At 64.1% G+C, this 57,033-nt stretch carries 48 protein-coding genes, 1 tRNA gene and 10 pseudogenes (2 of these 59 only partly in view); 35 read left to right on the top strand and 24 right to left on the bottom strand.

Going from position 1 to position 57,033, the window contains the following annotated elements; translation table 11 throughout:
* The 9 genes and pseudogenes from K6K41_RS06585 to K6K41_RS30230 all read left to right on the top strand — a co-directional run.
* A protein-coding gene (locus K6K41_RS06585; RefSeq protein WP_261404393.1) for a tripartite tricarboxylate transporter permease crosses the window boundary here: on the top strand, window positions 1-1,020 show its 3' portion. The gene continues 507 nt to the left of window position 1, outside the view; only the last 1,020 of its 1,527 coding nucleotides appear in the window; its start codon lies beyond the left edge, outside the window; it ends in the stop codon at window positions 1,018-1,020.
* Window positions 1,021-1,031: 11 nt separating this feature from the next.
* Window positions 1,032-2,690 carry a malonate decarboxylase subunit alpha gene (gene mdcA / locus K6K41_RS06580; protein WP_261404392.1) on the top strand — a complete coding sequence of 553 codons (1,659 nt, stop codon included), beginning with the start codon at window positions 1,032-1,034 and terminating at the stop codon, window positions 2,688-2,690.
* Between the two features lie 5 nt (window positions 2,691-2,695).
* The gene (mdcC, locus tag K6K41_RS06575) at window positions 2,696-3,010 is read left to right on the top strand and encodes a malonate decarboxylase acyl carrier protein (RefSeq protein ID WP_261404391.1); all 315 of its coding nucleotides are present in this window, start codon (window positions 2,696-2,698) and stop codon (window positions 3,008-3,010) included.
* Complete coding sequence (locus K6K41_RS06570) at window positions 3,007-3,903, top strand: biotin-independent malonate decarboxylase subunit beta (protein WP_261404390.1); 897 nt, start codon at window positions 3,007-3,009, stop codon at window positions 3,901-3,903. Before mdcC ends, K6K41_RS06570 begins: the two co-directional genes overlap by 4 nt.
* Complete coding sequence (locus tag K6K41_RS06565) at window positions 3,900-4,616, top strand: biotin-independent malonate decarboxylase subunit gamma (RefSeq protein WP_261404389.1); 717 nt, start codon at window positions 3,900-3,902, stop codon at window positions 4,614-4,616. Before K6K41_RS06570 ends, K6K41_RS06565 begins: the two co-directional genes overlap by 4 nt.
* Window positions 4,613-5,341 (top strand): annotated as a pseudogene (locus tag K6K41_RS06560) (triphosphoribosyl-dephospho-CoA synthase); the annotation flags it as partial. The gene K6K41_RS06565 and the pseudogene K6K41_RS06560, both read left to right, overlap by 4 nt.
* Before the next feature lie 130 nt (window positions 5,342-5,471).
* Window positions 5,472-6,392 (top strand): acyltransferase domain-containing protein, encoded by a 921-nt coding sequence (locus K6K41_RS06555; RefSeq protein WP_261404388.1) that lies wholly within the window; start codon window positions 5,472-5,474, stop codon window positions 6,390-6,392.
* 640 nt (window positions 6,393-7,032) lie between these two features.
* Window positions 7,033-7,706 (top strand): annotated as a pseudogene (locus K6K41_RS30235) (tyrosine-type recombinase/integrase).
* On the top strand, window positions 7,591-8,187 hold the full coding sequence (locus K6K41_RS30230) for a tyrosine-type recombinase/integrase (protein ID WP_428978596.1): 597 nt from the start codon (window positions 7,591-7,593) through the stop codon (window positions 8,185-8,187). Before K6K41_RS30235 ends, K6K41_RS30230 begins: the two are co-directional and overlap by 116 nt.
* Here K6K41_RS30230 and K6K41_RS06545 read toward each other — a convergent pair.
* Entirely contained in the window at window positions 8,070-8,426 is a 357-nt protein-coding gene (locus K6K41_RS06545; RefSeq protein ID WP_261405909.1) for a hypothetical protein, read from the bottom strand. The genes K6K41_RS30230 and K6K41_RS06545 overlap by 118 nt on opposite strands.
* A 2,047-nt stretch (window positions 8,427-10,473) precedes the next feature.
* Between K6K41_RS06545 and K6K41_RS06540 the strand changes: the two genes are divergently transcribed.
* Window positions 10,474-11,688, top strand: coding sequence for a site-specific DNA-methyltransferase (locus K6K41_RS06540; RefSeq protein WP_261404387.1), 1,215 nt, complete (start codon window positions 10,474-10,476; stop codon window positions 11,686-11,688).
* Here K6K41_RS06540 and K6K41_RS06535 read toward each other — a convergent pair.
* The 5 genes from K6K41_RS06535 to K6K41_RS06515 all read right to left on the bottom strand — a co-directional run bounded on the left by K6K41_RS06535 (window position 11,685) and on the right by K6K41_RS06515 (window position 15,761).
* On the bottom strand, window positions 11,685-12,389 hold the full coding sequence (locus tag K6K41_RS06535) for a hypothetical protein (protein ID WP_261404386.1): 705 nt from the start codon (window positions 12,387-12,389) through the stop codon (window positions 11,685-11,687). The genes K6K41_RS06540 and K6K41_RS06535 overlap by 4 nt on opposite strands.
* Before the next feature lie 361 nt (window positions 12,390-12,750).
* Window positions 12,751-13,344, bottom strand: coding sequence for a hypothetical protein (locus K6K41_RS06530; protein ID WP_261404385.1), 594 nt, complete (start codon window positions 13,342-13,344; stop codon window positions 12,751-12,753).
* 61 nt (window positions 13,345-13,405) lie between these two features.
* Window positions 13,406-14,641, bottom strand: a complete 1,236-nt coding sequence (locus K6K41_RS06525) for a hypothetical protein (protein ID WP_261404384.1) — start codon at window positions 14,639-14,641, stop codon at window positions 13,406-13,408.
* A gap of 32 nt (window positions 14,642-14,673) precedes the next feature.
* Window positions 14,674-15,441 (bottom strand): P-loop NTPase family protein, encoded by a 768-nt coding sequence (locus K6K41_RS06520; RefSeq protein WP_261404383.1) that lies wholly within the window; start codon window positions 15,439-15,441, stop codon window positions 14,674-14,676.
* 230 nt (window positions 15,442-15,671) lie between these two features.
* Window positions 15,672-15,761: transfer RNA gene (locus tag K6K41_RS06515), tRNA-Ser, on the bottom strand.
* Between the two features lie 226 nt (window positions 15,762-15,987).
* Between K6K41_RS06515 and K6K41_RS06510 the strand changes: the two genes are divergently transcribed.
* The gene (locus tag K6K41_RS06510; protein ID WP_261404382.1) at window positions 15,988-16,776 is read left to right on the top strand and encodes an ion transporter; all 789 of its coding nucleotides are present in this window, start codon (window positions 15,988-15,990) and stop codon (window positions 16,774-16,776) included.
* A 4-nt stretch (window positions 16,777-16,780) separates the two neighbouring features.
* Here K6K41_RS06510 and K6K41_RS06505 read toward each other — a convergent pair whose 3' ends face one another.
* The gene (locus tag K6K41_RS06505; protein ID WP_261404381.1) at window positions 16,781-17,971 is read right to left on the bottom strand and encodes an MFS transporter; all 1,191 of its coding nucleotides are present in this window, start codon (window positions 17,969-17,971) and stop codon (window positions 16,781-16,783) included.
* Window positions 17,972-18,068: 97 nt separating this feature from the next.
* Between K6K41_RS06505 and K6K41_RS06500 the strand changes: the two genes are divergently transcribed.
* From K6K41_RS06500 to K6K41_RS06490, 3 genes and pseudogenes are all read left to right on the top strand, one after another.
* Entirely contained in the window at window positions 18,069-18,821 is a 753-nt protein-coding gene (locus K6K41_RS06500) for an AraC family transcriptional regulator (RefSeq protein WP_261404380.1), read from the top strand.
* 158 nt (window positions 18,822-18,979) lie between these two features.
* Window positions 18,980-20,384 (top strand): annotated as a pseudogene (gene chrA, locus K6K41_RS06495) (chromate efflux transporter).
* Between the two features lie 23 nt (window positions 20,385-20,407).
* Entirely contained in the window at window positions 20,408-21,187 is a 780-nt protein-coding gene (locus K6K41_RS06490) for a cobalamin-binding protein (RefSeq protein ID WP_261404379.1), read from the top strand.
* Between the two features lie 19 nt (window positions 21,188-21,206).
* Here K6K41_RS06490 and arsC read toward each other — a convergent pair whose 3' ends face one another.
* The 3 genes from arsC to K6K41_RS06480 form a co-directional block, all read right to left on the bottom strand.
* Complete coding sequence (gene arsC / locus K6K41_RS06485) at window positions 21,207-21,572, bottom strand: arsenate reductase (glutaredoxin) (protein ID WP_261404378.1); 366 nt, start codon at window positions 21,570-21,572, stop codon at window positions 21,207-21,209.
* A 205-nt stretch (window positions 21,573-21,777) separates the two neighbouring features.
* The gene (locus K6K41_RS30225; protein WP_428978595.1) at window positions 21,778-22,050 is read right to left on the bottom strand and encodes a hypothetical protein; all 273 of its coding nucleotides are present in this window, start codon (window positions 22,048-22,050) and stop codon (window positions 21,778-21,780) included.
* Between the two features lie 96 nt (window positions 22,051-22,146).
* Window positions 22,147-22,572, bottom strand: coding sequence for a hypothetical protein (locus tag K6K41_RS06480; RefSeq protein WP_261404377.1), 426 nt, complete (start codon window positions 22,570-22,572; stop codon window positions 22,147-22,149).
* A 116-nt stretch (window positions 22,573-22,688) separates the two neighbouring features.
* On the opposite strand from K6K41_RS06480, the pseudogene K6K41_RS06475 reads away from it, so the two are divergent.
* Window positions 22,689-23,876 (top strand): annotated as a pseudogene (locus K6K41_RS06475) (IS3 family transposase).
* On the opposite strand, the gene K6K41_RS06470 reads toward K6K41_RS06475, so the two are convergent.
* On the bottom strand, window positions 23,866-25,407 hold the full coding sequence (locus tag K6K41_RS06470) for an AAA family ATPase (RefSeq protein ID WP_261404376.1): 1,542 nt from the start codon (window positions 25,405-25,407) through the stop codon (window positions 23,866-23,868). The pseudogene K6K41_RS06475 and the gene K6K41_RS06470 sit on opposite strands and share 11 nt — an antisense overlap.
* Window positions 25,408-25,454: 47 nt before the next feature.
* Entirely contained in the window at window positions 25,455-26,045 is a 591-nt protein-coding gene (locus K6K41_RS06465) for a hypothetical protein (RefSeq protein ID WP_261404375.1), read from the bottom strand.
* A 270-nt stretch (window positions 26,046-26,315) separates the two neighbouring features.
* Here K6K41_RS06465 and K6K41_RS06460 point away from each other — a divergent pair, with 270 nt between their 5' ends.
* Entirely contained in the window at window positions 26,316-26,558 is a 243-nt protein-coding gene (locus tag K6K41_RS06460; protein WP_261404374.1) for a helix-turn-helix domain-containing protein, read from the top strand.
* Between the two features lie 746 nt (window positions 26,559-27,304).
* The gene (locus tag K6K41_RS06455; protein ID WP_261404373.1) at window positions 27,305-27,550 is read left to right on the top strand and encodes a hypothetical protein; all 246 of its coding nucleotides are present in this window, start codon (window positions 27,305-27,307) and stop codon (window positions 27,548-27,550) included.
* Window positions 27,551-27,685: 135 nt separating this feature from the next.
* Here the strand turns inward: K6K41_RS06455 and K6K41_RS06450 are convergent, their stop codons facing one another.
* The 6 genes and pseudogenes from K6K41_RS06450 to K6K41_RS06420 all read right to left on the bottom strand — a co-directional run bounded on the left by K6K41_RS06450 (window position 27,686) and on the right by K6K41_RS06420 (window position 35,363).
* Window positions 27,686-27,922, bottom strand: a complete 237-nt coding sequence (locus tag K6K41_RS06450) for a hypothetical protein (RefSeq protein ID WP_261404372.1) — start codon at window positions 27,920-27,922, stop codon at window positions 27,686-27,688.
* A complete protein-coding gene (locus K6K41_RS06445) occupies window positions 27,912-28,124 on the bottom strand; it encodes a hypothetical protein (RefSeq protein ID WP_261404371.1) in 213 nt (70 codons plus the stop codon). Before K6K41_RS06445 ends, K6K41_RS06450 begins: the two co-directional genes overlap by 11 nt.
* Window positions 28,125-28,279: 155 nt before the next feature.
* Entirely contained in the window at window positions 28,280-28,459 is a 180-nt protein-coding gene (locus K6K41_RS06440; protein WP_261404370.1) for a hypothetical protein, read from the bottom strand.
* Window positions 28,460-28,728: 269 nt separating this feature from the next.
* Window positions 28,729-30,614: pseudogene (locus tag K6K41_RS06435) on the bottom strand (hybrid sensor histidine kinase/response regulator); the annotation flags it as partial.
* 370 nt (window positions 30,615-30,984) lie between these two features.
* Complete coding sequence (locus K6K41_RS06425) at window positions 30,985-32,745, bottom strand: PAS domain-containing protein (RefSeq protein WP_261404369.1); 1,761 nt, start codon at window positions 32,743-32,745, stop codon at window positions 30,985-30,987.
* Between the two features lie 65 nt (window positions 32,746-32,810).
* On the bottom strand, window positions 32,811-35,363 hold the full coding sequence (locus K6K41_RS06420; RefSeq protein ID WP_261404368.1) for an HWE histidine kinase domain-containing protein: 2,553 nt from the start codon (window positions 35,361-35,363) through the stop codon (window positions 32,811-32,813).
* Between the two features lie 206 nt (window positions 35,364-35,569).
* On the opposite strand from K6K41_RS06420, the gene K6K41_RS06415 reads away from it, so the two are divergent.
* Genes K6K41_RS06415 through K6K41_RS06405 form a run of 3 tightly spaced genes read left to right on the top strand, consistent with a single transcriptional unit; the run spans window position 35,570 to window position 37,259 of the window.
* Complete coding sequence (locus K6K41_RS06415; RefSeq protein ID WP_261404367.1) at window positions 35,570-35,731, top strand: hypothetical protein; 162 nt, start codon at window positions 35,570-35,572, stop codon at window positions 35,729-35,731.
* The gene (locus tag K6K41_RS06410; RefSeq protein WP_261404366.1) at window positions 35,728-35,994 is read left to right on the top strand and encodes a hypothetical protein; all 267 of its coding nucleotides are present in this window, start codon (window positions 35,728-35,730) and stop codon (window positions 35,992-35,994) included. The genes K6K41_RS06415 and K6K41_RS06410 overlap by 4 nt, the downstream gene beginning before the upstream one ends.
* Entirely contained in the window at window positions 35,991-37,259 is a 1,269-nt protein-coding gene (locus K6K41_RS06405) for a cation:proton antiporter (protein WP_261404365.1), read from the top strand. The genes K6K41_RS06410 and K6K41_RS06405 overlap by 4 nt, the downstream gene beginning before the upstream one ends.
* A 16-nt stretch (window positions 37,260-37,275) precedes the next feature.
* Here K6K41_RS06405 and K6K41_RS06400 read toward each other — a convergent pair whose 3' ends face one another.
* A complete protein-coding gene (locus K6K41_RS06400) occupies window positions 37,276-37,734 on the bottom strand; it encodes a DUF1810 domain-containing protein (RefSeq protein WP_261404364.1) in 459 nt (152 codons plus the stop codon).
* Window positions 37,727-38,552, bottom strand: a pseudogene (gene xth / locus K6K41_RS06395) (exodeoxyribonuclease III). The gene K6K41_RS06400 and the pseudogene xth overlap by 8 nt, the downstream one beginning before the upstream one ends.
* Before the next feature lie 146 nt (window positions 38,553-38,698).
* Between xth and K6K41_RS06390 the strand changes: the two are divergent.
* The 7 genes and pseudogenes from K6K41_RS06390 (at window position 38,699) to K6K41_RS06360 (ending at window position 46,766) form a co-directional block, all read left to right on the top strand.
* Window positions 38,699-40,979, top strand: a pseudogene (locus K6K41_RS06390) (FdhF/YdeP family oxidoreductase).
* Window positions 40,980-41,138: 159 nt separating this feature from the next.
* Window positions 41,139-42,074: a cytochrome c oxidase subunit II gene (gene coxB / locus K6K41_RS06385; RefSeq protein WP_261404363.1), complete on the top strand. Its 936-nt coding sequence runs from the start codon at window positions 41,139-41,141 to the stop codon at window positions 42,072-42,074.
* A pseudogene (gene ctaD, locus K6K41_RS06380) lies at window positions 42,071-44,608 on the top strand (cytochrome c oxidase subunit I). Before coxB ends, ctaD begins: the two are co-directional and overlap by 4 nt.
* Window positions 44,605-45,000, top strand: coding sequence for a hypothetical protein (locus K6K41_RS06375; RefSeq protein ID WP_261404362.1), 396 nt, complete (start codon window positions 44,605-44,607; stop codon window positions 44,998-45,000). The pseudogene ctaD and the gene K6K41_RS06375 overlap by 4 nt, the downstream one beginning before the upstream one ends.
* Complete coding sequence (locus tag K6K41_RS06370) at window positions 44,997-45,626, top strand: cytochrome c oxidase assembly protein (RefSeq protein WP_261404361.1); 630 nt, start codon at window positions 44,997-44,999, stop codon at window positions 45,624-45,626. Before K6K41_RS06375 ends, K6K41_RS06370 begins: the two co-directional genes overlap by 4 nt.
* Before the next feature lie 295 nt (window positions 45,627-45,921).
* Window positions 45,922-46,044 (top strand): annotated as a pseudogene (locus tag K6K41_RS06365) (c-type cytochrome); the annotation flags it as partial.
* Window positions 46,045-46,109: 65 nt separating this feature from the next.
* Entirely contained in the window at window positions 46,110-46,766 is a 657-nt protein-coding gene (locus tag K6K41_RS06360) for a c-type cytochrome (protein ID WP_261404360.1), read from the top strand.
* Window positions 46,767-46,769: 3 nt separating this feature from the next.
* Here the strand turns inward: K6K41_RS06360 and K6K41_RS06355 are convergent, their stop codons facing one another.
* Window positions 46,770-47,168 carry a TIGR02588 family protein gene (locus tag K6K41_RS06355; RefSeq protein ID WP_261404359.1) on the bottom strand — a complete coding sequence of 133 codons (399 nt, stop codon included), beginning with the start codon at window positions 47,166-47,168 and terminating at the stop codon, window positions 46,770-46,772.
* Window positions 47,168-48,025, bottom strand: coding sequence for a TIGR02587 family membrane protein (locus K6K41_RS06350; RefSeq protein WP_261404358.1), 858 nt, complete (start codon window positions 48,023-48,025; stop codon window positions 47,168-47,170). Before K6K41_RS06350 ends, K6K41_RS06355 begins: the two co-directional genes overlap by 1 nt.
* Window positions 48,026-48,085: 60 nt before the next feature.
* Here K6K41_RS06350 and folB point away from each other — a divergent pair, with 60 nt between their 5' ends.
* The 6 genes from folB to K6K41_RS06320 all read left to right on the top strand — a co-directional run bounded on the left by folB (window position 48,086) and on the right by K6K41_RS06320 (window position 55,777).
* The gene (gene folB / locus K6K41_RS06345) at window positions 48,086-48,553 is read left to right on the top strand and encodes a dihydroneopterin aldolase (RefSeq protein ID WP_261404357.1); all 468 of its coding nucleotides are present in this window, start codon (window positions 48,086-48,088) and stop codon (window positions 48,551-48,553) included.
* 69 nt (window positions 48,554-48,622) lie between these two features.
* Entirely contained in the window at window positions 48,623-49,156 is a 534-nt protein-coding gene (locus tag K6K41_RS06340; protein WP_261404356.1) for a (2Fe-2S)-binding protein, read from the top strand.
* The gene (locus tag K6K41_RS06335; RefSeq protein ID WP_261404355.1) at window positions 49,153-50,169 is read left to right on the top strand and encodes an FAD binding domain-containing protein; all 1,017 of its coding nucleotides are present in this window, start codon (window positions 49,153-49,155) and stop codon (window positions 50,167-50,169) included. The genes K6K41_RS06340 and K6K41_RS06335 overlap by 4 nt, the downstream gene beginning before the upstream one ends.
* A 14-nt stretch (window positions 50,170-50,183) precedes the next feature.
* Window positions 50,184-52,418: a xanthine dehydrogenase family protein molybdopterin-binding subunit gene (locus K6K41_RS06330; RefSeq protein WP_261404354.1), complete on the top strand. Its 2,235-nt coding sequence runs from the start codon at window positions 50,184-50,186 to the stop codon at window positions 52,416-52,418.
* A 105-nt stretch (window positions 52,419-52,523) separates the two neighbouring features.
* Complete coding sequence (locus K6K41_RS06325; RefSeq protein WP_261404353.1) at window positions 52,524-54,191, top strand: alpha-amylase family protein; 1,668 nt, start codon at window positions 52,524-52,526, stop codon at window positions 54,189-54,191.
* The gene (locus K6K41_RS06320; RefSeq protein ID WP_261404352.1) at window positions 54,188-55,777 is read left to right on the top strand and encodes an alpha-amylase family glycosyl hydrolase; all 1,590 of its coding nucleotides are present in this window, start codon (window positions 54,188-54,190) and stop codon (window positions 55,775-55,777) included. Before K6K41_RS06325 ends, K6K41_RS06320 begins: the two co-directional genes overlap by 4 nt.
* A gap of 111 nt (window positions 55,778-55,888) precedes the next feature.
* On the opposite strand, the gene K6K41_RS06315 is transcribed toward K6K41_RS06320, so the two are convergent.
* Both K6K41_RS06315 and K6K41_RS06310 read right to left on the bottom strand, forming a co-directional pair.
* Entirely contained in the window at window positions 55,889-56,158 is a 270-nt protein-coding gene (locus K6K41_RS06315) for a hypothetical protein (RefSeq protein WP_261404351.1), read from the bottom strand.
* A gap of 81 nt (window positions 56,159-56,239) precedes the next feature.
* Complete coding sequence (locus tag K6K41_RS06310; RefSeq protein WP_261404350.1) at window positions 56,240-56,545, bottom strand: DUF4440 domain-containing protein; 306 nt, start codon at window positions 56,543-56,545, stop codon at window positions 56,240-56,242.
* Between the two features lie 102 nt (window positions 56,546-56,647).
* Here K6K41_RS06310 and K6K41_RS06305 point away from each other — a divergent pair.
* Together K6K41_RS06305 and K6K41_RS06300 are read left to right on the top strand one after the other, a co-directional pair.
* Window positions 56,648-56,961 (top strand): annotated as a pseudogene (locus K6K41_RS06305) (hypothetical protein).
* 54 nt (window positions 56,962-57,015) lie between these two features.
* Window positions 57,016-57,033 carry the beginning of an exopolysaccharide biosynthesis protein gene (locus K6K41_RS06300; protein WP_261405662.1) on the top strand. The gene runs 576 nt beyond the window's last position, so 18 of the gene's 594 nt are visible here — the first part of the coding sequence; it begins with the start codon at window positions 57,016-57,018; the stop codon falls past the right edge of the window.

Below are 57,033 nucleotides of genomic sequence, written 5' to 3'. Positions count from 1 at the left end.
CTGGTCTCGCTCTGCATCGGCTTTCTGCTCGCCGGCGTCGGCATGGACACGATCTCGGGCGACCTGCGCATGACCTTCGACGTCGCCGAGCTGATGCGCGGCTTCGACTTCCTCGTGGTGGTGATCGGGCTGTTCGGCGTCTCGGAGATCTTCCTCACGGTCGAGGAAGGGTTGGCGTTCAAGGGCAAGAAGGCGGCGATCGACCTCAAGGTCGTGCTGCGCACCTGGGCCGGGCTGCCGCGCTACTGGGCGACGCTGATCCGCTCCTCGATCGTGGGCATGTGGATGGGCGTGACGCCGGGCGGGGCGATCGCGGCCTCGTTCATGGGCTATGGCCTGGCCAAGCGCTTCTCCAAGCGCGGCGACAATTTCGGCAAGGGCGAGATCGAGGGCGTGCTGGCGCCGGAGACCGCAGCGCACGCCGCCGGCACCGCCGCCCTCCTTCCGATGCTCGCCCTCGGCATCCCGGGGTCGGCGACGGCGGCCGTGCTGCTCGGCGGGCTGATGATCTGGGGCCTGCAGCCCGGACCGATGCTGTTCGTCGAGCAGAAGGACTTCGTCTGGGGCCTGATCGCGAGCATGTATCTCGGCAATGTCGCCGGCCTTCTGATCGTGCTCGCGACCGTGCCGCTGTTCGCCGCGATCATGCGGATCCCGTTCGCGATCGTGGCTCCGATCATCTTGGTCGTGTGCGCGATCGGGGCCTACACGGTCGGCAACTCGATCTTCGACATCTGGCTGATGCTGCTGTTCGGGGTCGTGGGCTACGTGTTCAAGAAGCTCGGCTTCCCGCTCGCGCCGATGGTGCTGGCGCTGGTGCTCGGCGACCGCGCCGAAGACGCCTTCCGCCAGGCGCTGCTCGGTTCGGGCGGAAGCCTCAACGTGTTCTGGGCCAACGGCCTCGTCACCACGCTCGTCGTCCTCTCCGCCATCCTCCTCTTCTGGGGACCACTCTCAGACCTCGTCGGGTGGGCGCGCTCGCGGGGGCAGGGCAAGCCGGCTCTCGGGGCGGCCGAATAAGGAGGCCCGCGATGCTCGAAACAGCCAAAACCGCACGCGTCTGGGACACGCTCGAACGCAGCTACCGCGCCCGCATCGAGCGCGGCGCGGCCTTCGCGGACGGCAAGACCGTGCGGCGGGATGAGATCGTCAGCTTCCTCGAAGCGGTGATCGAGCCCGGCGACCGCGTCTGCATCGAGGGCAACAACCAGAAGCACGCGGATTTCCTCGCGTCTTCGCTTGCGAAGACCTCGACGGACGCGATCCGCGACCTCCACATCGTCCAGTCCAACATCGCGCTGCCGCCGCATCTCGACGTGTTCGAGCGCGGCACCGCTCGCCGCCTCGACTTCTGCTACGCCGGCCCGCAGGGGTTGCGCATGGCGCGGCTCGTCGGCGAGGGCAAAATCGAGGTCGGGGCGATCCACACCTATCTCGAGCTCTACAGCCGCTATTTCTGCGACCTCACCCCGCATGTGAGCTTCGTGGCGGCCGACGCCGCGGACGCCGACGGCAACCTCTATACCGGCCCCAACACCGAGGACACGCCCGCGATCGTGGAGGCCACGGCCTTCAAGTCCGGCGTGCTGATCGCGCAGGTGAACCGGCTCGTCGACAAGGTTCCGCGCGTCGACGTGCCGGGCGACTGGGTGAGTTTCGTCGTCGAGGCCCCGAAGCCCCATTACATCGAGCCGATCTTCACCCGCGACCCCGCCGTCATCACCGAGGTGCAGGTGCTGATGGCCATGATGGTCATCCGCGGGATCTACGAGAAATACGGCGTCACCCGGCTCAACCACGGCATCGGCTTCGACACCGCGGCGATCGAGCTGATCCTGCCGACCTACGCGCAGGATCTCGGCCTCAAGGGCAAGATCTGCCAGTACATGTCGGTCAATCCGTGCCCGACGCTGATCCCGGCGATCGAGAGCGGCTTCGTGGAGTCGATCCACTGCGCGGGCTCGGAAACTCGGCATGGAGGCCTATACGGCGGCGCGCTCCGACGTGTTCTTCACCGGCCGCGACGGCACGATGCGCTCGAACCGCATCTTCTGTCAGCTCGCCGGCCACTATTCCGATCTCTCATCGGATCGACGCTGCAGATCGACCTCGAGGGCAACTCCTCCACCGCGACGCTCTCGCGCATCACCGGTTTCGGCGGCGCGCCGAATTTCGGCTCGGAATCGCGCGCCCGCCGCCACGGCAGCGAGGCGTGGCTCAAGGCCGGCCGAGAGCAGCGGCTTTCCGGCGAGATGCCTCGCGGGCGAAAGCTCGTGGTCCAGATCGTCGAGACTTTCGGCGACGGCATGTCGCCCACCTTCGTGGAGCGGCTCGACGCCTGGGAGCTGCAGAAGACCTTCGACATGCCGCTGCCGCCCGTGATGGTCTATGGCGACGACCTGACCCATCTCGTGACCGAGGAAGGCATCGCCAATCTCCTGCTCTGCGACACGATGGAGGAGCGCGAGCAGGCGATCCGCGGCGTCGCGGGCTATACGCCGGTCGGGATGAAGCGCGACCGCGAGATGGTGGCGCGGCTGCGCGAAAAGGGCGCGGTGCAATACGCCGATGACCTCGGCGTCGACAAGCGCTTCGCGACCCGCGACCTGCTCGCCGCCCGCTCGATCAAGGATCTCGTGGCCTGGTCCGGCGGCCTCTACGACCCGCCCTCCCGTTTCCGGAACTGGTAAGCCCGATGGAGCATCTCGAATTCGACTATGACGGAACCGGTGAGAAGCCTGCCCGCGCCTTAGCGCTGGCGGGCGTCGTCGGCTCCGGCAATCTCGAGGTCCTGATCGAAGCCGCCGACCTCGGCGGACGCTGCGCCGCGGTCGTGGACACCTCGGTGCGGGGCTTCGGCGAGACATGGCGGCAGGTTCTGGCCGACTTCTTCGCCCGCCACGGCCTGTCTGACGTGCGCGTGTCGATCAATGACGGCGGCGCGACGCCTGCGGTGGTGAGCCTCCGCCTCGACCAGGCCGCGGCCGAGATCAAGGATGCTCAGGCATGAGGGTCGCGCGCCACAGCTTCTACGAGGCGACCGCGCGCAAGCGGATCGACGGATTGCTCGACGCCGGCTCGTTCCGCGAGTTCTGCGGACCGGCGGCCCGCATCGTCTCGCCCCATCTGCCGGCTCTCGGCATGCCGGTCGCCTTCGACGACGGCGTGGTGGTGGGCGAGGGGACGATCGACGGCCGCCCCGTGCTGGTCGCCGCGCAGGAAGGCGGCTTCATGGGCGGCGCTGTGGGCGAGGTCCACGGCGCGAAGATCACCGGTCTCCTGGAGCGCGCGCTCGACGTGAAGCCGGACGCGGCGATCCTTCTGCTCGACACCGGCGGCGTGCGTCTGCATGAGGCGAACGCCGGGCTCGTGGCCATGGGCGAAATCCAGAGGGCGGCGCTCTCGGCCCGGCACGCCGGCGTGCCCGTGATCGTCGCGATCGGCGGCAAGAACGGCTGCTACGGCGGCATGTCGATCGTCGCGCGCTCCTGCGACTGGATCGTGGCGAGCGAGGAGGGGCGGCTCTCGATTTCGGGGCCCGAGGTGATCGAGACCGTCGAGGGCATCGAGGAGTTCGACGCGCAGGACCGCGCGCTCGTCTGGCGCACGATGGGGGCCAAGCACCGGAGGCTGATCGGCGAGATCGACGCGCTGGTGGCCGACGACGTCGAAGCGTTCCGGACCGCGATCCTCGGCTTCGTCGGCCGGCCGCGCCCGCTCGATCTCGACGCGCTCGAGGCCGAGCACGAGATGCTCTCGCGCCGGCTCGAGCGCTTCTGGGACTGCGCCGACGGCCGCGACGTCTGGGCGCGGCTCGGGGTCAACGATCCGGCCTCGGTGCCGGCTCTCGACGCCGCGGGCTTCAACGGGCTGGTGGACGCGCTTTCCGGAGGACGGCCATGAGCGGTGCCATCGAGCGGGTTCTCGCGGACCTTTTCGGCGATGGCCACGGCGTCGTCCGCGACGGCGGAACGCTGACGGGCGTCGCCCGCTTCGACGGCCGGACCGTTACCGTGGTGGGCACCGCCGATCGCGCCGTCATCGGGGCCGACGTCGCGCTGAAGCTCGCCCGCGCGGTGCTCGACGCCATGCGCGACGAGCCGGGCCGCCCGATCCTCGTGATCGTGGACAACGCCGGCCATCGCCTGAGCCGCCGCGACGAGCTGATGGCCAACAATGGCTGCATCGCCCATCTCACCCGCTGCCTCGACGCCGCGCGCCGCCGCGGCCATCGCGTGATCGGGCTGGTGCACGATCTTGCGGTCTCCGGCGGCTTCATGGCCACGGGGCTGTCGACCGACCTGTGCTTCGCGCTGCCGGGCTCGGAAGTGCGCGTCATGGCCCCGGCCGCGATGGCGCGCGTCACCAAGATCCCGCTGGAGCGCCTGGAAGAGCTCTCCGCCGCCAATCCGGTGCTCGGGCCGGGCGTCGAGAACTTCATCCGGGTCGGCGGCCTCGAAGGCGTCTGGGACGGCGACCTCAAGGCGCGGTTCCGCGAGGCGCTTTCGCGCCCGCTCGACGGGGCCGACATGCGGCGATCGCTTGGCGAGAGCCGCGGCGGGCGAACGGTGGCGGCGCGCATCGCGGCGAAGGTCAGGGCGGGAGCCTCCTCGTGACGGCGCTCGCGCTTTGCGGGCGAACCCTCGCGCCTGCAAAGGCCCGGCGGATCGATGATCTGGCGACAGCCGCGCTGGAGCAGGAATTGGCCTGCTATCCGAAGCCCGGCCTCGTCAGTCTCGTCGACACCGGCGCGCATGACGACATGGACGCCTCGACGTTTCGCGCAAGCATCGCGGCGCTGAGAGGCTATTTCGGCGAGATGGCCGAAGCGGGAGCCGCGGACGCCGATTTCGCCGTTCTGAACGTCGCCGGCCGGCGCGCCGAGGCGCGCATGTTCGCCGAGACCCGAGGCGTCAACACCCATCGCGGCGCTGTGTTTTCGCTCGGCCTCATCGCGGCGGCGGCGGGACGGGCGCGATGCTCGAATGCGGAGACGATCTGCCGGACCGTCGCGATGCGCTGGGGGCCGGACATATTGGCGGCGGGCGCCGCCGCGCGCGAGCCCAGCCACGGCGCGATCGTGCGCGCGCGCCACAAGGCGCCCGGCGCGCGGGAGGAGGCCGCAGCCGGCTTTCCGACCGTCACAGGCTGCGCGCTGCCGGCGTTCAGGGCCGCCCGCGCCGCCGGCGCCTCGCTGAACGACGCCATGATCGACGCCGTCTTCGCCATCATCGCGACGCTCGAGGACAACAACCTGCTCTATCGCGGCGGCGCGGAGGCGCTCGGCCGCGCCCAGCGCCTCGCGCTCGACTTTCTCGCGCGAGGCGGGATCGCGGCGCCGGGAGGACGCGATCGCGCGATCGGGATCCACCGGATCTTTGTGGCTGAACGCATGAGCCCGGCGGCGCGGCCGATCTCCTCGCCGCGACGATGTTCCTCGCGGCGCTGGAGAGCGGCCCGGAGCCAGGCGCTTGCCGCTAGCGATCCTCTGCTCGGGACAGGGCGGCCAGCACGCGGACATGTTCGCGTCCGTGGCGACGGAAGCGGCGGCCGAGCCGGCGCTGCGCAAGCTTTCGGAACTGACGGGTTTCGCCGTCGCCCAGGGCCCGCTCACGGCCGGGGCCGACGCGCTCGCGGAGAACCGGACGGCCCAGCTTCTCGTCGTGGGCCACGCATTGGCGGCGCACGCCGTGCTGGCGGCGCAGGGCGTCGAAGCCGTCGTCTTCGCCGGGTACAGCGCCGGCGAGATCGCCGCACATGGCTGCTCGGGGGCGCTCGACGCGATCGCGACGCTCGATCTCGTGGCCGAGCGCGGCCGGGCGATGGACGCCGCCTGCGCGGGCGCGCCCCAGGGCATGCTGGCGACGATCGGCCTTAGGCTCGCCGAGGCCGAGACGCTGGCGGCGGCCGCCGGCGTCGCCGTGGCGATCGTCAACGGCCCCGACCATGTCGTGGTCGGCGGGCCGCTCGACGCGCTCGACCTCTACGAGGCCGAGGCCGCGCGGCGCGCGCGCCATGTCCGGCGGCTTGGCGTCCGGGTCGCGTCGCACACACGCTGGCTCGCAGCCGCCGCCCCGCGCTTCGCCGCGGCGATCGCGGCCTCGCCATGGCGCGCGCCGGCGGCGCCGACGCTTTCGGGCCTCGACGGTCGCGTCGTCCGCGACAAGGCCGCGGCCGCCGATCTGCTTTCCCGCCAGCTTCACGAGCGGCTCGACTGGATGCGATGCCTCGAATCCGTGTTCGAGTACGGCGCCACCGCCGTGCTCGAGATCGGCCCCGGCCGGGCGCTCACGCGGATGATCGAAGAAAGCTTCCCCCGCGTCGCGGCCCGCGCCTTCGAGGATTTCCGCACGCCTGCGGGCGCGGCGGCATGGGCCGTTCGGCAGCGCTGACTGAACCGACCGACTATCGCACGCCAGTCTCGGCCCGTCGCGCCGGGCGCTCCCGCCGGGGCGACGGATGTGGCGCTGCTCTCGCGGGGCGAGCGAGGTCTCGAAAACGCTCTGACCTCGTCGTCGGCGACCGTCGGCATGAGCATGTCGCGAGACGGGACCGCTTCCGCTCCAGCAGCTTGTCGAGCGTCGCGTCGGACGAGCCGTCGCGGAACGTCGGATCGCCCGCGATCGGGACATGGGCAGAGAACGGCTTGTTCTGACAGACGCGATCGACGCGACACGCCATTGGGCCCCGCATCGGAGGCGCTACCTGGACTCAGAGTGGTCCAGATAAGCCAACGATTTGAGCGTGGCGGTGGCGGAGAGGGTGTCCCCCTAAACCAGCTCTACCGGGCTCCTTGGGGCTGCACAAATCTGCTGGAAAATGAACGGTTTCCGGCGTATATTCTCATCATCAACTCCACTGAGCTCCGCCGAAATCGTCAGCCATTGTTTGGGCCGGCGTTGGGGCCGAGCTGTGCCTGAGGCATGCGATGATGCGGAAACTGAACAAGCTTAACGCGCAAAGGGTGAAGTCGCTCCTCAGCTGTAGCGATAGCAGCGATACACCTCGTCCACGTCGGTATGGCGACGGCGGATATCTCTACCTATCGATTTCGGCAGACGCTCGCGACGGCGATGGGTTTTCCTCTACCGCTGGAAGCCCGCTGGAATAAGCGGCACTGGGAAATTGAAGGAACTGGGGCTTGGAAGCGCGACCACAATCGATTTGAAGCGCGCGCGGGAGAAGGCGGCGGAACTGCGGGGCTACCTAGATCGCGGGCTCGATCCCAAAGAGGCGCGAAAGCCCGCGGCAAAAATGCCGACGTTTGGCGAGGTCGCCGACACGTTCATCGAGTCGAAAACGCCCTCGTGGCGCAATCCGAAAAGCGCTGCGCAGTGGCAAATGACGCTGAGCGTCTATTGCGGCGCAATTCGCGATATCCCCGTGGACCAAATTACCGTCGAGCACGTGCTATCCGTGCTTCAGCCATTTGGCTTAAAAAACCCGAAACGGCTCAACGCTTAAGAGGGCGAATTGAAAACGTTTTGGACTCCGCGCATCAGCGAAAATTTCGTAGCAGCGAAAATCCGGCTCGATATCGAGAGAGCCTGAAACACCTTCTCCCAATTCCCAAAAAACTCACGCGCGGAAATCACAAGGCTCTGGCAAAAGACGAAATACCGAGCTTTTACGCCCGGCTCGAAATGCTCGATTCAGTCAGCGCAATTTGTCTCAAGTATCATTTTGACCGCTGCTCGGAGCGGTGAGGCAATAGGCGCAAAATGGGATGAGATCGATCTTGGCGCGAAAACATGGACAGTGCCCGCGGCGCGGATGAAAGCCGGCCGCGAGCACTCAGTCCCGCTATCCGAGCAGGCCTGCGCGATTCTCCGAAAAATGGAGAAGCTTCGGAAAAGCGAGTTTGTGTTTCCCGGCGATAAGCCAGAGCGGCCACTGTCAGGAATGTCGCTAACGATGGTTATGCGTAGGCTGAAGGTCGATGCGACCGTTCATGGTTTCCGTAGCTCGTTTCGAGATTGGGCGGCCGAAAACGGCGTAGATTTCCATATGGCCGAGACAGCGCTCGCTCACACCGTCCGCAACTCGACGACCGCCGCCTATCTTCGAACTCAGCTTATCAACGAACGCCGTCCCATGATGAAGGCGTGGGCTGAATACTGCGCTCCTCTAGAGGCCCTCGCGCAGAGATCGAAAAAGCGACGTCTATCGTTGAACGCTGCCGCATAGTTAGACGAGCGGCTGGCCGCCCTCTTCAGATGTAACCGGTTCAGATGCGGGCCGCTCCTTTGTGGGCGGCCCTTTTTGGCTTTTGCTTTGGCGGGAAAACCCAGCTCGATGAAACGAAGGACGCTATCAGCAGTGTATTTTGCCCTACGTCCAAAATAGATGCGATCCAGTATGCCGTCTTTGGCTAACTGAAATAGATACGACTTACTGAGCCCCGTTATCTCGACCAACTCTTTCATATCGTAAAGGCGTCTGCTTCGATCTGACATTGCTTTTTCTCCATAGAGAAAGCGCCATGCTTCCTACGAAGCGCCTTTACCCAATCCCAGAATTTGGTCTCGATCTCTCCTATACGTGAGAAGGATGGTCTATGGCATCACTGCAGAAGTGTTCGAAGCGAATACAGGTACGAGTCAATAAATCGGCGTTTATCGACTGCCTTCTGGCAACTGCAGAGGCGGCCGTCGTTTCTCCCACTCTGAATGCTGATAGCTTCGCACATCTAAGCGCATATCTCTCGAGAAGCCCAATTAGATTAAATGGCACACATGCGGTGCCACCATCGTTAACTTTTTCCGAAACGGGACTGGAAGTTGGGGGACTGCTGTGGGGAAATAGATCACGCAACGGCAAAACGGAGATAATTGAAGTTCAAAGAATGACACCAATTTCGGCTGTCAACCGCGGCGATGGTTTTATCGAATGGACGCCTACCTCTGTTGACCTCATGCGCCGGCTGGCCAAATCCGCGTCAGCTCCATGGTCCCTTATTGGCGATTTTCATTCCCATCCCTTGTTGGAAGTTCCAAAGAGCGAAATCGTCCGACGTCGCTTATTTGGGCCAAGCCGTCAGGATCGCGTCCACAAATGGAGCCGTACAAACGTGGGTTGAGTCTAATAATGTCAATCTCGCTTAGGAGTCATCGCGAGAGAAAGGTTGCTACAACTCGCGGGATTTCTAATACGTTCGTTGAGATAGATGACTTCCAAATTTGGATGACTGCGTTCTTTTCAGCTTCAATAAAGCGCGCGCCAACTCCAAAGATAATGATCGAATAGACAATCAATCTCATATACAATTATCATCCGCTCTTACTCACTTTTTGAGAAAAGTGGTAAACTGAGAGGTTGCTGCTCAATGCCGCGACGACATCAACCGAGGTCCATTCCGGTCGACAACTAATTTCCGTCGAAGCTGCGCTTCCCTTCGATCATGGAAATCCAGTCAGAGGAACTTCACGGGCAAGCGTGCCCACTAAGATGCCTGAAGTACGACTATTGCATAGAGCCGACGATGAAACAGTTCGACACGCGCTATGACACACACACTCTTCCAGCTAATTTAGTAAAGGATGTGCAGATACGACATTAGGAGTCGGTACTTTGCACAGCGACATTATAATGCATTGGTCGAAATGGATTGAAGAACTTATTAGCCGCCCCGGCTGGGAGGCATATTTTGTAACTTTTCTATTTAAACCGATATCTGGGTCCGAGGAAATTGTTCTAGAATGCATGACGGCAGATGTCAGTTCGTTCTATGGCCACCTTTTGACAAGGTCAGTCAGATACCCTCGCGCACTTAGCTCAATTCCATTTCGACCTATTCTGCTCGGTGGCCCAGACTGGCCCGTGGCGAAATGCACAAAAACTGACATCCGAGGCTGGGAGGTTAATGACGGCGTACATATGCACGCCATATGCACGCTTTCAAAACGAAGTCGAAATAAAGGTGATCTGCTTACTTCTCTCGCAACGCGCGAGCGAGATTTTTTCTACGGCACCCGATTTTTGCGGAACGTCCATGTAGTCAAAATAAACCGCACACCGGAGCGGGTTGGCCCATACATCCTTAAATGCGCCAAGCGATTGATGCGGGGGACCGACAGCCTATGGATATATCCGCCGAGCTTGTCAGAGCCAACTCGAGGTGAATATCTCGGGAATGTCCAACTAATGAGATAAGGCGAACGTGGACCGTCAGCCGCGCAACCCCTTCGGCGAGTGACCTATCGTCGGATGTCAAACTTAGTAGCGGAAACGTCACCAACTTCGCCGCGAAATAACGTAGCTTTCCCGACGATTCGGAAGCACGCACCGGCTAGGACCGCCGCTGCGAAGGCGTTCGTCGTGATTGACCCCTTAACTAGTTCATCGTTAACGAACTGAAAATACAAACAAATCTACTATTGAACAATGGGTCATTTGCAGCCAAACGATTTTGCTCGTCTGAAGCCCTCTAGCGGGCATTTCGATCGGTGGACTGGCCGACGCCCGTTAGCCACCTTGGGCACGAATGCGGGCTCAGCACAGCTCCCTTTTCAGGGATGGCGAAAATTTAAGGAGGCGTTCGCGCCTGAGTTAATCGCTATGGCTGTTGCGGAACATCCAGCCAAGGTGCACCGCATTTTTGATCCGTTTGGCGGATCGGGAACAACGGCGCTAGCGGCTCAGTTTTTGTGGCTCGATGCCTCAACGATCGAGATCAATCCTTACCTCGCTGATTTGATCGAGGCAAAACTCAATGCGCCTGAGCCGGTTGAAATTGCCGGCGAGTTAGCGCGCTTGCTAAACACCGCTGACCGCCAGCGGAGTGATTTGGCCGTTTTCTTCCAAGGCGCGCCCAAAACGCTTATTGAACCCGGCGACAAGGGCCGCTGGATTCTCGGAAGAGAAATGGCACAGGAGGCCGCATCACTGTTGGACGCGCTGCCGGTCATCATTGACGATCGCATGCAGCGTCTTTTCCGTGTGCTTCTGGGAGCAGTGATCGTTGACAACTCGAACGCAGTAATTAGCGGCAAGGGGCGACGCTATCGAAAAGGGTGCGAAACTCGTTCGGGTACCGCCGCCCAACTCCGGATTTCGTTTATTGAAGCGGTTGCAAAAGCAGCCAAAGACATTGCGATGTATTCCGGGCAACGCTCCTCGCAGTACGATCTCTATCGGGGGGATGCTCGAGAACTTGTTAAGCGCATCGACGGTTTTGATGTTGCAATATACTCTCCACCTTACCCAAACTCTTTCGATTATACAGACGTATATAACAGAATTATGGATGCTAGGTTATTTAACAAATTCAGACGAAATCGCGCTCTCCGATCTGCAACACTTTCGTCTCACGTTCAGCTCAGTCGCTTGTATAAACCTGCGCCACGTGGATCAAGCAGCCTCGATTTAACGTTGGAGCGACTCGAAAAAGTTGCGCCGACGTTGTGGAATAAAAATATTCCTGCAATGATCGGTAGTTATTTTGCAGAAATGATCGGAATTGTAAGCGATATTGCGCGCAATGGAAGCTCTAGTGGACGGCAATGGCTTATTGTTGGCGATAGCCGATACGCCGGCATCGATGTACCTGTCGGAGAAATCCTTCTCGAACTATCTCGTTCGGTTGGGCTTACCAAATTGAGAAGTGATCCTTTCCGCTCTATGCGAGCCGCACCTCAACAAGGTGGGAGACCCGAGCTTCGAGAAACGCTTATCGTGCTTAGCAACTAAGCAGCACAACTGTCTCTATAATCATCCGCAGTGCCATACAGCGCTTCCAGATGTAAATTTAATTCGTCAGCCACAGCCGCGGCCGAATGCGGCGAATAGAGATCGTTTCCTCGTGCATCGATTTTGCGCATATCGTAGGTGACCAGCCACCCCTCTGTAGCCTCGAGTTCTTTACGATATTCGCGAATTTGCTTGTACCCCCGGGCTATATGTTTAACTAAAGCTGCGGCGGGCGTAGGCCGCCCTGTTGAAGAGAACGAACGGACCACTTTCAGTTCAACCGCTGCGCTGGTTTTCCATAGCCCAGCAGCCATTCTTTTCCGAATAACTATATCAACACGGCCACTTCGTAATGTGTGCTCCATCTCTATTTTATGATTGTCAATGAGTCGAGAGCTCAAGAAGAGCCACAACAGCTCCTGGATATTTTTTTCGGCCGCTTTCACAGGAATGTAGTTTGTCCCGTCAAGCCAAGTCCTTATCTGAGACTCTTGACAATTAGGAGTGACAACAAACTTTTCTGCAAACCGTTCTAATAAATTCAATACAGGGGTGGACTCTAAGTCTTCCTCTCCCACCTCAAGCCGAACAACCGATTCTTCAGCCTCAACTCCCGTTGGGTAGAAAGAGATTGTCCGCTTTGAAAACTCAATCGCTATGGCGGGTTGATTGCCCAGCCCGAGCGACTCGATTTCGTCCATGGCGTCGCCAAGCGTAGTGCCCGAAAACGCTCGCCTTCCGGCAGAATGAAGAGTCGAAGGCACCAACCAAAGGTGGCCCGCTAACTGAGGTCCTTTCTCGACATTTGCAACGCGATCAGCGCTCAACCTCTTGCGATCCTCCCTCAACTCGGAGGTTAGGACAAACGGCAAAGTCACCATTCGCACCTCATAGAAATCGAGTTTTCTGTTGAAAGGCGATTGCGTGTGACGCGTACAACGCGCGTGTAAAACTGATCAACTGGGTCGATCGAAGAGTCCGGCTGTTCCCCATAACTTTCAAGCGCCACACGACGCATTTCTTCTATTGAAGAATTTCCTAAATCAAGCGAATTTGCCGACTTCATGAACGCAACACCGATGCTCGCTTCTCAAGCAAATGGATATAAAACTGAAGCTTTTCACCTCGGCTAGGTATCATTGATGTAGGAAGCGCCCGATCGAAGGCGTTAGCTACATTCAGCGAGTAATTGGCGTTCCGGTACTCCGCAAAATCGATTACGTCTCCACGGCCCGTGCGATTATCTGTCCATGTCACGTCAGACATCACTATGTGCGGTAGCTCATCGGCAAATGGAGAAACCGAAAAAGCTAGCGCCTTCAAAAAGTCTCTAACCGCTTTTTCGTCGGAGAAGACGTCCAACTTATCTAATAGCGGACGAGCAGCTTTATAATTGAGCCCGATCTCACCCTCAGCCACCCATTCCGAGTTAATGCACTTGGCCTCGAGCTTCGTTAGATCGACGAGCCCATTAAATATTAGAGTATCTAAGGCCTGCCGCACCTCAGGATAATATGGATATCCTTTCTTTAGTATCTTCCCGTCAAGTGGATCAACATCCCATAGCGGTGCAAGTAAATTGCCCAGATAGGCAAACCCATGGACAGTCCTAAATCCAACTGGCGCGAACCCGGCATGCTCGATGCCGTCGAGCATTTGGAGAACGCGCAATTGAACGCGCTCCGGAGATCGATCTATAGATTTCCGATTTGATCCTCTAGCGGTGCGCATCGGTTCCATCGACTTCTTGGTCCTGACCGTCAATAATCTTTTTGATAAAAGACTGATAGCGATCAGCATCCATAGTAACTGCAGCTGTTGGCGCAGCGTATTGTACTAGGTTCATAATCCGCTCTTTGCGAGCGTTACCTTTAGGAACACCTGCGAGAAGTGAATTTAAAAGATTATCATTTACAAGATTGGAAGTTACGACTACGCGATTTGCACTTCCGTTTTCAGGGGCAAACAATCGGAATTGTTCTCCCGCGCGTTCGGCAAATAAGAAATCAAGGCCAGCTTCCGGTGTATCGACGATAAGACAAGCTCCGGCGCTTTCAGATAGTATATTTAACACCGACATTCGGAATGCGATGTCAATATACTCTCTTTGAGAGAGTGAAACAGCTTCAGGAGCGCTGCGCAAAGTTTCACCAGCGACGGCTCCGCCAGACAGCGCAACTTGAAAAGATGGAAAGCGAAACCGAGCACCTTCTTGACCAATGCGTTCGTCCTGCCCAATGTAAGTGAGGTGGCAAGTTTCGCGCATGAATGCATTTGAGAATTTTGCAAAAAGATTAGCGATAGCGTCTTGTTGATCTCGAACTGTCTCTTCTAGGGTCTCAACCAAAGAACGAAGGTCCTGTTCGGCAAAACGCTGCTTATCCAACGCTTCATTCATAAGCTCACTGAGGGTCTCTACCGCAATGCGTCGACGTGTGACGTCGTCAGATTCAAGTGCCAAATTTCTGCGAAGCGCAAGTTGTTTCGATAAAATAGAATTGAGCTCACGCTCTGCAAGTTGCAGTTCTCTGATATTCGCTTGAATGTCTAACTCAATTTCTGACAGACGATTTGCGCTTGCTTCTGCCTGTTCGGCAGCGACTTTGTAATTTTTCGTAATGATATCGATTCGAGAACGATCGATATGCTCAATATTATTTGTCGCTGTAGGTGACGGGATCGGCTGTTCACAGTATGGACAAGAATTGTGAGTTATAGCGTTCTGAATTTTTTCAGCGAGCTGCGGCGCGTCTTGGCCACAGCATGCGCATTTCGTTTGTTCAACAATCCGTCCAAGCGCCAATTTCGCGACTGGCGGAATGTCCGCGAATAGTTGAGTAATTAGACGAAGTTTGGCTCCGTCGAGTTCGTTCAAAAGCTGATCGCGTTCATGTTCGGCTCGCATCCTGGAGCGACGCTCTTGAAGCTGTTCGTCTTCACAGGCTTCCAGCATTCGGCGTAGCTCGTCGCGGCGGTCAGATGTCGCTAAAGTTGTTTTTCTGAAACATATAAAGCAGCCTGATTTTCATCGCGCGACTGCAGTGTGCGAACGGCTTCATCGAGAGCATGGCGTGCCTTATTAACTTGGACTCGCGTATTTCGCGCAGAACTGTCCGCCTCGACGATAATCCTCTGCAGCGACAACGTACGTTGCGCTTCGGCCGGCGTGGTCGATAGTGTGGCGCGAAATATCTGACGCTGAGCGCTTTCGTCCCAAACTAGAGAGCGCCTGTCTTCGAAAACAAAAACAAGGAATCTCAAAACTATAAGCACATCGAAAAAGCTTCCTGTGCTCATAAGTTCGGCGATCGTGGGTTGATAGATGTCCCGATCGTCATTGCCAATCGGCAACTGCTTGTCATCGACACAAAACGATACGAGTGCGAGATCGTCCAATCTACGAGTTATAACAAGTTTGTGAGAACCTAAGCGTAGTGATAACTCCGCCTTAGCCGATCGCGCTTGATCAGACACGCGCCTCGCGAATAGGCGGCGGTCTGCGATCATAACGGGCGCCACGTCGGGCTGCCCTAATTCCCCCTCGAGAGCTCGTCGATTTAAATCCCAAGGGCCCGTCAGCATGCGAAAAATGAGGGCGACCAATGTCGACTTTCCGAGACCATTCACGCCAATTAGCGCGTTCGGACCATCGCGAAAATTCCAGACAAAAGCGTCGGCCTCGTTCGGCCGATACAATGCGTAATCGGTGACCCTTAATGTCTGAAAGATTGGAAAGCTTACGGTTTGAGGCATTGGTACGCGGCGGCCCTTCGCAAAAGCCCATGAGGTACCGAAGGCTTAAGCCCTCGGTTGGCGGTCGTCTACCTGATCGCCGTTAAGCCAAAAGGCACAGCCCCCGTAACCAAGGCGACACAGAGCGCCCGCATGGGAGAGACCTCTTCGAGCAACGTTGGGGCCTCTGATTGGGCCGCCATCGCGCCGACAAAAAAAGATAAGATAAATCAATGCCTTAGAAGCGGCATTGGCGGAGAGGGTGGGATTCGAACCCACGGTACGGTTGCCCGCACAACGGTTTTCGAGACCGTCCCAATCGACCACTCTGGCACCTCTCCGCAAAGAAGATGAGGTCGTTTGGAAGGCGCTTCCCTTACACCGGGAGCGACGCGCCGCACAAGCGGTAAACGGGATCGGGCCCGACCGTTTTCGCAGATGCGGCCGAAGCGGCCCGGGCTCGCGCCATCGCGCCTTGACGCGCCGGGCCCGCGCCCGGACATAGACGCCGCGAAACCGCGCGCCGCCTTGCCCCGAATCCCCCGCGAACGTCTCCGAGAGCCGCCGATGTCCGTCCTCGCCCGCATCGTCGGCCATCCGCTGACCGAGCGCGTCATCCTGGTCCTGGTGGTCGTCAACGCCATCACGCTCGGGCTCGAGACCAGCCCCTCGATCATGGCGCGGTACGGCGGCCCGCTGCATCTGCTCGACCAGGCGATTCTCGCGGTGTTCGTCGTCGAGATCGTCGCGCGGCTCGCGGTGCGCCGGCTCTCGTTCTTCCGCGATCCCTGGTCGGTGTTCGACTTCGCGATCGTGGCGATCTCGCTGCTGCCGGCGACCGGCCCCCTGCAGGTGCTGCGCGCGCTGCGGGTGCTGCGCGTGTTCCGCCTCATCACGCTCGCGCCTTCGCTCAAGCGCGTCGTCGGCGCGCTCGTCGGCGCGCTGCCGGGCATGGGCTCGATCGTCGTGCTCTTGATGCTCGTGCTCTACGTCTTCGCCGTGATGGCGACCCATCTCTACGGCGCGGACATGCCGGAAAAGTTCGGCACGCTCGGCATCTCGCTGTTCACGCTGTTCCAGCTCGTCACGCTCGACGGCTGGTCGGGCGAGATCGTGAAGCCCGCGATGGAGACCCATCCTTACGCGTGGATCTTCTTTATCACCTTCATCCTCGTGAGCTCGTTCACGGTGTTCAACCTGTTCATCGGCGTGGTGGTGAACGCCATGCAGGCCGAGCACGACCTCGAGATCGCCGAGCGCACGGGACGCCCGCCGGTCTCGATGGACGATCTCATGCAGGAGCTGAAGCAGCTCCGCGCCGAAGTGGCGGAGCTGAAAGGCCGCGGCGGGGCCTGAAGGCTCACTCGGCCGGCAGCGGCGCAGGGGCCGCCCGCGCGACGCCATAGAAGGCGGCCGCGCAGGCGAGGATGACGGCCGCGATCGCGGCGGCGGCGGCGAGCGTCGCCGGAAAGCCGCCGATCCCGTGGGTCCAGGCGATGAAGGGCGCGGCGAAGCCGCTCGCGGTGAAGCCCAGGAAATAGCGCACGCTGTAGGCCTTGGCGCGCACATGGGCGGGCACGTAGCGCGCCACCATGGCGTCGTTCACGACCACCTGCCCGTAGATGCCCGCCATCGCCATCGCGAGGCCTGCCACGAGCGGGACGCCGACGCTCAGCGCCGCGATCGCGAGCCCGCAGGCCTGCACGCTCGCAAGCCCGAGGAAGATCAGGGGGAGGGGCTTGGTATCGAGCAGGCGGCCGACGGTGAGCTGCGTCAGCGCGCCGAACACGAACACGGCGGTGGCGAGGGAGCCGAGCAGCGCGAGCGGCAGGTCGAAGCCGAGCCGTTCGTCCAGCGCCTTCGGCAGCGAGATGGTGGTGACGTTGAACGTCATGCCGCCGGCGATGATGATGGCGGCGAAAAGCGCGAGCAGAAGCGCGGGACGGCCGGCGCCCGGCGCGGTCTGCGGGGCGCGGGCCGCAGAGCGGTCCTCGCCGTCATGCGGCACCATCGCGAGGAAGGCGACGCCCGCCGCGAGGCAGACGAGGCCGGGCGCCGCGAACGCCGCCCGCCAGCCGAGCCACGCGGCGATGAGCGCCGTGACGCCCGAGGCGAGGCCCGCGCCGAGATTGCCCCAGACGCCGTTGCGGCCGAGGTCGCGGCCGAGCTGGTCGGTGTGGCTGACGAGCATGGCCGAGCCGATCGGGTGGTAGATCGCGGAAAACACGCCGAGCACGAACAGCAGCGCGCCGAAGGCGAGCGCCGTGGTCGCGAAAGAGAGCGCGATCAGCGAGGCGCCGCAGCCGAGGAAGAACGTCGCCAGCAGGTTGCGACGGCCGAACTTCTCGGAAAGCCAGCCCATCGGCAGCGAGAACAGGCCGAAGGCGAGGAAGGCGCCGGTCGAAAGCCCGATCAGCGCGCCGTAGTCGAGGCCGAGATCAGGGCCGATCGCGATGACGGCGGTCGGATAGATTAGCAGCACGAAATGGTCGGCGGCGTGCGCCACGTTGACGAAGCGGATGGTGCGGCGCGACAGGTCGTTCGGGGCCATCGGGCGTCCTCGCGAAGTTTCGCTCCTCCATAGCCTTGACCCGCGCGCGGCGTCAGGCCGAAATCGGCGCCGATCGGGCCAAAGCGAGGTCGCGCCGATGCGCTCCGTCACCGCCGCCGACTACCAGGACGTGCCGCGGCCCGTCGCCGTGATGGACAAGGCGTTCGCGCAGGGATCGCGCACCGGCGCGCACAGCCACAAGCGCGCGCAGCTGCTGTACGCCGCCTCCGGGCTGATGACGGCGGCCGCGGCGCACGGCGCCTGGGTGGTGCCGGAAGGACATGCGCTGCTCATTCCGCCGGGCGTCGAGCATGAGGTGGCGATGCATGGGCCGGTCGCAATGCGCAGCGCGTATCTTGCGGCCGACGTCGTTCCCGAATGGCCGGCGCGGTGCCGGGTGCTCAAGGTCTCGGCGCTGCTGGAGGCGAGCCTCGCGGCGCTCGCCGAGGAGCCGGTGGTCTATGACGAGGGCGCTCGCGGCGGGCATCTCGCCGCGCTTATCCTCGACGAGATCGCGCGCGCGCCCGAGACGTCCTATGTCGCGCCGATGCCGGCCGACGCGCGGCTCCGCCGGCTTTGCGAGGCGCTGGTGGACGACCCCGCCGCGGCCGCCGGCCTCGACGACTGGGCGGTCGAGATCGGCATGAGCCGCCGCACGCTGACGCGGCGCTTCCGGGAGGAGACCGGGCTCAGCTTCGGCGACTGGCGGGCGCGGCTTCGACTCTTCGCCGCGATGGCGCGGCAGGCGCGCGGCGAGGAGGCGCGGGAGGTGGCGGCGGGCGTCGGCTACGCCGACCCGCGCGCCCTGCAGGCGATGATGCGCCGGCTCTCGCGCCAGACCGCCGGCTGACCGGGGCCGCCGGCCGGCTGACCAAAACGCGCATTGACGGGCGCCGTCGGCTCGGGAATTGTCCCGGCCTCGGGGCTCCTCGCGACCGCCCCGTCAGGCTAAGGCCCAAAGCCGGCCCAAGGATCGCGTCCAGAGTCCTCTCAAGGGGATGGACGCCTATGCCTGCGACCGCCGCCGCTTCGCCCCCGCCGTCATCCGCCGATCCGGGCGACGCGCTTCCGCCGCCCGCCGTCCCCTCGCTGCGCGAGGCTCTGGGCGTCTGGGCGCGCATCGGCTGCCTGAGCTTCGGCGGTCCTGCGGGCCAGATCGCGCTCATGCACAAGGAGCTCGTCGAGGAGCGCCGCTGGATCGGCGAGGAGCGGTTCCTGCACGCGCTCAACTACTGCATGCTGCTGCCGGGGCCCGAGGCGCAGCAGCTCGCCACCTATGTCGGCTGGCTGATGCACCGCACGCTCGGCGGCCTGATCGCCGGCCTGCTGTTCGTGCTTCCGGGCGCGCTCGTGATGTTCGGGCTGAGCGTCCTCTATGTGCTGTGGCGCGACGCGCCCGTCGTCGACGCCGTGTTCTTCGGCGTGAAGGCCGCGGTGCTCGCCGTGGTGCTCGAGGCGGTGATCCGCATCGGCCGCCGGGCGCTCAAGAACCGCGTGATGGTCGCGATCGCGGCCGCGGCCTTCGTGCTCATCTTCGTTTTCAAGGTTCCGTTTCCGGTCATCGTTCTCGGGGCCGCGCTCTTCGGCTGGCTCGGCGCGAAGCGCCGGCCCGAGCTGTTCCGGGCGGGCGGCCACGGCGCGTCGGGCGCGCCGCGCCATATTGGCGTGGTCGACGCCATGTTCGCGCGCGGCGAGCTCGATCACCTGCGCCCGAGCGGCGCGCGGGCGCTGAAAACGCTCGCGATCTGGACGCCGGTCTGGCTCGCGCCCGTCGGAGTCCTGTTCGCGTTGACGGGCTCGTCCAGCGTCTGGAGCGAACTCGGCGCGTTCTTCTCCTCGATGGCGATGGTGACGTTCGGCGGCGCCTACGCCGTCCTCGCCTATGTGGCGCAGGCCGCCGTCGACACGTTCGGCTGGATGCGGCCGGGCGAGATGGTCGACGGGCTCGGCCTCGCCGAGACGACGCCCGGCCCGCTGATCATGGTGACGCAGTTCGTCGGCTTCCTCGCGGCCTATCGCGCGCCCGGCGGGCTCGACCCTCGTCGCCGGCGCGCTCGGATCGCTGCTCGTCACCTGGGTGACGTTCGCGCCCTGCTTCCTGTGGATCTTCCTCGGCGGGCCTTATGTCGAGGCGCTGCGCTCCAACGCGGCGCTGAGCGCAGCGCTCTCGGCCGTGACCGCGGCGGTCGTCGGGGTCGTGGCCAATCTCGGTCTCTGGTTCGCGCTTCACGTGCTGTTTCGCGAGCAGACGTCGCTTGGCTTCGGGCCGGACCTCCCGGTCCTCGCCTCGCTCGACTGGCGCGCCGCGCTGCTCGCCGGCGCCGCGATGGTCGCGATGCTGCGGTTCGGCGTCGGCATGATCCCGACGCTCGCCGCTTGCGCGCTCGGCGGCCTCGTCCTCGCCTTGCCCTGACGCCTGTTCCGGAGACGCCTGCGATGCGCCGCTTCCCGCCCGAACGGATCGTCTGCCTCACCGAGGAGACGGTGGAGACGCTCTACCTCCTCGGCGAGGAGGACCGCATCGTCGGCGTGTCGGGCTACGCCGTCCGTCCGCCGCGGGTGCGGCGCGAGAAGCCGCGGGTCTCGGCCTTCACCTCCGCCGACATCCCGAAGATCCTGGCGCTCAAGCCTGATCTCGTGCTCGCCTTCTCGGACCTTCAGGCCGGCATCGTCGCCGATCTCGTCCGCGAAGGCGTCGCGGTCCACGTCTTCAACCACCGCGACGTCGCCGGCATCCTCGCCATGATCCGGTGCGTCGGCGCGCTTGTGGGGGCGGGCGAGACGGCGGCCGAGCTTGCGGAGACGCTCGAGGCGAGGCTGGCGCGGGTCCGCGCCGCCGCGGGGAGCGGGCGGCGGCCGAGGGTCTATTTCGAGGAGTGGGACGGCCCGCTCATCAGCGGCATCGGCTGGGTGTCGGAGCTCGTGGCGGTCGCAGGCGGAGACGACGTCTTTCCCGAACTCGCCGCCTGCGCCGCCGCCAGGGACCGCGTGGTCGCGCCCGAGCGGGTGGCGGCCGCCGCGCCCGACGTCATCCTCGCCTCATGGTGCGGCAAGAAGGTCGTGGCCGACAGGATCGCCGCCCGTCCCGGCTGGGATGCGATCCCCGCCGTGAAGGCTGGCCGGATCCACGAGATCAAGTCGCCGCTGATCCTGCAGCCGGGGCCGGCGGCGCTGACCGACGGCCTCGACGCCATCCTGGCGGCGCTCGCGGGATAGGGGCCGGGTCCCGTCGCTCCTAGAGAACGTCCTGCACGGTTTCGGCCGGCCGGCAGAGCCGGACGCCGCGCGGGGCGAAGACGAACGGGCGGTTGATCAGCACGGGATGCCGGATCATCGCGTCGAGGATCTGCTCGTCGGACGCTTCGCTAAGGCCGAGCTCCGCGAAGAGTTTTTCCTTCGCGCGGGCGGCGCTGCGGGGCGTGAGCCCGGCGGCCGCGATCGCCTCGACGAGGTCGGCTCTCGCAGGCGGGGTCGTCAGATACTCGACGACCGCCGGCTCGATCCCCGCTGTCCGGATCGCCGCGAGAACGGCGCGCGAGGTTCCGCAGGCGGGGTTGTGCCAGATCACGACCGCGCCGGGTGTTTCGTCTTGAAAAACCATCCAACCTCGCTCAGCAAAAATAGCAAAGCCGAGAGAATGAACGGTTTGCACCGATGATGCTCCACGCTCGCTCAGATTAGCCCTATTTCGTGTCGGCGCCTGCCGCCATTCGTTTCGCGGCAGATTGAACCGCGACGCCCATACGAAAATGGCCCCGCCGGAGCGGGGCCATTTGTGGAGTGAGTTTGGCCGTGTGAAATCTGGTCTAGGGGGTGACAGCCGTCAGGTCGACGCGCCGATAGAGAACGACGCCCGTATTGAACGCAGGTACGATGCCACGCCGAGTCTGTTCCCGCTGAAACGCATAAATGCTCGTTCCCGACGACCTGCTCCTTCTGAAAGCGAAACGTAAGCCGCGGAAAATTCGGTGACTGCCAACCGCGACACGATTCATCGGCCGATTCGTTTTCGGATGACGACCATCGACCGCCGGCAAAACGCCCTTGTCGATAAGCGCGAGAACACCGTCCTGCGACACCCCGAGCAATTCGGCAGCTTCCTTGGTCGACAGGGCGTCGCGATTTTTCGTCAGGACCAGCTTCTCGACCTCTCGTGGATCGACAAGTACGGAGTTTTAACCGTGTATGCCGATGCGCTTGCCGATCCGCTCGAGCTTCCCGTCAAGAATGAGACGCAGAATGGCCCCGGCGCCGCAGAACACCCTTTTCTGGGCGGAACTGATGTTCATGAACGATGGATCGGCGCTGTAGCGCTCGTCAGCGCGTTCCATCAGGCGCTTGAGAAAGGCGTCCAGGTCGCGGGCGAGAATGGCATGGTCCTTGAGACCGCTGGCTCCCGATGGCATCCAGGGCTTTAGAAGACCTGACGCCACGAGTATGGGCTCGTGCGATTTTGGAGCGTTCAGGTACTTGAGCGCCTGCTGGTAGTTCATGCAGGCCTTGGCGTCCTGCAGGAACTGCTCGGACGCGATGGCGTCGAAGATCATCCAGTTGAACGGCAGATCGACCTTCTCCTCGATCCATCCTCCCTCGATCAGCATGAGCCGTAACCGATCACGATCCATCCGGTACTGGCGGCTGGCGCTCCAAACTGGTCTGCCCCCTGAGAAGTGGTCCTCCCTGATGTATGGCTTTTGGCCATGTGGAGGACTGAACGATGCCGAGGAAGAGGCACGCACCTGAAGAGATCGTCGCGAAGCTGCGGCAGGTCGAGGTTCTGACCGCGCAAGGTCGGCCGGTCGCGGAAGCGATCCGGTCGATCGGGGTGACCGAAGTCACGTTCTATCGCTGGCGCACCGAGTATGGCGGGCTGAAGGGCGATCAAGTGAAGCGCCTGAAGGAGCTGGAGGCCGAGAACGCCCGGCTTCGTCGAGCGGTGTCGGACCTGACGCTGGACAAGATGATCCTGGCGGAGGCAGCTCGGGGAAACTGATCAGCCCCGCCCGTCGCCGCGACTGCGTCGATCGTGTGGTGAGCAAGCTCGGCGTGACGGAGCGCCGTGCTTGCCTTGTGCTCGGCCAGCACCGATCGACACAGCGGAAGGTCCCAACGCGGCCCGACGACGAGGCGGCGCTGACCGCCGACATCGTCGCGCTGGCTGTCCAGTATGGCCGTTACGGCTACAGGCGGATCGCGGCTCTGCTGCGCTCCGCCGGCTGGGTCGTGAACCTGAAGCGGGTCGAGCGGATCTGGCGACGTGAGGGGCTGAAGGTTCCGACGAAGCAACCCAAGCGCGGGCGGCTGTGGCTCAACGACGGCTCATGCGTGCGGCTGCGGCCCGAGCGGCCAAACCACGTCTGGTCCTACGACTTCGTCGAGGATCGAACGCATGACGGCCGCAAGTTCAGGATGCTCAACGTGATCGACGAACCGAAGGTCGGCGCAGCCAGTTCACGCGCGAATGCCTGGCGATCCGGATCGGGCGGAGGCTCAGGTCGACCGACGTCATCGACGTCCTGTCAGACCTGTTCATTCTCCGCGGCGCGCCGGGCCACATCCGGTCGGACAACGGCCCGGAGTTCGCGGCCAAGGCCGTCCGCGAGTGGATCGTCGCCGTCGGCTCGAGGACTGCCTTCATCGAGCCCGGCAGCCCTTGGGGAACGGCTACTGCGAGAGCTTCAACGCTCGGCTCCGCGACGAGCTTCTCAACGGCGAGATCTTCTCCTCACTCGCCGAGGCCAAGGCCGTGATCGAAACCTGGCGGCGGCACTACAACGCCATCCGCCCACACTCGGCGCTCGGCTACAGGCCGCCCGCGCCAGAGGTCGCGCTATGGCCGGCTGCGCAACCCCGACCAGCTCCGCCGGCCACACCAACCGTCGCGTCAGCGCCGCTCATGAACTAACATTCCAACCGGACCACTCGATGGGGGCCGGCCAATCGATGAGATCGTTGTCGAGGATGCGCGGAAGGGGGTGCAGATGCGTCAGCGCCCTGTCGACGTCGACCGCGATCAGCCTGTCGCCGAGCAGCAGACTGGCGAGCGCATGGCCAGCTTCATGCCCGGCCGCAGTCCGTGTCTCGGCGTCATCCAGCCGGATGCGAGGCGAAAGGGCCTCGTGCAGATCCTTTAAGGTCAAACGCCGATGGCGTTCGCGCGCCAGCTGTCTGGCCTCGCGCACGGCACGCTGGATGTCAGCTCCGCTCATCCCGCCGGAGCGGATGGCGCAGGACCGCAGATCTGCGCGCGAGACTGCGCCCTTCACATAGAAGTCGAAGATGGATAGCCGGTCAGCCTCGTTCGGCAGTCCGATATGGACGATCGTTTCGAGGCGCCCTGAGCGTCTGAGCGCCTTGTCCACTCGATTGAGATCGTTGCACGCGCCGACCACCACTAGGCCAGGAACCTTCACCGCTCCGTCGATCGCGGAAAGGACGGCGTTGACGAAATTCAGCCACCACGACGCCGAGCTGCCCTTCTCCTGATCCCTGTCCACCAGGGAGTCGACCTCGTCGATGAAGAGAAGGCCAGGCTGGAACGACGAGGCCTTCGCGATCGACGCGCGCGCCGCGCTGATGACTGTGCCCAAATGGGTGTCGCCGGTGCTCAGCCACTCGGAGACGGATGTGATGACCGATCCGACCCCAAGGGTCTTGGCAAGCGACTGCGCAAAGATCGATTTGCCAGTACCGGGAGGGCCGACGAGCAGGGCGCCGCGAGGCAGATCGGCCAGAGTGACGCCGGGCTCACCGGCGCGAATGCTCTCGATGACATGAAGGGCGCTGAGCGCCCACCGCTTGGCGTCGCCATATCCGGCAAGCTGATGAATGGTCGGGATGCCATCGCTGTCAGCGCCGCCCTGGATGGCGATCTTGAACCTCTGCAGCGTCTGTTCGGCAGAGGCGCGCGGACGGACAAGCGCGCACAGGCCATCAAGGTCGATGGTGTTGACCGCAGCTATCAGGCCGGCGTCGACCGGGGTTGCGGTCGCCTCGGACAGAGCCTTGGCGACATCCTCGGTGGTCGGCCTCATGATCTCGATCCGGATGTCGGCGGAGTCAGTGAGGATCGGCAGCGGCTCGCTTGCGGGACAGAAGAGCGCGATGACGGACGCTCCTGTCGAGAGCTTGAGCTGAAGCGTCTCGAGGTCGGTATCCTCTTTGCTGGTTCGGACCTTTCGAGGAGCTCCCCTCTTGAAGACGTAAGGGCGGCGGCAGAGCGGAAGAGACTGACAGCGACCTGCGATTGGACCGGCCAGAGCGTTTGCCCAGATCTCGGTCGGAGCGTCGATGACGACGGTGATCTGGTCCTGAACACACGCGTCGATGATGTCGGGGGTAAGGTGCTGGTCGACGACGATTTCGACGAAGATCTGTCTGAACGGGCGCGCGATGGGGCGTTCACCGACGGCGTCGGCGTCTTCGTTTCTGGACATGCTGCTGATTTCTCGAAGTTGGAAAACGAGTTTGCGGAGGGATCTGTTCAGGCGACCGAGATCACGCTCTCTGGACGCATCGGGACCCTGAGATCCATCCTGAGAAAGCCTTCAGCGATCATGGCCAGAACCGCGCCGACCGGATCGTCATGGCCTGCAATCTCCCGCGAGCAGTCTTCCAGGCTGGCGAGCGGATCGGTCTGCAAATGGGCGAGGATGGCCATGCGGTGCGTGGCCGTGATCTGGACGTTGCGGCTGGAGCCGATCAGCGAGCAGTTTGTAAGAAAGACGGTTCTGCGCAGACGCCCCGCTGGCATCAGAAGAACCTTGCGCCGGACCCGCTCGCCATCCTGCTTGGTCGCCAGCAGCGCCCTCTTGTTCAGTTCCCATGAGTTGGAAGTCGCGACGAGAAGAGTGAAGCTTCGGGTGTTGGTCCGGAGTTTCGTGATGACCGCATCGGACGGCCGAAGCCCGTGATAGGCCGCCAGATTGCGGACCATGTCGTCGTCGCCATCCACCTCTACCGGAAGCGCCGAGAGGGCGGTGGTGACCTGTCGAAGAAGGCTTCGGATGTCATCGTTGTCGGAAGGATCCCCGCTCGGACTTGCCCGTATTGGACTGGTCGGCTGGCTGGTCATCGGCTCGTGTCCTGGATTGGCCGAAGCGTGGGCGCCGCGGCGACCGCGATCCTTCCCCTACTCGGCATCGAGGAGGGATTGACCGTCGACCGTCCATGAGCGCGCAACATCATCCACAGCCGCAATCCTTTGCGGTCGTGGTTTTCGGCTATGGTTTGATGGATTGCCCAAAGGTGGGTGGGTCGTCAGAGGCTGGGCGAGCGCATTGATGCATGCCGAATTTTGGGAACTCAATCCAAAAACTCCGTCAGTCTGCCGGAGTGTTTTTTGATGGTTAAGCCTTTTCAAATTCGGGCGGCGAGGGCCATCCTCTCATGGTCGCAACAGCAACTCGCGGAGCGAGCAAAGCTGAATAGGGACAGCATCACGGCTCTGGAAAGCCACGGAGTTCGGACGCATCCCGCGACGCTGAAGGCCGTGATCGACGTCTTCGAGCGGGAAGGTCTCTGCTTTGTTGAAGACGGACAGTCGTTCAAGATCGTAATCGACAAGCGCAGCGCTCACGCTGGGTGACGGCAATCGACTACAGTCGAAAACGTGCAGATAGAGAGCTCGGTCCGCCCAATCCTGGATGGCCGAGACTATCAGTCGGCGCTAAACCTTGGATCTGACGCAATTTCGATGAAGCGCAGCGGGATTATCAGGCACCGATAAGTCGGGCCGCAAGCAGGTCGAGCTTAGCTCGGCCCTACATCTGGCGCTCGATGAGCTTGAGCTTCGTGATCTGTCCTACGGTCGGCCCGTTGGGCCACGGCTCGACAAGGTCCGGTCGGACGGCAACTCGGTCCCGGACCACGCACGCGTAAATGAGCCGAGCAGGGTGGGCGGAGCGTCTGTGATTCAGGGATCAAGCTTCTGCGCGGCGTGGCGCCGAACCATCGCGTGGAAGCGATCGAGCAGGACGCGCGCCTGCGCAAGTTCCGGCGCGCGCAGGGGCCGCTGAAGTGACCGCTCTCGAGATGACGCCACCAATCGCCTGGTCGATAAGCTGACCTGCCCAAGGTCGGCCTTGGGTCAGCCCGGGACGAGGCCGAACCGCTCAGACGCGCCAACAGCGGTCATCTACATCACCGCCAAAATCAGACCTTCAACCTTGAGGCGAGCCAAGCGCAGATGGAGGTTGGAAAGCCATGCTGCATCTGAGGCTTCCATGTTGCAAGCATCAGGCGGCAGGCTTCGACCAACGTCGCTCAACTTTGAGGCGTCCTTGCTGAGCATTTGGTGTTGCCCGAGTAGGCGTCTCGACTAGCCTCGCAATCATGATGAGCTCGGCGGACTGTCTCGCTCTCTTCGTCACGCCTGTCCTCACCGAAAGCGCTTCGGCGCTAGCGCTTGCCCGCTCGGCGATAGAGGAGTTCGTCGCATCCTATGCCCACGCGCCCACAGGCGCGCTGGCTGCATTGCACGAGCTCGAGGCGGCTTGGATTGAGCGGAACCTCGACGGAGCGACGGCCGACTCAATTCTCGCCGACATAAGGTTGCGGATTTCGACCGCAGGTATCTGACGGATGGGTGGGATTGAGGGGCAAGCCTGCGGCTTGCCCCTCTGGCCGCTCCTCGGGGTTGGAGGCTCCGAGAGCGGTTGCCCCACCCTACGCACCAGGCGGTCCAAGCGATGCGCTATCGCATGCGGCGCGCCGTCACTCTCCGATATGGTCTTTACAGCGCTTGAGCACCGACGATCGGTACCAGCGCCAGGTCTCGATCTCGCGCTCGAGCCGCGCGTAGCGCTCCCGAAAATGGATGGTGAGCGGTTCGTTCTCGCCACGCTCGAACGAGCGTTTCAGCTCCTTCGCCAATCTCTGACAGGCGAGCAGCCGCTCCTCGGCGTAGCCAAGTTCGTCGCCCGCTATCCGGACGTCGCGATCATCCGCCAAGGCGAGTGCGGCCGCGCACGGCCCTCTCGCGAGACATTTCCAACTCGGCGATCGATACCCAACGCCCCGTCTCGGTGAAGACGGTTACGGCTTCTCCCGGACGTATCCGGGCAGCTTTGGCGATAGACAGGACGTCGATCTGTAACGCTGCCACCACAGCGGTCTGATGGCCGCGGTTGGTTGTAATGACCGTATAGGACATGCGCGCTCCCCCGAATGCGATCTGCGGGAGGTAGGCGCCTATCGGGAGATTCCAGACCCGGAGCGATCACGTAACTGAAGCGCACTGGATCAGGCCGAGACCTTTAACAGCTCGCGGCGCGCAAATTTTTCCTGAGGCGCTTTCAAATGTCGTCGTCAGGGCTTGGCCAGCGCCTCAAGTTCCTCGACGGTCAAGATCCATCCCGTATCGCTGGCGATGGTGACCTGGTCTCCGTCTTTCTCCAGGTCCTGGACGAGCCTGAGGGCGTCCAGGACCGAGGATGCGACGGTGGCTACCGGACCGCTCTCGGCGGCCGCGATGACCGTGTACGACATGCTGGCGTGGCCTCCGCTACGGCCCCTTCACGGTGCGCTGTTGGGATTTGCGACGCATCAACTTTTGAATCTGCGTCTCGGTTCCAACTGAAGGTATTCACGAACTCCAAAGGTGAGCGCGAGGCGGGAACAGAACGAGACGATCCGGATTCGTTCCGCAAGGTCGGACCGGGAACAGGTTCACCCGAACAAACCCTTCGCGATCGTAAACGTTTCCCGACGCCTGAACCTGGGGCGTAAGTCTCCGCGCCAAAGTTTGGTCGGAAGCTTCAGTCTTCCAGAATCTCACGGATCCGAGACTCAAGCGCGGCGACATCGAAGGGCTTCGTCATCACCGACATTCCCGGCTCGATCTGTCCGTTCCCGACGGCGGCGTTTTCGGCGTAGCCCGTGATGAACATGACTTTCAGTTCAGGCCGAACGATGCGCGCCGCGTCGGCCACCTGCCGGCCGTTCATGCCGCCTGGCAACCCGACGTCAGTGATCAGCAGGTCAATCCTAGCGTTCGAGCTCAGGACTTTCATGGCGCTTGGGCCATCGCCCGCCTCGATGGCCGCGTAACCTGAGTCTTCGAGCACCTCCATCACCAGCATGCGAACTGTCGCCTCGTCGTCGACCACCATGACCGTCTGTCCATCCGTCGCTCGGCGAGGATCGGGCGAGCGGATCTCAGCGGCGGGTTGAATGTCTTCGCCGAGATGGCGAGGTAGGTAGAGACAGATCGTGGTCCCTTGGCCGAGTTCGGAATAGATCCGAACCTGACCGCCCGACTGTCGGGTGAATCCGTAAATCATCGACAGGCCAAGGCCCGTGCCCTGTCCGAGCGGCTTGGTCGTGTAAAACGGCTCGAAGGCGCGCTCGATAACGGTCGGCGACATGCCTGTTCCCGTATCCGTGACGCAGACCGATAAGTACTGGCCTGGGGGTAGCTCCCGCTCCTTTGCCGTGCGGCCGTCGAGCCACCTGTTGGCGGTCTCGATTGTGATCCGGCCGCCGTCAGGCATGGCGTCGCGGGCATTGATCACAAGGTTGAGGATCGCGTTCTCAAGCTGGTGCGGATCGACCAGCGTGCCCCAAAGTCCGCCCGCTCCCACCACATCGACCTCGATCGCCGGGCCGACTGTCCGTCGAAGCAAGTCCTCCATCCCGCTGACCAGGCGGTTCACGTCCGTCGGCTGGGGATCGAGCGTCTGGCGTCGCGAGAAGGCGAGGAGCCGAGGGTCAGCGACGCGGCTCGCTTAGCCGCGCCTTGCGCGACCGTGACGTAGCGCTCAACGTCGTTCAAGCGTCCCTGGCGGATGCGCGTCAGCATCAGGTCGAGCGATCCGGTGATGCCGGTCAGCAAGTTGTTGAAGTCGTGCGCGATGCCGCCCGTGAGTTGGCCGACCGCCTCCATTTTCTGGGCTTGCCGCAATGCATCCTGCGCCGCGACCAGCTCAGCTTCGGCGCGCAGCCGGTCCGAGATGTCGTCGGCGAGGTGATAGGCGCCGATGATGACGCCCTCCGCGTCGCGCAGTGGCGTGTAGGCGACCTCCCACGAGGGCTTCGCGAGATCGGGGTCACCGAACTCTTCGGTCACGGTAAAGGCTTCGCCGCCGAGAGCCCGGGCCATGAAACCGCGAATGATCGCGGCCTGATCCGGCGGGAACAGGTCGGGGAAGACCTCGCCGAGTTGAACCCTGTGGCCGAAAATCCGGAAGAACTCGTCGCTGTGCGCGCTGTTGAACGCGATCAGGCGATATGAGGTGTCGAAAGTGCATATCGGCGAGGCGTTCGACTCGATGATGTCGCCGAACAGCCGGAGTTCGGCGGTTCGTTCAGCGACGATACGCTCGAGCCGCTCCGATGCTCGCCTGGCGTCGTCGATGTCCGTGTTAGCGCCGATCCAGCGAGTAATCCCGCCGTCCTTGCCTCGAACGGGTTCGGCGCGGACGAGAAACCATCGAAACGCTCCGTCGCGGCGACGCATACGGAACTCGGTCTGATAGACGTCTCCGGTCCGCAACGACCGTGACCAGAGTTCGCGCGCGACCCCGAGATCGTCTGGATGGACGATGCCGTTCCACGCATCGGCGCCGTGCAGGTCTCCAAGAGACGCCCCGGTATAGGCGTAGACCTGCGAGTTGAACCAGTAGAGCTCGCCATCCGACGTCGCAGCCCAGACCTGGTTGGGCATGGCCTGCGCGAAGACACGGAACTGCTCCTCGCTTTCCCGAAGGGCGTTCTCCGAGCGCACGCGTTCGGTGGCGGACCGCACGCGCTCCGCGACCTGTCTCATGAGCGCGAGCTCGCTCTCGGGACCAGCTCCGGGCTTCGGCGTGATTGGCGTAGAGCAGCGCGACCGTGTCGCCGTGTTCGACCAGCGGCATGTTCACGAACGCCAACGCGCTGATCGCCTGCAGGGCGGACGCGGTCGGCCGTTCGCGGATCCTTCGCGGCGTTGGCGATCGCTACGACGACGCCTCGCTTCAGATCCTCGATGTAGGAACCGTAGTCCCTAAAACTCAGGACCCCCGCGATCGTCTTCACACCGGGGGCGTTCCAATCCCGGTCAATCGAAATCGTCTCTCGGCGCTTGTCGACCACTCCGTAACCGACCCTGCTGACCGATAGCGTGCGCCCAAGCACTTCGCAGGCTGTGAAGGCGATTTCGGCCGGATCACGAAGCTCCCGAAGGCGATCGCTGAGTTCGAGCAGCGCGCCCTGATGCAGCTCGATCTCTCGACGCTGACTAATGTCGCTGAAAAGACCGCGACGGTCCGAGCCTCCGGCGCGCCGATGCGCACGGCGCGGACGTCGAACCAGCGACCGAACACATCGGCACGATTTTCGAAATGCGCCGGCTCTCCGGTCAGCGCCACCGCGCCATAAGTGTCGAGCCAGTGCCGTTCGAGGTTAGGCGCGAACTCGCTGACCCATTTGCCGACGACGTCGGCTCCGGTCTGCCGGGAGAAGGCGGGATTGGCCTCAGCGATCCGGTAGTCAATCGCGCGACCGGCCTGGTCATACTTCATCTCGAGCACGCAGAAACCGACGTCGATCGTCTCGAACAGGGTGCGGTAGCGGGCTTCGCTCGCCTCGAGCGCCTTCGTCGCAATTATGCGCTCGGTGACGTCGACGCCTTCGACGAAGATGCCGGAGACCGCGCCCGAGCCGTCCCGTAGCGGCTGGTAGACGAAGTCCAGATAACGCGCGTCAGGTTCTTTGCCGTCGACGTCCTCTACGGCGAACCGGTAGCCATTGGCCGCAAAGGCCTCGCCGGTTGAATAGACCTGATCAAGAAGCTGAAGGTAGCCCTGCGAAACCGCTTCAGGAAGCGCGTCGGCTACCGTTCTACCGACCACGTCACGTCCGCCGACGAGCCGGGTATAGCCTGGGTTTACCCGCACAATCTGATGGTCTGGTCCCCGCAGCATCGCCATGAAGGTCGGCGCCTGCGCGAACATCGTGGCGAGCTGCTCCCGCTCGGCGGCGATGTCTCGGTCGCGCAGCACGTCAGCCGTGATATCGCGAGCGACGCCGGCGAACCTGATCGATCGACCGCCATCGGTCTCGAACTCGCCTTTGCGCGAGATCCAGCGAAGCTCGCCGTCATTGGCGCGACGGATCCGATAGACGACATCGGTCGGCGAGACGCCGTCGCGCCGGCCTTCCTGGTGCGACACCAGCCCTTGATCGTCAGGGACGACCAGACGCTCGAACTCGGCGGCGTCGAATGTCGCGTGCTCGGGCATGCCGTAGAGGCGACAGAACTCGGGCGTGGCATGAAGCACGTCGTCGTCAACGCTGACCCAGAATACGCCGACCCCGCCCGCCTCCTGAGCTCGCCGGAGCCGAGCCTCGGCCTGCACCAGAGCTCGGCCATGCAGGTGCTGTTCGGTACGGTCGCGCAGCACCTTCACGAAGCCGATGTGGGCGCCGTCCCGGCCCTTCAGCGGCATCATCTCGCCGCTGGCCCAGAAGCGTTCGTCGCCCTTTCGCTGATGCCAACATTCGTCGATGGCCCGGCCGCTCGCAAGAGCCTCGCGCATTTCGCTTTCCAAGCGGCCGTCGACGCGGTCCTCGGGGGTGAAGAACGCTCGGGCGGACTGGCCGATCATCTCCTGCGCGGTCCAACCAAGGATGCGCTCGGCGCCGGCGTTCCAGTCCGTAACGACGCCGACGCGGTCCGTGGCGACGATGGCGAAGTCGGTGACGCTTTCGAGGATTGCGAGCTGACGAAGCAGCTTGTCTTCGATCTCGCTGGCGCTTTTGTCGCCGAAGCGGACGCACGTGTCGTCAGCCATGCCCGCCCCATCCGTCGAGAGCCCGCTGCGCTCCGATGTTGGTCACGTTCATGGCTGTTCCGCCTTCAGACAATGAGTTCCTCGAGGACCCGCGCGATGCCCTCGATCGTGTAGGGCTTCTGGATCACGGTGCGGCTTTTATGGTCCTCCGGCAGTACGGCCTGCTCGCCATAACCTGTTGCGAACACGAATGGGACGTTGAGCTGGCGAAGGCGGTCGGCCACAGTGAAGCTGGTCTGGTCGCCAAGATTGATGTCGAGGACGGCGATGGTCGGCTGATCGGCGTCGATCAGGTCGAGAGCGCTTTCGACCGCCGACGCTGTCATGACCTCGGCCCCCAACCGCCTGAGAATGTCTTCAGCGTCGAGCGCAATGATCAGGCTGTCCTCGACGAGCAGCGCTTTGTGCCCCTTGAGGAACTCCGTAGGCGTGTTTGATGAGTGCATTGGCGAGTGCCGCGCAGCCTTAATGATGATCGGTGGCTGCGGACCTGCCGTGTCGGAGACATGGCGGGCTGGGATCAAGAAAGTCGCCTTCACTCCGTCTGAGGCGTAGTCGATCTCAGCCTTGCCGCCGAGGTCATAAGGAACGGAGCGGCCGATGATCGTCGTGCCAAATCCCTTTCGGGTCGGAGGCTCGACCGGTGGGCCACCGCGCTCCAGCCAGTCGAACTGCAGGCCGCCGTCCTCGGTGCGATTCCAGGATACATCGACATGGCCGCCAGCCGACAGGCTGCCGTACTTGGTCGAGTTCGTGACGAGCTCGTGCACCACGAGCGCCATCGTCGAGTAGGCCTGCGGGTTCAGCATCACGGGCTCGCCTGTGACGTGGACGCCATTGTCCTCAGCGTCCAGGAATGCCTGCGCTTCGGCGTCGATCAGGGCGCGGATTGGGGCCGGTCCCCAGTGATCGTCGGTGATCTGGTTGTGAGCTCGCGCCAGCGCATGGATGCGACCATCCACCAAGCTGACGAAGTCCTCGATCTTGTCGGAGGGCGGCTTGGCCTGGCGTATCAGCCCGCGGATCACGCCGAGGATGTTGCGGACCCGATGGTTGAGCTCGGCGATGAGCACTTCTTGTTTGCGGCTCGCGCGGTCGCGCTCGGCGCTGGCCTCGCCCGCGAGCCGAAGCACGACCTCAATCAGCGTCGCCCGGAGCGTCTCGGCCACGCGGATCTCAGGAGGGGTAAAAGGTCTGCTGTGTCCTTTCACAAGCTGCTGCCATTCGGCGAAGCTCTCGCGGGGCGTCAATCGCGGACCGTTCGGGCCGAAGCTGACCGGCTTGTGTGGGTCGCCGGCCCAGCGCACCGACCGGACCATCTCCTCGCGGAACAGGATGACGTAGTCGCGCGGCGCCCGGGAGATCGGGATCGCGAGCATGCCAGCTGAGCGATCCGCGAACTCCTCTGCGCCGGGCATGAGCGAGGCGATCTCATCGGTAGCGAACACTCGGCCCGCAGCAGTGACGTTTAGCGTCCGGACGATGCGGGTGAACTCCTCGGTGGACGGAGTAACGCCTGAAAACGCGTAGCTGCCGTTGATCCAGACGCCCACGCCCTCGGCCGGGATGACGTGCGTGAGGATACCCGCGAGCCACTCCGGATCCTTCAGCAGCATCTCATTCGTGGCGACGGCGCCGAGGAGCTGGTCGGACACGTCCCGGGCTTGCCGCTCGTAGTCGAGCACTTCCTTGCGCTCGCGACCTTCGAGGCGCATCGAGTACATCTGGGCGAACAGCTCGCAGACCGACCGCACCTCGAAGCTTGGCAATTTCGGCGAATAGTGGTGGCAGGCGAAAAGCCCCCAGAGCTCGCCATCGACGATGATCGAAATCGACATGGAGGCGCAGACCCCCATGTTCTTCAGGTACTCGATGTGGATCGGCGAAACCGACCGTAGGATCGACAGCGACAGATCGAGAACCTTGCCCTTTTCGTCTCGCCCCGGGTGGATCGGCACTGGGACCGTGTCGACATCGGAAATGACCCGAAGCAGGTTCCGCTTGTAGAGCTCGCGCGCCTGGACCGGGATGTCGCTCGCCGGATAGTGCAGGCCCTTGAACGACCCGATCCCAGGCTTGGAGGTCTCCGCAACGACCTCGCCCGAACCGTTCTCAGCGAACCGGTAGACCATCACGCGGTCGAACCCGGTGAGCGCGCGAACCTGGCGGGCGCCTTCAGTGTAGAACGCCGACGCGTTCGTCACGAGCTCCAGACGGGACACCATGGCACGGACGAGGCTGGTCGTATCGCCATGCCGTTCGGCCGCCGGCTGCGCCTCGATCACGATCTGCCCGCAAGACAAGTGGATGCCGACATCGAACGGTCCGGCCCTATCCGACAACTTCAGGTCGAAGACCTTGTCGACGGCGTTTGGGCCGCGGAGCGTCGTCAGCCGGTTTCGGAGACTGTGGATCGCTTCTGGGAGGAAGATCTCGTCGAGCGGCCGGCCGATGAGGCTCTCGTCCATCTCACCCAGGAACTCGCCGACATTCGTCGAGGCGCGCGCGACGATCCAGTCGAGGGTGAGCGCGAGGAGAAAGCCGATGGGCTGAATAGCGCCGAGGAGATGGATAGGCTCGCGGTCGCAGTTCGTGAGGTCGACGTCGTGGCGGTTCATGGAGCCTGCAAGAGCACAGACGGCCGACGGGCCGCCAAATCAACGGGTGCGCAACGCGGATAAGGGAGGATCGGTTCGGCCTGATTGGCCTATGTTTTTCGCCTTAGCAGACGTAGGCGTCTTTATCTAACGCCGGCGCCTCAACACCACTCGCTGTGCTGAACCTTCGATCCCTCCGCCCGTTGCCTTCAAAAGAGGAGCCGACGATGGATGTTGAGATCTTCGAGTTCGAACCGGGCCGCTGGTCCTACAAGCTCGGCAGCGCGCCGTCTGTCGAAACTTTCCCGTCGCGTGAGGCAGCGCTAATCGCGGCTGAACAGGTCAGGGACAAGCAGGCCCAGGCGCCAAAGCCAGAGAACGGCGAATGAGCCTGACCACCAATGATGGGTTCATCATTGAAACCCACGACACGCGTCGAGCTGGCGATGGCGACAAGATCACCCGCTGGATTGTCCTGGCATTGGATGAGACTGAGGCTCTTGGCCTGCTGAAAGCGGAGATGCCGGACCTCGACCACAGGATCGTCGCGAGCGGAGACGACATCCGAGCTCAGGCAAGACGGCTTGGGATCGAACCCGGCACGTACCGCCAGACAGACATGACCGGTCTCTCCCCTCAATCTGACCGATGAACCTGCCGCAAGATTGGCTGCCGGACGCCTACATTCTCGGGCTGACAGGCGCTGGATTGCTTATCGCTCTGGTGGTTTGGCTGCCGCTGGCTCTACGACGGCTTCCGCTTTCGTTACCGATCGTCTGCATCGCGATCGGAGCGGCGTTCTTCGCCCTCCCGCAGGTCACGTTCAAACCGCTGCCGCTGCGTTATCCCGAGCTCACAGAGCGGCTTGCGGAGTTCGTCGTCATCATCGCGCTGATGGGCGCTGGGCTTCGGATCGATCGTGTCTTCGGAATCCGTCGCTGGTCTGTCGCCCTTCGGCTCATCGTCATAGCGATGCCGCTCAGCATCGCGGCGATCACCGCTATCGGCGGGTGGCTGCTCGGCCTGTCCTGGACGGTCGCCTTACTGCTCGGCTCAGTGCTCGCTCCGACCGATCCTGTTCTCGCGTCCGACGTTCAGGTCGGTCCGCCGCGAACTGAGGACGAGGACGAGGTCCGGTTCGGGCTAACCGCCGAGGCTGGTCTCAACGACGGTTTCGCGTTCCCCTTCGTGCATCTGGCGATCGCGCTCGCCGCGTCGGCGGCGACCGGAAAGGCGTGGCTGGCAGAATGGATCGCGATCAATGTTGTCTGGGAGATCGTCGTCGGGATCGCGGCCGGCTATTTGATCGGCCGGGCGTTTGGATGGCTGACGTTCCATGTGCCAGCCAAAACCAAGCTCGCCAAGACCGGCGACGGCTTGATCGCGCTGTCGGCGACCTTCGTTTCCTACGGCCTCACCGAAATCATCCACTGCTACGGCTTCCTCGCCGTCTTCGTGACGGCGCTGACGTTCCGGCACGCCCACCGCGACCATGAGTTTCAGGTCGGCATGCATGAGCTCGCCGAGCAGATCGAGCGCATCACCATGATGGCGCTGCTGCTACTGTTCGGTGGCGCGCTCGTCAGCGGCCTCCTGGCTCCGCTCCAATGGGTCGACGTTGTTGCGGCCTTCGCCGTGCTTCTCATCGTTCGGCCGATCGCTGGCCTTGTTGGATTGATTGGACACGAGGCCAACTGGAAGGAGCGGTTGACGCTCGCGTTCTTCGGCATTCGAGGCGTGGGATCGATCTATTACCTGGCCTTCGGCCTGAACCACATGACCGTCGAAGGCGCCGAGAGGCTATGGGCAATTGTTGGCCTCGTTATCTTAGTCTCGATCCTGATGCACGGCCTGACGGTCACGCCGATCATGCGCCAACTCGATCGAAGCCAAGGACGCGACCCGGATTTCGTTTGACGGCCCCGGCTTCGTTTCAATCAGCGCCGGTCGACGAACTGGACCGGCCGACAAGCTCAAGCGTCCGCGGATCGCGGCGCCCATTGCAGAACGTATCGATAGCTTGGCTGAAGCTTGCTGCTGCGCCGTCCGAGGTGAGTTCGAAGAGCGTCATCGACGAGCAAAATTTCATGTCGTCCGGCGCGCCAAAAATCTCATGGACCGTCCGCCCATTCAGGCCGAGGACCGCGTCGACGCACTCTCTTAGCCGATCTCCGAGAATTGGATGCGCGAGATAGGCGCGGGCTTCGTCGAGCGACGAAAGGCCATAGAATTGAGCGGTCGACGAGATCCCGAGCCCACGAAGCTGCGGAAACACGAACCACATCCAATGGCTCGTCTTGCGGCCGGCTTGAAGCTCGCGCAGAGCCTGATCGAACACGCCGCCATGTTGCGCCGCTACAAAGCGCTCGAGATCATGAGCCTGGTCAGCCATTGCTCTTGCCCCCATCCGTCCTGGCCTTGCGAGGCTTCGGCGCGGCGTTCGTCATCTCCACCCACACTGGCGCGTGGTCGCTTGCTTTCGGCCATCCGCGAACCTCACGGTCGACGCCGGCGCGCTTCAGCCGCGGAGCGAGCCATGGGCTCAAGAGCAAGTGATCGATGCGCAGCCCCGCGTCCCGGCCCCAAGCGTTTCGGAAGTAGTCCCAAAACGTGTAGATGCGCTCGTCGGGATGGAGCTTGCGAAGAGCATCAGTCCAACCCTGGGCGACAAGGCCGTGGAAAGCCTCGCGGACTTCCGGCCGAAACAGCGCGTCGTCGAGCCACCGCTCCGGCTTGTAGACGTCAAGGTCGGTCGGCATAACGTTGAAGTCGCCGATCAGCGCCGCGGGCACGTCTGCAGCTAGCAACTCCGACGCATGCCGCGTGAGGCGGTCAAACCATTCGAGCTTGTAGTCGAAACTTTGGACCCGGCGTCGGGTTGCCGTTTGGCATGTAGAGGCAGCCGATCAGCACGCCGTTCACCGCCGCCTCGATGTAGCGGCTTTGCTCGTCCTTCGATCCCCCGGGTAGCCTGCGCCGCGTCTCCACCGGATCGGCGCCGCGCGCGAGGATAGCAACCCCGTTCCACCTGCTCTGGCCGTGCCAGATCGCGCCATAGCCGGCGTCTCGGATCGCGGCCTCGGGGAACTTCGCCTGGGGCGCTTTCAGCTCCTGAAGACATACCGCGTCGGGCTTCGCCTGATCCAGCCAATCGAGCAGGACCTGAAGCCGGCCGTTGACGCCATTGACGTTGAAGGTGGCGAGTTTCAGGGCGTTGTCTCCGTAGCTTAACGGTGCGAGCTCGAACGGCGTTCAGCCACACCTCGTGCCAAGGAACGCTGCTCTCTGGCAGCCGTTGCACGTAGCGGCGCCGGTCAGACAGTGACCGACGCCAGCCATGTCGAGGAGCCGACAGTATGGCGCGTGACACCCACATCGAGAGCTATGACGGTCCGGCCGGCGGCTGGGGCTCGGCGAAGTCCGTCGCTCATGCGCTCGCGCACCACGGGGCACCGGTCAGGGGCGCGGCGGCGCTCTGGAAGCAGAACAAGCCGGGCGGCTTCGCCTGCGTCAGCTGCGCGTGGTCGAAGCCCCGCAACCCGCATGTGTTTGAGTTCTGCGAGAATGGGGCCAAGGCGACCGCCTGGGAGCTGACCTCGAAGACGGTCGGGGCGGAGTTCTTCGCGCGCCACACGCTGACCGAGCTCGAAGGCTGGGACGGATTTCGACCTCGAGGATCAGGGCCGGCTGACCGAGCCGCTGAAGTTCAACAGCGCGACGGACACATACGAGCCGATCGCCTGGGAGACGGCGTTCGAAGAGATCGGCGCGACGCTGAAGGGCACCGAGCCGAAGCGGTCGGTGTTCTACGCCTCCGGCCGAGCCTCGCTCGAAACCTCCTATATGTATCAGCTGCTGGCGCGGGCCTACGGCACCAACAGCCTGCCGGACTCGTCCAACATGTGCCACGAGAGCACCTCGGTCGCGCTGCCCGAGAGCATCGGCGTGCCGGTCGGCACCGTGTTCCTCGAGGATTTCGACCGCGCGGACCTGATCTTCTTCTTCGGCCAGAACGTCGGGTCGAACGCGCCCCGAATGCTGCATCCGCTGCAGGAGGCGGCCAAACGCGGCGTGCCGATCATCACGTTCAACCCGCTGAAAGAACGCGGGCTCGAACGCTTCACCAACCCGCAAGCTCCGACCGAAATGCTGACCGGCGCCGAGACCCGGATCTCGACGCAATATCATCAGCTCAAGGCCGGCGGCGACCTCGGGACACTGTTTGGGATGTGCAAGGCGCTGATCGCGCTCGACGACGCGGCGGCGCCGTCCGCCAAAGTCATCGACCACGGCTTCATCGCCGAGCACTGCCACGGCTACGAGGCGTTCGCTCAAGCCTGCCGCGCCAGGGACTGGTCTGAACTCGAGCGCCATTCCGGGCTGACGCGGGACGCGATGGAGGCGGCGGCCGCCGTCTACGCCACCTCCACCGCCGCGATCGGTGTCTACGGCATGGGCATGACCCAGCACCGGACCGGCGTCGAGAACGTCCAGATGCTGATGAACCTGCTGCTGATGAAGGGCAATATCGGCCGCCCCGGCGCCGGCATCTGCCCGGTGCGTGGGCACTCGAATGTGCAAGGCCAGCGCACGGTCGGCATCACCGAGAAGGTGAAGCTCGCGCCGCTCGACAAGCTGAAGGAGCTCTATGGCTTCGAACCGCCGCGCGAGGACGGCATGGCGACCGTCGACGCCTGCAAGGCGATCATCGGCGGCGAGGTCGAGGCCTTCCTCTCGCTCGGCGGAAACTTCCTGCGCGCCGTGCCCGAGACCGGGCTGATGGAACAGGGCTGGCGCAAGCTGAAGCTCTCGGTCCAGATCGCTACCAAGCTCAACCGCAGCCATGTGGTGCACGGCCGGGCGGCCTATCTGCTGCCGTGCCTCGGCCGCATCGAGATCGACCGGCAGGCGGGCGTCCCGCAGATGGTCTCGGTCGAGGACTCGACCTCGCACTTCCACGCCAGCCGCGGCTTCGCGGAGCCCTGCGCCGAAACGCTGATGTCGGAGCCCGCGATCGTGGCCGGCATCGCCAAGGCGACGCTTGCGGAAAACCCCGCGATCGACTGGGACGGCTGGACCGCCGACTACGCGCGCGTTCGCGACGCGATCGAGGCGACCTATCCAAAAGTGTTTCCGGGCTTCAACGCCCGCATCGACACGGCCGGCGGCTTCCCCAAACCGATTACGGCGCGGGAGCGCGAATGGAACACAGAGACGGGCAAGGCCAACTTCATCTTCCCGAAAAGCCTCGATGAAGACCCAGACATGCCGGCGCCGCAGCCGGATGCGTTTCGACTGATCACTCTGCGCTCGAACGACCAGTTCAACACTACGATCTACGGCTATGACGACCGCTTCCGCGGCGTCGACGGCACGCGGATGATCGTGTTCATGAACCGGAACGACATCGCCCGGCTGTCGCTGAAGGACGGCCAGACGGTCGCGATGCGCACGGTGGCGGATGATTTCGAGCGCGAAGTCTCTGGCTTCCGGATCGTGGACTACGACATCCCGGAAGGCTGCGTCGGGGCTTACTATCCCGAGTGCAACCCGCTTATCCCGCTCTGGCACCACGCCAAAGGCTCGAAGGTGCCGGCCGCGAAATCGATCCCCGTGACGTTGCGCGCGATCGACTAGCGACAGCCGCGCCGCGAGGGCTTCTCTCACACCCGCGTGATCACCAGTTTTGAAGGTATCCAAGTCTTTGCCGGCGTCGCCCGTCGCCATAGGTTGGACCAACACTTCGAACCGGGGTCCGGCGGAATCCGCACTCTCCTAATTCGCACCGGCGCGATCGTGACGCTCGGCGTAGGCCTTTCGGCCTGCGCCGGCGTCCAATCGGCGCTCGACCCGGCTGGCCACGAGGCCCGCGAGGTCGCGACCCTGTTTTGGGTGATGCTGATCGGCGCCGCGGTGGTGTGGACAGCCGTGATCGGCGTCGCGGTCTACGCGTCTCGGTTCAAGTCGGGGCCTTACGACGATGCGGTCGGCCACCGCGTGATCCTCTGGGGCGGGGTGGCGTTTCCGACCGTCGTCTTGGCGGGACTGCTGGTCTACGGCCTTGGCCTGATGCCCAAGCTGCGAGAGCCTGGCGAAGGCCTGCGCATCGATGTTTCGGGAGAGCAGTTCTGGTGGCGCGTGACCTATCGCCCGAAGGACGGCGCGGCGGTCGCGAGCGCCAACGAAATCCGGATCCCGGTCGGCGAGCGTGTCGAGTTCGCGCTGACGAGCCCGGACGTCATCCACGCGTTCTGGATTCCGGCGCTCGGCGGCAAGGTCGACATGATCCCCGGCCGCGTGAACCGACTGGTGCTGAAGGCTGAAAAGCCCGGCGTCTATCGCGGGGCCTGCACCGAATTCTGCGGCGCGAGCCATGCGCTGATGGCCTTCGACGTCCGCGTGATGGAGAAGCCCGCCTTCGAGGCGTGGCTGAAGGCGCAGTCCGCGCCGCCGCCGAGCGCCAAGGGCCAGGACCTCTTCACGCGACACGGCTGCGGGGCGTGCCACCAGGTGAGCGGCACGGACGCCAAGGGCGAGGTCGGACCCGAACTCACGCGCTTCGGAGACCGCCTGACGGTCGGGGCAGGACTTCTGCCGAACACGCCCAAGAACGTCGCCCGCTTCATCCGCGAGACCGACACGCTCAAACCCCGTTCCAAGATGCCGGCCTATAGCGCGCTGTCGAACGAGGATGCGCTCGAGATCGCGAACTGGCTCGGGAGCCTGAAATGACCGAAGCCGCCCGCGCCCCATCCCCGCAGGACGATCCGGAACTCCGTAAGGCCCAGGAAGCCCGGCTCGAGAAGGTGTGGGAGACCCCGTCCGGCCTCCGCTACTGGTCGGCGGTCAACAATTCTGAGGTCGGGCTCTGGTACACCGCGACCGCGCTCGCCTTCTTCCTGTTCGCCGGCGTGCTTGGGCTGATGATCCGCACGCAGCTTGCCGTGCCGGGGAACGACTTCCTCTCGGCCACCTTCTACAATCAGGTCTTCACGCTGCATGGCACGGCGATGATGTTCCTGTTCGCCGTCCCGATCTTCGAGGCGTGGCGATCATCATCCTGCCGGAAATGCTGGGCGCGCGGGACCTGCCGTTCCCGCGGCTTTCCGCCTTCGGCTACTGGTCGTTCCTGCTCGGCGGCGTCTTCGTCTGCGGCTCGATCTTCTTCAACGCCGCGCCCGACGGCGGCTGGTTCATGTATCCGCCGCTCACGACGGATGAGAAGCAGACCGGGATCGGGGCCGACGTCTGGCTCTTGGGGCTGTCCTTCATCGAAGTCGCGTCGATCGCCGCCGCCGTCGAGCTCATCGTCGGCACCCTAAAGTGCCGGCCGCCCGGCATGCGCATCAACATGATGCCGCTCTACGCCTGGTACGTGTTGGTCGTCGCCGGCATGATCCTGTTCGCGTTCCCGCCGCTGATCGCGGGCGACATCCTGTTCGAGCTCGAGCGGATGTTCGACTGGCCGTTCTTCGACCCCAAGCGCGGCGGCGACCCGCTGCTCTGGCAGCACCTGTTCTGGATCTTCGGCCATCCGGAGGTCTACATCGTGTTCCTGCCGGCGATCGCGCTGCTTGCGATGATCATCCCGACCTTCGCGCAGCGTCCGATCCTCGGCTATTCGTGGATCGTGCTGGCCGCGGTCGGCACCGGCTTCCTGTCGTTCGGCCTGTGGGTCCACCACATGTTCACGACGGGCCTGCCTTCAATCTCGCTCGCGTTCTTCTCTGCGGCATCGGAAGCCGTCGCGATCCCGACCGGCGTGCAGATCTTCGTGTTCCTCGCGACGCTTCTCGCCGGCCGGGTCGTCTACTCGACCCCGATGCTGTTCGCGATCGGGGCGCTCGGCATCTTCACGTTCGGCGGGCTGACGGGCGTGATGGTGGCGCTCGCGCCCTTCGACTGGCAGGCGCACGACACCTATTTCGTGGTGGCGCACCTGCACTACACGCTAATCGGCGGCATGTTCTTCCCGCTGATCGCCGGGCTCTACTACTTCTACCCCTTCGCCATGGACCGGAAGCTGTCGGACCGCCTCGGCAAGTGGGGCTTCTGGCTGATGTTCGTCGGCTTCAATGTCACGTTCCTGCCGATGCACATTACGGGTCTGCGCGGCATGCCGTCGCGTCTTCACCTATACCGAAGGCCTCGGCTTCGACACGCTCAACATGGTCTCGACCGTCGGGGCCTTCGTGTTCGCGGCGGGCGTGCTGGTCGTGACCTGGGACGTGCTGCGGCCGAAGGGCAAGGAGCCCTACGCCGAGCGCAATCCGTGGAACGCGGGCACGCTCGAATGGCTCTCCGAGAACCCCGGCAAGGACTGGGGCGTGCGGACCGTTCCTGTCGTCACCACGCGATACCCGCTCTGGCAGCAGCCGAATTTCGTGCGCGACTACGACGAGGGCCGCTTCTACCTGCCCGACGCCGAGGAAGGGAAACGCGAGACGCTGATCACCTCGGTGCTCGACGCCCGGCCGATCCAGTGCCTGCGCGTGCCGGGAAACACCTTCATGACCATGGGGGCGGCGTTCCTGACCGGCGGCGCCTTCATCGCCGCGACCTTCTACGCCTGGACCCTCACCATTCTGTTCTCGATCGCGGCGCTGATCTCGATTCTGATCTGGCTCTGGCGCGGCACTGCGGTGATCCCGGAGAAGGCCGAGAAGGACGTCGGGCTCGGCCTGAAACTTCCGCTTTACGTGTCGGGTCCGGACTCGGTCGGCTGGTGGGCGATGTTCATCACCATGATCGGAGACATGGCGGCCTTCGCCAGCCTGCTGTTCGGCTACTTCTTCTACTGGACGATCCATTCGACCGCCTTCCCGCCGACGGCAGGCGCCGGGCCCGGACAGTTCTGGCCCGCGGTCGCGCTGATGCTGGTGCTGGCCTCATGGGGCGCGATGCTGCTTGCGCGCAGGGCGAACGCCGCCGACAGGCCGGGAAACTTAAGGTTCTGGCTGATGGGTTCGGCAGTGCTCGCGGTCGCGGGCGGCGCGGCGCTGCTCTGGGGGCCGCACGAGACAGGGCTCGACCCGACCTCCCATGTATACCCTGCGACCGTATGGGTCATCGCGATCTGGACCGCGGTGCACTTGGGCGTCGGTGTGATCATGACGCTCTACTGCCTCGCCCGCTCGGCCGCCTCGAAGCTGACGGCGGCCCATGACATCGACATCCACAATGTCGTGCTCTACTGGCACTTCGCGCTCGTCACGATGACCGTCACGGTCGCGGTGCTGGCGCTGTTTCCGCTGGCGGTCCGATGATCGCCTCGACGCGCGCCAACCTGATCACGCTGATCACCGCCCCGACCATCTGGGCGTTTCATTTCCTCGTCTGCTACATCGCGGCCTCGATCCATTGCGCCAAGGCGATGACGAACGCGCGCGTGTTCTTGGGCCCCGAATGGCCTGACGTGACGCTGGCGCGGATCATCATCGCAGGAGCGACGATCGTCGCGATGGTCGCCATCGCCTGGTCGAGCCGGCAGGCTTGGCGGCACTGGGGCGACGGGGACGCCGAGCCGCCTTACGACGACGCCACCCTCGACGACCGCCAGCAGTTCCTAGGCTTCGCCACCATCCTGCTCTGCGGCCTGTCGTTCATCGGCGTGATCTTCGTGGCGCTGCCGGCGGTGTTCATCGGGGACTGCCGGTGAACCGCGGCGCGTTCACGGTCCTCGGCGGAGCGGCCCTTGCTCTGGCGTGGTCGCCGCTACCGGCGACCGTCTTCGGCCACGGCTTCGCAGCCCACATGACGAGCCACATGACGGTCGTCGCCATCGCAGCGCCGCTGCTGGCGCTCGGGCTCGTCGGCTCAAAATCTGACCCGTCGCTGCATCGCCCAACACTGTTCGCCGCCGTGCCGGTCTCGCTCGTCGAACTCGTGGTGGTCTGGGGCTGGCACGCGCCGGCCGCGCACGATCTTGCCCGCTCGAACGGCTTCGCCTTCGCGGCCGAACAAGCCTCGTTCCTTGTCGCAGGCCTCTGGCTCTGGATCGCCTGCCTTGGCCATGGCGGCTCGAGGCCAGGCGCCGCGCAGGGGACGGTCGGCATGCTGCTGACCTCGATCCACATGACGCTGCTCGGCGTGCTGCTCTCGACCACGACGATCCCGCTTTATGCCGCCCATCATGGCGGCTCGGCCGACGCCCTCCATCAGCAGCATGTCGGCGGGATCGTCATGCTGCTGGTCGGCGGCGGCGTCTATCTCGCAGGCGGGCTTGCGCTTGCCGCCCGGCTGCTGCGGGAAGGTCCGGCCGCCGATGCGGGGACCGGCCGATGAAGTGGCGTATCGATTTCTTCGTCACGCCGTTGCGCGTCGCGCTCGCGGCCGTCGCGGTTGCGGGTGGCGTGCTGGCGTTCGGCTGGTCTGGCCTCTTCAGCGTCGCGGCGACGAGCGGCCACTGGCCGATCACCGACTGGTTCCTGCACTACGTCATGATCAACTCGGTCAAGACGCATTCGATCGCGGTCGAGACGCCGAGGAACCTCGATGATCCGGCGCTGATCGCCCGCGGCGCGGGCACTACGCGAGTGGCTGTGCGAGCTGTCACGGCGCGCCGGGGCGGCCGCGGAACCCGGTCATCCGCGAGATGGTCCCGACCGCGCCGGACCTCGACGCCAAGGTCCCGACCTGGGAGCCGAAACACCTGTTCTGGATCGTGAAGAACGGGGTGAAATACGCCGGCATGCCCGCCTGGGTTTCGGCCGAGGAGCGCGAGGACGAGGTCTGGGCGGTGGTCGCGTTCTTGCTCAAGCTTCCGGGATGTCCGACGAGACTTATCGCCGTCTCGCCATGGGACAGGAGAACGACGGAGCGGTCGGCGGTCTCACGGCGCTGGCGCATCGCGCGCAGGGACGCGGCCTTCGCGAGGATGTTCTGGCCGACTGCGCCCGCTGCCACGGCCGCGACGGCATGGGACGCGACGGCGACGCCTTCCCGGTCATCGCCGGCCAGAGCGAGGACTACATTTACGACACGCTCGCGGCCTATGCGCTGAACAAGCGCTACAGCGGCGTCATGGAGACGGCGGCGGCGCGGTTGCCATACTCCGACATCGCCGCGCTCGCCGAGCACTATGCCGCCCAGCCGCGCAAACCGGTCGAAGGCGCGAAGCCGCTCGATCCGGCGCTGGTCGCGCGGGGCGAGAAGATCGCGCGCGAAGGCCTTCGCGACACCGGCACGCCCGCCTGCTCGTCATGCCACGGGCCCGGTCGCGAGACGCCGAACCCGGCTTACCCGAAGCTCGCCGGCCAACACGCGTCCTATCTCGAAACCCAGCTCACGCTCTGGGAGAAAGAGCATGACAGCCGCGGCGGCGGACCCTTCTCCGGGATCATGCGCAAGATCGCGTTCGGGATGACGGAAGCCGACATCAAGGCGGTCGCCGCTTACTACGCCTCGCTGCCGCCCGGGGAATGAAGCTCAGGGCTTCCGGTACGACGTCGCCGCGATCTCCAGCGTGGCCGACGCCGGGTCGCGCTTCAGGATGACGCCAGCGCCCCGATCAGACTTCCGCGCGATGTAGTCGAGCGTCGTCTCGGCGCGTTCGATCACCCGGTCGCCATCTGTCAGCGTCGCGGCCACCACGACCTCTGCGGCGGTCGAGGGCCCGCGGTTCTCGGTCATGAATCGGACGACATAGCCGCCTTCGGTCGGGGTGACGTCGAGCACCTTCACAACGAGCACGGGCGCGCCTTCGTGATAGGTCAGCGCCTCGTGGGTCAGCACGCCGAGCACCGCGACCACGATCGCCGCGCCGAGCGCGCCCACGATCCATTCGAGGCGGCCCACCTCGCGCCGCGCAGGCTGCTTGGCGGCCATCAGCTCTGTCCTCCCACGATGAGCCGAGCGAACGCCGCGCCCATCGCGGCCGGGAAGCCGAGCACGATGACCAGGCGAAGCGCCGCCGACGCGCCAAGATCGTCGAGACGTCCGAAGATCCAGAGCATCGCGGCCGAGACCAGCAGCGCGATGGCGTAGCCCGGCAGGCTGTTGCGAACGAAGACGCTCCAGAAGCTGTAGTCGTCGGGCCTCGTCGCGCTCTGTCCTTCGAACCCGACCGAGTAGACGATCGCGTGCATCATCGCGATCGAGACGAGGACGAGCGCGATCGCGTGCCACGGCGTCATCGAGGCCGAGATGAAGTCGATCTCCTCGGTGGGCGCGATGTTGAACGACAGGAACACGGCCCCGCTCGCGACGAAGAGCAGCGATCCGCCATAGCCCGCCTGCTTGTTGCGGCTGTCGTCGGCCTCGTCCGACTGCCCCAGCTGCCCTTGCGCGATCACGGCCCCGAAACTCGCCGGCACGGTCTGGATGACGATCGCGCCCAAGACCTCGTCGAAGGAGAGGTGCGGCCCGATAAGCCCGAACAGCGACAGAACGATCGCAGAGGTGACGAAGCCGACCGCGATCGCCACGAAAGCGTCGCGCAGGTCGTCGACCCAGGTCTCGGTCTCCTCGAAGCCGATGTAGTGCGACAGCCCGACGAGCAGCGGCACGATCGCGACGAGCAGAAGCGCCAGCCGTGGGCGGTCCATGCTCGCGCCGAGCGACCACATCTCCATGGTCATTAAGACGGGCAGGGCAAACACGATCGAGCCGCCGGCGGCGCGACCAAGCCCGACCAGGAAGCCCTTTTCGATCTCGCGCATGCGCGCCGCGGTACGGGCGGTCATCGGTGAACGCGGTTCTTGCGCATGCGGGTGTGCGTTCCAAGGGCCGAGATGGCCTGACCGGTGCAACTGGCGCGCTGGATCCGCGGCGCCAGCGGGGCGCGCGCCATGATCGATTTCCCCGCCCGCGCGTTGGACCTAAAAACAACGAGGAGTCGTCGCGTGGACAAAGTGGTGCTGAAGGACCTGTCGATCTTCGCCCGTCACGGGCTGTTCGACGCCGAGGCGGAGCTCGGACAGCGCTTTTTCATCGACGTCGAGATCGGAGCGGACTTGTCGGTCGCGGAGGAACGCGACGACGCCGACGGCACGATCGACTGGGCGGACCTCGTCGAGACCGTCACGAAGGCCTTCACCGAGCGCCGCTACAAGCTGGTCGAGGCGGCGGCCAACGCGGTCGCGGCGGCGGTGTTTGTGAAGTTCCGGATCGCGCAACGTGTGCGGGTCGAGATCCGCAAGCCGTCTGCGCCCATCGAGGCGATCTTTTCTCACACCGCGATTATCGTGGAGCGGGAACGTCCCCGGTTTTGAATTGTTCTGATCCCAAGACGCTTCGCGCACTCGATGGAGGGCGTGACAACCAGTTTTGGGAGATGTCCCTTGGCGCAAGACGCGCGCTCCGCTTCGGAGCCCGTCGCCGTCACCTTGTCGGTGAACGGCGAGACCCATTCCGTCGAGATCCCGCCCTCGGCGACGCTGCTCGACGTGCTCCGCGAGCGGCTGCATCTCACCGGCTCGAAGAAGGGATGTGACCAGGGCCAGTGCGGCGCCTGCACGGTGCTGGTCGACGGCAGGCGAGTGAATTCCTGCCTGCAGCTCGCCGTCATGAACGACGGTCGCGAGATCACGACGATCGAGGGCCTCGGAAGGCCCGAAGAGCTGCATCCGCTGCAGGCCGCCTTCGTGGCGCATGACGCCTTCCAGTGCGGCTACTGCACGCCGGGCCAGATCTGTTCGGCGGTCGGGATGCTGGACGAGGGCCACGCCCATGGACCGGAGGAAATCCGCGAGCTGATGAGCGGCAATCTCTGCCGCTGCGGCGCCTACACCAATATCGTCGAAGCGATCGAAGAGGTGCGGAGCGCGCGTGAGGCCCCGACGCTGAAGACGCCCAAGCTGGAGGCCGCGGAATGATGAACTTCAGCTACACCCGCGCCACCACCGTCGGCGACGCCATTCAGGCGGTGGCGGGCGATCCGCAGGCGCGTTTCATCGCGGGCGGCACCAATCTCGTCGACCTGATGAAGTACGATGTCGAGCGCCCGGGGCGTCTCGTCGACATCACGCGGCTGCCGCTCAAAGCTATCGAGCAGACCGCCGACGGCGGCCTGAAGATCGGCGCGCTCGTGCCGAATTCGGACCTCGCCTATGACGCGCGGATCGAGCGGGACTATCCGCTGCTCGCGAGCGCCATTCTGGCCGGCGCCTCCGCCCAGCTCAGGAACGCCGCCACCACCGGGGGGAACCTGCTTCAGCGCACGCGCTGCTACTATTTTTACGACGCTGGCGTTCCCTGCAACAAACGCGAGCCGGGTTCGGGCTGCCCTGCCAAGACAGGCGTCAACCGCATCCATGCGATCCTCGGCGCGAGCGACGCCTGCATCGCCACCCATCCGTCCGACATGTGCGTCGCGCTCGCGGCGCTCGGCGCGACGGTCCATGTCGAGGGGCCGGACGGCGCCCGGGTAATCGCGTTCGAGGACTTCCATCGCCTGCCCGGCGATACGCCGGAAAAAGACAACACGCTCGCCCACGGCGAGATGGTTACGGCGGTCGAACTGCCGGCCCCACGCTTTGGCCAGAACCATACCTATCTCAAGCTTCGCGACCGGCTGTCCTACGCCTTTGCGCTGGTCTCGGTCGCGGCCGCCATCGAGCTCGACGGCGACGTGGTCAGCGAGGCGCGCATCGCGCTCGGCGGCGTCGCGCACAAGCCTTGGCGCGTTCCCGAGGCCGAGGCGTTGCTGAAGGGCAAGCTGCCGTCCTCCGGCGCATTCGAGGAGGCGGCCGACCGCCTGCTGAAGGGCGCGGTCGGCCATGGCGAGAACGACTTCAAGATCGAGCTCGCCCGCCGCGCCGTCGTCCGCGCGCTGTCCCAGGCCGCCGCCGGGACGCCGCAGGTCCAGTCCAACAAGATCGTCAACTGAAGGGACGTCAGCCCATGTCGAACGTCCATCCCTATGTCGGCCGCGCTCACCCGCGCGTGGACGGCGCGCTTAAAGTGACGGGCCGCGCGAAATACGCCGCCGAGTTCTTCGCCGACGGCATGGTCTACGCCGCGGCCGTGCCGTCGACGATCGCCAAGGGCCGCATCGTCAGCATCGATCTGTCGACCGCGAAGGGCGCGCCCGGCGTCATCGACATCCTGACGCATGAGAACCGCCCGGAGCTGCCGGATAGCGACAAGCCCTATCTCAATGACATGGTGGCGGTGCCCGGCAGCCCGTTCCGCCCGCTTTACAACGACCGCATCTTCTACAGCGGCCAGGCGATCGCTCTGGTCGTCGCCGACACCCACGAAAACGCGCGCCACGCGGCCTCGCTCGTGACCGCGACCTACGAGGCCAAGAGGCCGACGGTCGACGTCGCGGAGGCGCGCCACGAGGCCTACGACACGTTCGAGCCCCGTGACGGCATTCCGCCGCCGCCGCCCCCGCGCGGCGACGCCGAAGCGACTTTCAAGGGTTCTGACATCAAGCTGAGCGAGAGCTACCGGGTCGCGCCCGAGCATCACAATCCCATGGAGCTGATGGCGACGACCGTCGTCTGGGAAGGCGACGGCGCGCTGACGATACACACCAAGACCCAAGGGGTGAACAACCCGAAGATGTACATCTGCGCGGTACTAGGCCTCGATCCGGACAAGGTGCGGGTGACCTCGCCCTTCGTGGGCGGGGCCTTCGGCATGGCGCTCCGGCCGCATTACGACCTGCTGCTCGCGACCATGGCGGCATTGAAGCACGAGCGATCGGTCCGGCTCGTGCTGACCCGCGGCCAGATGTACACGATGGGCTGGCGCCCCGACACGCTGCAGACGGTCTCGCTGTCAGCGCAGGACGACGGAACGCTGACGTCGATCGCACATCACGCCATCCAGGCGACGTCGCGCTACGAGGACTATCAGGAGCCGACTGTGAACTGGTCGGGCCTGCTCTACGCCTGCCCGAACGTCACCCTGAAATACGAGCTCGCCAAGATCGACGTCTCGACGCCGTCCGACATGCGCGCGCCGGGCGCCGCGCTCGGCCTCTACGCGCTCGAGGTCGCGATGGACGAGATGTCCTACCGGCTCGGCATGAATCCGCTCGAGCTAAGGCTGAAGAACTACGCCGAGAAGGACCAGAACGACGACAAGCCGTTCTCGTCCAAGGAGCTGAAGGCGGCCTACGAAAAGGGCGCAGAGCGGTTCGGCTGGTCTAACCGCTCACCCGAGCCGCGTTCGATGCGGGACGGCAAGGAGCTTGTCGGCCTCGGCATGGCGACCGGCTGCTGGGAGGCGATGATGATGCCGCATTCCGCGTGCGCCACGCTCTCCGCCGACGGCAAGCTCAAGGTCGCGTGCGGCACGGCAGACATCGGCACCGGAACCTACACGATCCTCGCGCAGATCGCCGCGGACGCCTTCGATCTCGACATCGAGGACGTCACCACGGAAGTCGGCGACACCGACCTGCCGATGGCGCCGCCCGAGGGCGGATCCTGGGGCGCGGCCTCGGCTGGCAACGCCGTTCGGGTCGCGTGCGCGGAGTTGAAGAAAGAGCTGCTGACGCTCGCGCGCGGCATCGACGACTCACCGCTCGCAAACGCCAGCCTCGACCATGTCGCGTTTTCGAACGGCCGCATATCGCTGGTCTCGGATGGCGAGCGGTCGGTGTCCTACGCCGATGCGATCGCGGCTTCGGGCGGCGGCGAGGTGAAGGCCGAAGGATCGTTCGCGCCGGATGAAGAGTTCGCGGAGAAGTTCGCGGCCTTTACGCATTCGGCGGTGTTCGCCGAGGTGCGCGTCGACGAGCAGCTTGGCGTCGTGCGGGTGACCCACATCGTCAGCGCGATCGCTGCCGGCAAGATCCTGAACCTCGCCACCGCCCGCAGCCAGATTCTTGGCGGCGTGGTGATGGGGATGGGCATGGCGCTTCATGAAGAGACCATGTGGGACAAGACGCTCGGCCGGGTCGTGAACGCCAATCTCGGCGAGTACCACATGCCGGCCCACGCCGACGTTCAGAACATCGACGTCATCTTCGTCGAGGAGGACGACAAGGCCAATCCGCTAGGCATCAAGGGTCTCGGCGAGATCGGCATCGTGGGCGCGGCCGCCGCGATCGCGAACGCGGTGTTCCACGCGACCGGCAAGCGCGTTCGCGAGCTGCCGATCACGATCGACAAGCTGCTCTGATCGCATCGGGATAAAAACTCAGGCGGCGATACGCCCGGCCGGATGAGGAACGTCCGGCCGCGCTCCACGTTCGGCCCATCGAGGGCGCTGAGCGGGAGGCGGCGGTTGATCACCGATCTCTGGTACAAGAACGCGATCGTCTACTGCGTGGCGGTCGAGAGCTTCATGGACTCCGACGGCGACGGCGTCGGCGACTTCCGCGGGCTCACCCGGCGGCTAGATTATCTGCATGGCCTGGGCGTCACAGCGATCTGGCTGATGCCGTTCCAGACCTCGCCCGGCCGCGACGACGGCTACGACGTCTCCGACTACTACAATGTCGACGAACGCTTCGGGACGCTCGGCGATTTCGTCGAGTTCACCCATGGCTGCAAGCAGCGCGGCATGCGGGTGCTGATCGACCTCGTGGTCAACCACACCTCCGACGAGCACCCCTGGTTCAAGTCCGCACGCTCGGACCCGAAGTCGCCCTATCGCGACTGGTACGTCTGGTCGAAGAAGAAGCCCAAGAACGCCGACAAGGGCATGGTGTTTCCGGGCGTCCAGACCACGACCTGGACCTATGACGAGGCCGCCAAGGCCTACTATTTCCACCGCTTCTACGATTTCCAGCCCGACCTCAACACGGCGAGCCCGCTCGTGCAGGCGGAGCTCCTGAAGATCATGGGCTTCTGGATCCAGCTCGGCGTGTCGGGCTTTCGGATGGACGCGGTTCCGTTCGTGATCGCCGAGAAAGGACCGGACGTCGGGCTCGAACCGCCGTCCGACTTCTCGATGCTGCGCTCGTTCCGCGAATTCCTGCAGTGGCGCAAGGGCGACAGCATCATCCTCGGCGAGGCCAACATCGTCCCGAAGGAGGCGATGAAATACTTCGGCGACGACGGCGACCGCCTGCAGATGATGTTCAACTTCCACGTCAACCAGCGCCTGTTCTATGCGCTCGCCTCCGGCGACAGCGGCCCGCTCGCCAAGGGCCTGAACGAAACGAAGACCGCCTATCCCACCGCCCAGTGGGGCCTCTTCCTGCGCAACCACGACGAACTCGACCTTGGACGGCTGGAGCCCGAGCAGCGCCAAAAAGTGTTCGACGAGTTCGGGCCCGAAAAGGCGATGCAACTCTACGACCGCGGCATCCGCCGTCGTCTCGCCCCGATGCTGAAGGCGGACCGGCGGCGGCTCGAACTCGCCTACAGCCTGATGTTCACGCTGCCCGGCACGCCGGTGATGCGATATGGCGACGAGATCGCCATGGGCGACGACCTCAAGCTCCCGGAGCGCTACTGCGCCCGCACGCCCATGCAGTGGAGCAACCGCAAGAACGGCGGTTTCTCGACCGCGGAGAAGACCTATCTGCCGGCGATCTCGGGCGGCGCCTTCGGCTTCGAGACCGTCAACGTCGCCGACCAGCGTCGCGACCCGCAATCGGTGTTCAACTGGATGGAGCGCATCATCCGCATGCGCCAGGAGGTTCCGGAGATCGGCTGGGGCGAATACCGCGTGTTGCCGGTCAAGGATCCAGCCATCCTCGCGCTGCGCTACGAATGGCGCGGCAATGTCGTGGTGTTCCTGCACAATTTCGACGTCGAGCCGAAGGAGGTGGCGTTCCGCGCGGAGGGGACCGACGACGAGCCAGCGACGCTCTCCAACTTGCTCGACGAGAACCACAGCGACCCGGGACCGGACGGTCGTCACCACGTCGTGCTGGAGGGCTACGGCTACCGTTGGTTCCGCCTCGGTGGCCTCGACGACATCCTGAAGCGGAGCGAGGCTTGAGCGATCATCGTTGGTGGCAGCGCGGCGTCGTCTACCAGATCTATCCGCGCTCGTTCCAGGACACCAACGGCGACGGGATCGGCGATCTCGAGGGCGTGCGCCGGCGGCTCGACCACCTCGTCACGCTCGGCGTCGACGCCGTCTGGCTGTCGCCCATTTTCCCATCCCCGATGGCCGACTTCGGCTACGACGTCGCCGACTATCGCGGGATCGACCCGATCTTCGGGACGCTTGAGGATTTCGACCGGCTGATCACCGACGTTCATGCGCGCGGGCTGAAGCTCATTCTCGACTTCGTGCCGAACCACTCTTCGGATCAGCACCCCTGGTTCGTCGAAAGCCAATCGGGCCGATCGTCGGCGAAGCGCGACTGGTACATCTGGCGCGACCCGTCGCCGGAGGGCGGCCCACCCAACAACTGGATGAGCAACTTCGGGGGCCCGGCCTGGACGCTCGACGCGGCGAGCGGCCAATACTACCACCACGCCTTCCTTACCGAGCAGCCGGATCTCAACTGGCGGAACTCGGACGTGCGGGCAGCGATGGCCGACGTGCTGCGGTTCTGGATGGCGCGCGGCGTCGACGGCTTCCGCGTCGACGTGATCTGGCACCTCATCAAGGACGATGCGTTCCGCGACAATCCGCCAAACCCGGCCTGGGCCGAGGGCGCGCCGGACATCGGCCGTTACCTTCAGGCGTTCTCCGCCGACCAGCCCGGCGTTCACGACGTGGTCGCCGAACTCCGTTCCGTGGTCGACGAATTCGACGACCGGGTGCTGATCGGCGAGATCTACCTGCCCGTCGAGAAGCTCGTGACCTATTACGGCGTCGACCTTCTCGGCGCGCACCTGCCGTTCAACTTCCACCTCATCCTGACGCCGTGGAACGCGCGCGCGATCGATACGCTGATCCGATCCTACGAGGCGGCGCTGCCGCCCGGCGGCTGGCCGAACTGGGTGCTCGGCAACCACGACCAACGCCGCGTGGCGAGCCGGATCGGCGTCGCTCAAGCCCGCGTCGCCGCCATGCTGCTGCTTACGCTGCGCGGCACGCCGACGCTCTATTACGGCGACGAGCTCGGCATGACGGACGTTCACGTGCCGCACAAATTGGCTCAGGACCCGTGGGAACTGAACGAGCCGGGCAATGGCCGTGACCCGGCCCGCACGCCGATGCCATGGGACGGTAGGGTTGGCGGCGGGTTCACGGACGGCGCGCCATGGCTTCCGCTCGGCGACCTGAGCGAGCGCAACGTCGCGGCCGAACTGAGCGATCCTCGATCGATGTTGTCGCTGCAACGCGCCTTGCTCGCGCTCCGCCGCCGGGAGCCAGCGCTTGCAACCGGCTTCTGGTCTTCAATCTATACAAGCGGCGATGTGCTCGCCTACGGGCGCGGCGTCAATCCGGACGCGCGCGACTTCCTAGTTGCGCTTAATATCTCTGACGGACCTTCGATAGTTCAACTCGGCGAAGCACCGCTCAAAGTCGTCATTTCGACCCATCTCGATCGCGACGTCTCGGAGATCGCGGGCGCGATCGTGCTGAGAGCAAACGAGGGGCTGATCGTCCGCGCTACGTCTCGCTGAAGCAAAATTTGGCACGCGTAAGAGTGCCCTGCCTGACGAGCGCTGGAAGCCGCGCGTAATGGCTGTCAAGCTTCGGAGCCACGCGGCGCGGTCGCGGCCCACCTTCACTCGCTATCCGCCCGTCGCATCTTGATCGCCGGCGTCCGGAAGCGTGCCGGCTCCCGGCGTCGCCTCGTAGTTGGTGTTCTTGGGTTCAGCGTGGGGACCTTCGGGACGCTTTTCGTGCTGACTGTCTGATTTCGAGTCGGGCTCGTCGTCGTGCTTATCCTTTTCAGCCTGGTCCTTCGCAGCGGCTTTCTCTCCGCCGCCCACTTCGACGCCGGCTTTGGCGTCGGGCTTGGCGGTCGTCGTGCCGTAGGTCGAACGATCATCCTTGTCCAAAATGCGCTCCCTCACTGCTTATCCTCGATGCTTCCGAGCTTGGGCGGCAGCGTCTGCTGGTGCTGGACGACGCGCCATTCCTCATGGTCGAGGGCGACGCAGCGTCGACGTGCAGTGAGCCTCGTAGCTTTCGTCGTTACTTTTGGCATGGGCGTCGTAAGCGATGACGATCAGGCCTTCCTGCGGTCGCGCGATCTGGCCGTTGGAAAGCTCGACGCTGTCCCATCGCGGCGTATTGGAGACGGCCTCAATCGCCTGCGTTCCGTTCATCACGAAGGGTGGCTTCGGCAGGACCATCAGGCATTCGTCGTCGACGAGCTCACGATAACGATCCGCTCCCCCGGTCCACAGGCTCTTCTCGAATTCCCAGACCCGATGGTCTTCCATGGCGTTCATCCTCCCACTGGCCGCTCGCGCTTTTCGGTTAGCCTTTTCCAAGCAAGCGAGCGGCATCGTTCCAAGTCGAGGATCGGGGAGGGAGACACCTGAGTGACAAGCACCCAGACGCCTGACGGCCGGTACTTCGGCCCGCGGTCGGCTCTGGAGGAAGAGCGATCCAGCATTGTCCGAGGCCGATCGTGCCGAGCACGTCTCGGCGCTGATGGCGGCGCGGCGTGCAGTGCGGGCGGCGAAAGGAGACGCGGACGCTTGCTGGGGCTCGCGCCGAAGTGGACGCAGCCAAGCGCGCGCTTGGCGAGCGGGGACCGGTGTGGTGGACCGATGGCGCGCCGGACTATGGTCGCCATCTCGCGCGCAACACGCCCTACGCGAAATGGTTCGACAGCCTACAAGGCGAAGACTGACCGACCTTTGCGGCGCTGGCCCGGAACGGGGGCGGTGACAGCCCGTTGATCCAGGTGCCAGACGCTCCTTCA

This window comes from Chenggangzhangella methanolivorans, from assembly GCF_019797865.1.
Classification (GTDB): domain Bacteria; phylum Pseudomonadota; class Alphaproteobacteria; order Rhizobiales; family Methylopilaceae; genus Methylopila; species Methylopila methanolivorans.
Note: the sequence above shows the minus strand (reverse complement) of the source record. Positions and strands in the feature narration are given on the sequence as shown.

Coding starts and splice junctions, on each gene's coding strand:
- mdcA (WP_261404392.1), top strand. CDS start 1,032: ATGCTCGAAACAGCCAAAACCGCACGCGTCTGGGACACGCTCGAACGC.
- mdcC (WP_261404391.1), top strand. CDS start 2,696: ATGGAGCATCTCGAATTCGACTATGACGGAACCGGTGAGAAGCCTGCC.
- K6K41_RS06570 (WP_261404390.1), top strand. CDS start 3,007: ATGAGGGTCGCGCGCCACAGCTTCTACGAGGCGACCGCGCGCAAGCGG.
- K6K41_RS06565 (WP_261404389.1), top strand. CDS start 3,900: ATGAGCGGTGCCATCGAGCGGGTTCTCGCGGACCTTTTCGGCGATGGC.
- K6K41_RS06545 (WP_261405909.1), bottom strand. CDS start 8,426: ATGAAAGAGTTGGTCGAGATAACGGGGCTCAGTAAGTCGTATCTATTT.
- K6K41_RS06535 (WP_261404386.1), bottom strand. CDS start 12,389: ATGGACGAAATCGAGTCGCTCGGGCTGGGCAATCAACCCGCCATAGCG.
- K6K41_RS06530 (WP_261404385.1), bottom strand. CDS start 13,344: ATGCTCGACGGCATCGAGCATGCCGGGTTCGCGCCAGTTGGATTTAGG.
- K6K41_RS06525 (WP_261404384.1), bottom strand. CDS start 14,641: ATGCTGGAAGCCTGTGAAGACGAACAGCTTCAAGAGCGTCGCTCCAGG.
- K6K41_RS06520 (WP_261404383.1), bottom strand. CDS start 15,441: ATGCCTCAAACCGTAAGCTTTCCAATCTTTCAGACATTAAGGGTCACC.
- K6K41_RS06510 (WP_261404382.1), top strand. CDS start 15,988: ATGTCCGTCCTCGCCCGCATCGTCGGCCATCCGCTGACCGAGCGCGTC.
- K6K41_RS06505 (WP_261404381.1), bottom strand. CDS start 17,971: ATGGCCCCGAACGACCTGTCGCGCCGCACCATCCGCTTCGTCAACGTG.
- K6K41_RS06500 (WP_261404380.1), top strand. CDS start 18,069: ATGCGCTCCGTCACCGCCGCCGACTACCAGGACGTGCCGCGGCCCGTC.
- K6K41_RS06490 (WP_261404379.1), top strand. CDS start 20,408: ATGCGCCGCTTCCCGCCCGAACGGATCGTCTGCCTCACCGAGGAGACG.
- arsC (WP_261404378.1), bottom strand. CDS start 21,572: ATGGTTTTTCAAGACGAAACACCCGGCGCGGTCGTGATCTGGCACAAC.
- K6K41_RS06480 (WP_261404377.1), bottom strand. CDS start 22,572: ATGCTGATCGAGGGAGGATGGATCGAGGAGAAGGTCGATCTGCCGTTC.
- K6K41_RS06470 (WP_261404376.1), bottom strand. CDS start 25,407: ATGTCCAGAAACGAAGACGCCGACGCCGTCGGTGAACGCCCCATCGCG.
- K6K41_RS06465 (WP_261404375.1), bottom strand. CDS start 26,045: ATGACCAGCCAGCCGACCAGTCCAATACGGGCAAGTCCGAGCGGGGAT.
- K6K41_RS06460 (WP_261404374.1), top strand. CDS start 26,316: ATGGTTAAGCCTTTTCAAATTCGGGCGGCGAGGGCCATCCTCTCATGG.
- K6K41_RS06455 (WP_261404373.1), top strand. CDS start 27,305: ATGATGAGCTCGGCGGACTGTCTCGCTCTCTTCGTCACGCCTGTCCTC.
- K6K41_RS06445 (WP_261404371.1), bottom strand. CDS start 28,124: ATGTCCTATACGGTCATTACAACCAACCGCGGCCATCAGACCGCTGTG.
- K6K41_RS06440 (WP_261404370.1), bottom strand. CDS start 28,459: ATGTCGTACACGGTCATCGCGGCCGCCGAGAGCGGTCCGGTAGCCACC.
- K6K41_RS06425 (WP_261404369.1), bottom strand. CDS start 32,745: ATGGCTGACGACACGTGCGTCCGCTTCGGCGACAAAAGCGCCAGCGAG.
- K6K41_RS06420 (WP_261404368.1), bottom strand. CDS start 35,363: ATGAACCGCCACGACGTCGACCTCACGAACTGCGACCGCGAGCCTATC.
- K6K41_RS06415 (WP_261404367.1), top strand. CDS start 35,570: ATGGATGTTGAGATCTTCGAGTTCGAACCGGGCCGCTGGTCCTACAAG.
- K6K41_RS06410 (WP_261404366.1), top strand. CDS start 35,728: ATGAGCCTGACCACCAATGATGGGTTCATCATTGAAACCCACGACACG.
- K6K41_RS06405 (WP_261404365.1), top strand. CDS start 35,991: ATGAACCTGCCGCAAGATTGGCTGCCGGACGCCTACATTCTCGGGCTG.
- K6K41_RS06400 (WP_261404364.1), bottom strand. CDS start 37,734: ATGGCTGACCAGGCTCATGATCTCGAGCGCTTTGTAGCGGCGCAACAT.
- K6K41_RS06375 (WP_261404362.1), top strand. CDS start 44,605: ATGATCGCCTCGACGCGCGCCAACCTGATCACGCTGATCACCGCCCCG.
- K6K41_RS06360 (WP_261404360.1), top strand. CDS start 46,110: ATGTCCGACGAGACTTATCGCCGTCTCGCCATGGGACAGGAGAACGAC.
- K6K41_RS06355 (WP_261404359.1), bottom strand. CDS start 47,168: ATGGCCGCCAAGCAGCCTGCGCGGCGCGAGGTGGGCCGCCTCGAATGG.
- K6K41_RS06350 (WP_261404358.1), bottom strand. CDS start 48,025: ATGACCGCCCGTACCGCGGCGCGCATGCGCGAGATCGAAAAGGGCTTC.
- K6K41_RS06335 (WP_261404355.1), top strand. CDS start 49,153: ATGATGAACTTCAGCTACACCCGCGCCACCACCGTCGGCGACGCCATT.
- K6K41_RS06330 (WP_261404354.1), top strand. CDS start 50,184: ATGTCGAACGTCCATCCCTATGTCGGCCGCGCTCACCCGCGCGTGGAC.
- K6K41_RS06310 (WP_261404350.1), bottom strand. CDS start 56,545: ATGGAAGACCATCGGGTCTGGGAATTCGAGAAGAGCCTGTGGACCGGG.